At 57.5% G+C, this 41,044-nt stretch carries 39 protein-coding genes; 8 read left to right on the top strand and 31 right to left on the bottom strand.

Going from position 1 to position 41,044, the window contains the following annotated elements:
• From EL26_RS20485 to EL26_RS20475, 3 genes are all read right to left on the bottom strand, one after another.
• A partial coding sequence (locus EL26_RS20485) for a hypothetical protein (RefSeq protein ID WP_038093579.1) occupies window positions 1-229 on the bottom strand: 229 nt, incomplete at its 3' end.
• A gap of 183 nt (window positions 230-412) precedes the next feature.
• Window positions 413-940: a hypothetical protein gene (locus EL26_RS20480; protein WP_152559349.1), complete on the bottom strand. Its 528-nt coding sequence runs from the start codon at window positions 938-940 to the stop codon at window positions 413-415.
• Window positions 941-1,106: 166 nt separating this feature from the next.
• A complete protein-coding gene (locus EL26_RS20475; protein WP_038093577.1) occupies window positions 1,107-2,390 on the bottom strand; it encodes an adenylosuccinate synthase in 1,284 nt (427 codons plus the stop codon).
• 251 nt (window positions 2,391-2,641) lie between these two features.
• Here EL26_RS20475 and EL26_RS20470 point away from each other — a divergent pair, with 251 nt between their 5' ends.
• The gene (locus tag EL26_RS20470) at window positions 2,642-3,565 is read left to right on the top strand and encodes a nitrilase-related carbon-nitrogen hydrolase (protein ID WP_052036635.1); all 924 of its coding nucleotides are present in this window, start codon (window positions 2,642-2,644) and stop codon (window positions 3,563-3,565) included.
• 44 nt (window positions 3,566-3,609) lie between these two features.
• On the opposite strand, the gene EL26_RS20465 is transcribed toward EL26_RS20470, so the two are convergent.
• The 5 genes from EL26_RS20465 to EL26_RS20445 all read right to left on the bottom strand — a co-directional run bounded on the left by EL26_RS20465 (window position 3,610) and on the right by EL26_RS20445 (window position 8,491).
• Complete coding sequence (locus tag EL26_RS20465) at window positions 3,610-4,209, bottom strand: hypothetical protein (protein WP_152559348.1); 600 nt, start codon at window positions 4,207-4,209, stop codon at window positions 3,610-3,612.
• Window positions 4,206-5,546, bottom strand: coding sequence for a replicative DNA helicase (dnaB, locus tag EL26_RS20460; RefSeq protein ID WP_038093573.1), 1,341 nt, complete (start codon window positions 5,544-5,546; stop codon window positions 4,206-4,208). The genes EL26_RS20465 and dnaB overlap by 4 nt, the downstream gene beginning before the upstream one ends.
• A 23-nt stretch (window positions 5,547-5,569) precedes the next feature.
• Window positions 5,570-7,513 (bottom strand): Lon family ATP-dependent protease, encoded by a 1,944-nt coding sequence (lonC, locus tag EL26_RS20455; RefSeq protein WP_038093571.1) that lies wholly within the window; start codon window positions 7,511-7,513, stop codon window positions 5,570-5,572.
• Between the two features lie 7 nt (window positions 7,514-7,520).
• Window positions 7,521-7,967 (bottom strand): 50S ribosomal protein L9, encoded by a 447-nt coding sequence (rplI, locus tag EL26_RS20450; protein ID WP_038093568.1) that lies wholly within the window; start codon window positions 7,965-7,967, stop codon window positions 7,521-7,523.
• A 206-nt stretch (window positions 7,968-8,173) separates the two neighbouring features.
• A complete protein-coding gene (locus tag EL26_RS20445) occupies window positions 8,174-8,491 on the bottom strand; it encodes a MazG-like family protein (protein WP_038093565.1) in 318 nt (105 codons plus the stop codon).
• Between the two features lie 187 nt (window positions 8,492-8,678).
• On the opposite strand from EL26_RS20445, the gene EL26_RS20440 reads away from it, so the two are divergent.
• Both EL26_RS20440 and EL26_RS20435 read left to right on the top strand, forming a co-directional pair.
• Complete coding sequence (locus tag EL26_RS20440; protein ID WP_052036634.1) at window positions 8,679-9,125, top strand: chemotaxis protein CheX; 447 nt, start codon at window positions 8,679-8,681, stop codon at window positions 9,123-9,125.
• 8 nt (window positions 9,126-9,133) lie between these two features.
• Complete coding sequence (locus EL26_RS20435) at window positions 9,134-9,493, top strand: response regulator (RefSeq protein WP_038093560.1); 360 nt, start codon at window positions 9,134-9,136, stop codon at window positions 9,491-9,493.
• A gap of 84 nt (window positions 9,494-9,577) precedes the next feature.
• Here EL26_RS20435 and EL26_RS20430 read toward each other — a convergent pair whose 3' ends face one another.
• The 5 genes from EL26_RS20430 to EL26_RS20410 all read right to left on the bottom strand — a co-directional run bounded on the left by EL26_RS20430 (window position 9,578) and on the right by EL26_RS20410 (window position 13,872).
• Window positions 9,578-10,804 carry an NAD(P)/FAD-dependent oxidoreductase gene (locus EL26_RS20430; RefSeq protein ID WP_038093557.1) on the bottom strand — a complete coding sequence of 409 codons (1,227 nt, stop codon included), beginning with the start codon at window positions 10,802-10,804 and terminating at the stop codon, window positions 9,578-9,580.
• Between the two features lie 159 nt (window positions 10,805-10,963).
• A complete protein-coding gene (locus EL26_RS24170) occupies window positions 10,964-12,136 on the bottom strand; it encodes a polysaccharide deacetylase family protein (protein ID WP_052036633.1) in 1,173 nt (390 codons plus the stop codon).
• Between the two features lie 100 nt (window positions 12,137-12,236).
• Window positions 12,237-12,875 (bottom strand): GNAT family N-acetyltransferase, encoded by a 639-nt coding sequence (locus EL26_RS20420; RefSeq protein WP_038093555.1) that lies wholly within the window; start codon window positions 12,873-12,875, stop codon window positions 12,237-12,239.
• Window positions 12,872-13,393 carry a hypothetical protein gene (locus EL26_RS24165; RefSeq protein WP_052036632.1) on the bottom strand — a complete coding sequence of 174 codons (522 nt, stop codon included), beginning with the start codon at window positions 13,391-13,393 and terminating at the stop codon, window positions 12,872-12,874. Before EL26_RS24165 ends, EL26_RS20420 begins: the two co-directional genes overlap by 4 nt.
• Window positions 13,390-13,872 carry a hypothetical protein gene (locus tag EL26_RS20410; protein WP_038093552.1) on the bottom strand — a complete coding sequence of 161 codons (483 nt, stop codon included), beginning with the start codon at window positions 13,870-13,872 and terminating at the stop codon, window positions 13,390-13,392. Before EL26_RS20410 ends, EL26_RS24165 begins: the two co-directional genes overlap by 4 nt.
• A 111-nt stretch (window positions 13,873-13,983) precedes the next feature.
• Here EL26_RS20410 and EL26_RS26295 point away from each other — a divergent pair, with 111 nt between their 5' ends.
• Window positions 13,984-14,580: a DnaJ domain-containing protein gene (locus EL26_RS26295; RefSeq protein WP_038093549.1), complete on the top strand. Its 597-nt coding sequence runs from the start codon at window positions 13,984-13,986 to the stop codon at window positions 14,578-14,580.
• Between the two features lie 82 nt (window positions 14,581-14,662).
• Here the strand turns inward: EL26_RS26295 and EL26_RS20400 are convergent, their stop codons facing one another.
• The 5 genes from EL26_RS20400 to EL26_RS20380 are packed head-to-tail and all read right to left on the bottom strand — an operon-like array spanning window position 14,663 to window position 22,029.
• Window positions 14,663-16,879: a cellulose biosynthesis cyclic di-GMP-binding regulatory protein BcsB gene (locus tag EL26_RS20400; RefSeq protein ID WP_081857365.1), complete on the bottom strand. Its 2,217-nt coding sequence runs from the start codon at window positions 16,877-16,879 to the stop codon at window positions 14,663-14,665.
• Window positions 16,880-16,907: 28 nt separating this feature from the next.
• Window positions 16,908-18,152: a glycosyltransferase family 2 protein gene (locus tag EL26_RS20395; protein ID WP_038093543.1), complete on the bottom strand. Its 1,245-nt coding sequence runs from the start codon at window positions 18,150-18,152 to the stop codon at window positions 16,908-16,910.
• 1 nt (window position 18,153) lies between these two features.
• Window positions 18,154-19,905, bottom strand: coding sequence for a polysaccharide deacetylase family protein (locus EL26_RS20390; RefSeq protein WP_038093540.1), 1,752 nt, complete (start codon window positions 19,903-19,905; stop codon window positions 18,154-18,156).
• On the bottom strand, window positions 19,892-20,842 hold the full coding sequence (locus EL26_RS20385) for a GGDEF domain-containing protein (protein WP_038093537.1): 951 nt from the start codon (window positions 20,840-20,842) through the stop codon (window positions 19,892-19,894). The genes EL26_RS20390 and EL26_RS20385 overlap by 14 nt, the downstream gene beginning before the upstream one ends.
• On the bottom strand, window positions 20,839-22,029 hold the full coding sequence (locus EL26_RS20380; RefSeq protein ID WP_038093534.1) for a hypothetical protein: 1,191 nt from the start codon (window positions 22,027-22,029) through the stop codon (window positions 20,839-20,841). The genes EL26_RS20385 and EL26_RS20380 overlap by 4 nt, the downstream gene beginning before the upstream one ends.
• Window positions 22,030-22,179: 150 nt before the next feature.
• On the opposite strand from EL26_RS20380, the gene EL26_RS20375 reads away from it, so the two are divergent.
• Entirely contained in the window at window positions 22,180-23,253 is a 1,074-nt protein-coding gene (locus EL26_RS20375) for a protein kinase family protein (protein ID WP_052036631.1), read from the top strand.
• 65 nt (window positions 23,254-23,318) lie between these two features.
• Here the strand turns inward: EL26_RS20375 and tyrS are convergent, their stop codons facing one another.
• The 6 genes from tyrS to abc-f all read right to left on the bottom strand — a co-directional run bounded on the left by tyrS (window position 23,319) and on the right by abc-f (window position 30,876).
• Window positions 23,319-24,566 (bottom strand): tyrosine--tRNA ligase, encoded by a 1,248-nt coding sequence (tyrS, locus tag EL26_RS20370; RefSeq protein ID WP_038093531.1) that lies wholly within the window; start codon window positions 24,564-24,566, stop codon window positions 23,319-23,321.
• Between the two features lie 93 nt (window positions 24,567-24,659).
• Window positions 24,660-25,493 (bottom strand): carbohydrate ABC transporter permease, encoded by an 834-nt coding sequence (locus tag EL26_RS20365; RefSeq protein WP_052036630.1) that lies wholly within the window; start codon window positions 25,491-25,493, stop codon window positions 24,660-24,662.
• Window positions 25,494-25,596: 103 nt separating this feature from the next.
• Complete coding sequence (locus tag EL26_RS20360; RefSeq protein ID WP_052036629.1) at window positions 25,597-26,508, bottom strand: carbohydrate ABC transporter permease; 912 nt, start codon at window positions 26,506-26,508, stop codon at window positions 25,597-25,599.
• Window positions 26,462-27,727 carry an extracellular solute-binding protein gene (locus tag EL26_RS20355; RefSeq protein WP_081857364.1) on the bottom strand — a complete coding sequence of 422 codons (1,266 nt, stop codon included), beginning with the start codon at window positions 27,725-27,727 and terminating at the stop codon, window positions 26,462-26,464. The genes EL26_RS20360 and EL26_RS20355 overlap by 47 nt, the downstream gene beginning before the upstream one ends.
• A gap of 119 nt (window positions 27,728-27,846) precedes the next feature.
• Window positions 27,847-29,016, bottom strand: coding sequence for an RpnC/YadD family protein (locus EL26_RS20350; protein WP_038093525.1), 1,170 nt, complete (start codon window positions 29,014-29,016; stop codon window positions 27,847-27,849).
• A gap of 138 nt (window positions 29,017-29,154) precedes the next feature.
• The gene (gene abc-f / locus EL26_RS20345) at window positions 29,155-30,876 is read right to left on the bottom strand and encodes a ribosomal protection-like ABC-F family protein (protein ID WP_038093522.1); all 1,722 of its coding nucleotides are present in this window, start codon (window positions 30,874-30,876) and stop codon (window positions 29,155-29,157) included.
• Window positions 30,877-31,300: 424 nt separating this feature from the next.
• Here abc-f and EL26_RS20340 point away from each other — a divergent pair, with 424 nt between their 5' ends.
• Together EL26_RS20340 and gerQ are read left to right on the top strand one after the other, a co-directional pair.
• Entirely contained in the window at window positions 31,301-31,765 is a 465-nt protein-coding gene (locus EL26_RS20340) for a cell wall hydrolase (protein WP_038093520.1), read from the top strand.
• 17 nt (window positions 31,766-31,782) lie between these two features.
• Complete coding sequence (gene gerQ, locus EL26_RS20335) at window positions 31,783-32,322, top strand: spore coat protein GerQ (protein WP_238546159.1); 540 nt, start codon at window positions 31,783-31,785, stop codon at window positions 32,320-32,322.
• Window positions 32,323-32,377: 55 nt separating this feature from the next.
• Here gerQ and EL26_RS20330 read toward each other — a convergent pair whose 3' ends face one another.
• From EL26_RS20330 to EL26_RS20300, 7 genes are all read right to left on the bottom strand, one after another.
• Window positions 32,378-32,662 (bottom strand): WXG100 family type VII secretion target, encoded by a 285-nt coding sequence (locus EL26_RS20330; RefSeq protein WP_038093517.1) that lies wholly within the window; start codon window positions 32,660-32,662, stop codon window positions 32,378-32,380.
• 63 nt (window positions 32,663-32,725) lie between these two features.
• Entirely contained in the window at window positions 32,726-33,352 is a 627-nt protein-coding gene (locus EL26_RS20325) for a nitroreductase family protein (RefSeq protein WP_038093514.1), read from the bottom strand.
• Between the two features lie 88 nt (window positions 33,353-33,440).
• A complete protein-coding gene (helD, locus tag EL26_RS20320; RefSeq protein WP_038093511.1) occupies window positions 33,441-35,753 on the bottom strand; it encodes an RNA polymerase recycling motor HelD in 2,313 nt (770 codons plus the stop codon).
• A gap of 225 nt (window positions 35,754-35,978) precedes the next feature.
• On the bottom strand, window positions 35,979-36,824 hold the full coding sequence (locus EL26_RS20315) for a pirin family protein (RefSeq protein ID WP_038093508.1): 846 nt from the start codon (window positions 36,822-36,824) through the stop codon (window positions 35,979-35,981).
• Between the two features lie 74 nt (window positions 36,825-36,898).
• On the bottom strand, window positions 36,899-37,867 hold the full coding sequence (locus tag EL26_RS20310; protein ID WP_038093505.1) for a sugar phosphate isomerase/epimerase family protein: 969 nt from the start codon (window positions 37,865-37,867) through the stop codon (window positions 36,899-36,901).
• On the bottom strand, window positions 37,868-38,608 hold the full coding sequence (locus EL26_RS20305; protein ID WP_038093501.1) for a ThuA domain-containing protein: 741 nt from the start codon (window positions 38,606-38,608) through the stop codon (window positions 37,868-37,870). It abuts the gene before it with no gap.
• 5 nt (window positions 38,609-38,613) lie between these two features.
• Window positions 38,614-39,714 (bottom strand): Gfo/Idh/MocA family protein, encoded by a 1,101-nt coding sequence (locus EL26_RS20300; protein ID WP_038093498.1) that lies wholly within the window; start codon window positions 39,712-39,714, stop codon window positions 38,614-38,616.
• Between the two features lie 186 nt (window positions 39,715-39,900).
• Between EL26_RS20300 and EL26_RS20295 the strand changes: the two genes are divergently transcribed.
• Entirely contained in the window at window positions 39,901-40,935 is a 1,035-nt protein-coding gene (locus tag EL26_RS20295) for a LacI family DNA-binding transcriptional regulator (protein ID WP_038093495.1), read from the top strand.
• The last annotated feature ends 109 nt before the right edge of the window (window positions 40,936-41,044 follow it).

The following is a 41,044-nucleotide window of genomic DNA, read 5'->3' as shown; positions in this document are numbered from 1 at the left end:
CAGCGGAGAGTTTCAGCAGGGTTTGCAAGTCGGTGTTGTTTTGGAGTTCAAATCCGCCGTGTCCTTTGGCGAATGGGTGGTTGCCTTTTTGTTGAGGAGTTTGGGTATTTTGAGCGGTGGTAGAGTTCGTCGTTGCGTTCGCCGGAGTGTCTGCCATCGCCAGCGTTGCAGAACCTCCGAGAGCGACTACAGCAGCGAATGCGATTGCGTATTTCGAGATCTTCTTCATAAGAATCAGCCTCTTTTCGTTTGGGGGTGTCTTGCTTATGTCCTCATTATGCGGGGCTTTTTTTTGATTTCCATTTGAAAAATTTGCCCAAGTTGTGTCTTCCTGTCAAATATCAAACGAAAGGACCGCCGGGGGGTCGGCGGTCCTTCTGGAGTTCTATTGTTGAGTAGCAGAAGCAGGGGCTTACTGGTTTTGTCCTTGATTCTGGCCATCCTGTTGGCCGTTGCGAGATCCGCGGTTGCCGCCTCTTGGGCCGCCAAAACCCTTGCCGTCCACTTGCGCCTCGACGCGTTGCGAGAGGTTGGTTTTCATCTGTGCCTCTTGATCGGAGGTCATCTTGCCATCTTTGACCTGCTGGTCCAGACGCGCTGTCTCTTGTTTGAGGAGCAGGTCGACCACCGCTTGTTTGTCCACGCCTTGGGCGCTGGCGATTTCGGCAAGCGTCTTGCCCGCTTGAAGTTGCGACGTCAAATCGTCGGCTGAGAGTTTGAGCAGGGTTTGCAGTTCGGTGTTTTGCTGGAAGCTTGTTTGCCCCATTCCGGCGCGTCCGCCCTTGCCTTGTCCGTTGCCCCAAGGCTTGTTTGGCTGTTGGTTTTGGTTCTGGTCGGACGCGGCTTTATTTGAAGCGGATGCCTCCGCGTACACGCCTGCCGCCCCGCCAATGACGAGTACAACGATGACGGCAAGGGTCCATTTCAGAGACTTTTTCACGTTGTTCATCCTCCTCGCATGCAGAAGCTCTCTTGCTTCCCTTCATTATTGCGGGGATTGTCTTAGTTTTCCCTTTGAAAGTTTTGACGAAGTTGTGACGCTTCTCTTATCCAAACAGCAAAAAGCCGCCTCACAGCGAGGCGGCTTTTTGCTGTTCAAGAAAGGCTTAGTAGATGTCCACAACCGGGATCGTCTGCTCGCGGCCCGGGCCGACGGAGAGGATCGCAAGTTTCACACCGGTTGCTTCTTCGAGCTTGCGGATGTACGCTTTGGCGTTTTCCGGCAGTTCGTCGTAGGAGCGCACGCCGGAGATGTCCTCGGACCAGCCCGGAAGCGTTTCGTAGATCGGTTTGCAAAGGCCTAGAACTTTCAGCGAGGTCGGCGTTTCACGGAGGGTTTCCCCGTTGTACTCGTAGCCGACGCAGACTTTCAGTTCTTCAAGACCGGTGAGGATGTCGATGCGGGTCAGCGCCATGCCGTCGAGACCCGAAACGCGACGCGCGTGGCGGACGACGAGCGCGTCAAACCAGCCGCAACGACGAGCGCGGCCCGTCGTGGTGCCGAATTCGCGGCCTTGGTTGCGGATGAAGTCGCCGGTTTCGTCGAGCAACTCCGTCGGGAACGGGCCGTCGCCGACGCGGGTGCTGTACGCTTTGACGACGCCGATGACTTTGTTGATCTTGGTCGGGCCGACACCGGAGCCGATCGTGACACCGCCTGCCGCCGGGTTCGAAGACGTGACGTACGGGTAGGTCCCTTGGTCGATGTCGAGCATGGACGCTTGAGCGCCTTCGAAGAGGATGTCCGTTCCTTTGTCGATCTCTTCGTTCAGCACGACGGATGTGTCGGTGATGTACGGACGCAGGATCTCTGCGTAGCCGAGGTATTCGTTGTAGATGTCGTCAAAGTTGAACGGTTCTGCGCCGTAGAGTTTGACGAGCAGATCGTTTTTCAGGTGCAGGTTGCGCTTGAGCGCGGACGCGAACTCTTCGGCGTCGAGCAGATCGACCATGCGGATGCCGATGCGCGCTGCTTTGTCCATGTACGCCGGGCCGATGCCCTTTTTCGTGGTGCCGATTTTCGCGTCGCCCTTGCTCTCTTCTTCCAGCTCGTCGAGTTTGAGATGGTACGGAAGCACGAGGTGCGCGCGGTCCGATATGCGAAGGCCTTCGGTCGAAACGCCCTTCTCCTTCAAATAGTTCAATTCGCTGACGAGGGCTTTCGGGTTGACGACCATGCCGTTGCCGATGACGCAGATCTTCTCCGGGTAGAAGATACCGGACGGAATCAGGTGCAGTTTGTACTCGATTCCCTTGATCCAGATCGTGTGGCCCGCGTTGTTACCGCCTTGGTAACGCGCGACGACGCCCGCTTTCTCTGCCAGGTAGTCCGTGATTTTCCCTTTGCCTTCGTCGCCCCATTGGGTGCCGACAACAACTACCGTTGCCATACAGCAACACCTCCAAAAAATATCGTACCCGACCGATGCCGGGCTTACTCGTAAAGAAAACATATTGAGTGTAGCAAGGAATCCAAAGGATGTCAACGAAAAACTCGAACATATCTTGATGTTTTGAGGGGGATTGTTCGTGTTTAAGAAATTGATACTTTCGGCCCATGTCTACAGTCACTTATTTGTGCGATGATTTAAAATAAGGGAAACAGTGTTTAATTAAGGTTATCTAAAGGTAGGGTGAGGACATGAGGAACACCTCGTTTCTGACAGCGGTTGTCACGGAACCGCCGGTCTATCTGGATCTTAAAAAGTCGTTGAAGAAAGCGATCGGGTTGATGGAGGAAGCAGCGAAGAACGGTGCAAAACTCATCGTATTTGGGGAATCGTGGCTGCCAGGCTATCCGTACTGGGTGTGGCTGCGTTCTCAACCGGATCAAGTGGAACTGACGCTTCGGATGTATTATGACAGTTTGACTCTCGACAGCGCGGAGACGCAGGAACTCTGCCAAGCCGCTCGCGAGCACAACATCCATGTCGTGATGGGGATCACGGAGCGCGAAGGCGAGAAGTTGTACAGTTCCCTGCTGTTTGTGAATAACGAAGGCGAGATTCCGCTTTGCCACCGCAAAGTTCGTCTGACCGGGCCGGAGACGATGATTTGGGAGCCGGGCACCACGGGCACGATGACTGTCGTGCCGACGGAGCTCAGCGACTTGGGCGGTCAACTGAGCTGGGAGCACACGATGCCGGGCAACGCGGATCTGCTGGCCGATCAAGGCGAGCAAGTGCACATCGCGGCGTATCCGGGCTTCTCGTTGGGACTCGATTACTCGCTTGGACAGGGGGCGAACGCGGCACTGGCTCAAGCGTACGCGCTGCGCAACCAATCGTTTGTGATCGCAGCTTCGACGGCGGTGACGCAAGAGATCGTCAACTTGGTGTGCCGTACCGACCGCGACCGCGAACTGTTTGCGACAGGCGGCGGGTATGCGAACGTGTTTGAGCCGAACGGGGCTCCGTTGATTTTTGAGGAAACGTCGGGCAGCGGCATGTTCTACGCGGTGATCAACCCGAAGTTGATCAAGTACGCGAACATGATCTGGGAACCGGCACAGCAGAAGGAAGTCGTTCAGAGGAACCCTCTGGAGGACCTGGAACTTCCGCTGTAAGTGCATACGACAAAAAACCGGCTTCCGCTTGGGAGGCCGGTTTTTTATTGCAAAGGGTCCTCTGCAAACTTCCAGAGGATGTACGGGTTGTCCACGATGGCGGCGTAATCGCCGAGACGGGCTTTGTAGAGCTCCCAGTCGGGGCGTTCCGTATCGCGGGCGTACGTGTTCAAATCCAGCACAGGCGGACCGAACCACCACGGTTTCAGGACGAGGTATCCGGCGTCGTGCTGGTACGCGGGCACGTTGTCGCGCACGAGGTCCGGGATGTGGTGGACGTAGCCGATCTTGCCCCAGAGGAGCACAACGATCGTCACGAGCACCGTGCCCGTCCACAGCAACACCCGTTGCCACGTCGAGAAAAAAGGCTGCAACTCGCCGTCGGTCCCTGCTGATTCCTCGGCACGAGCAGGTGCGGGGGACAAAAGCAAATCGCGCTCGTCCGGCTCCAGAACGGGAGCCACAACAGCCGAAGTCGCCGTAGCCTCTTCCCTCGCCTGTTGGATTTCTTGGAGAGCCGCGTGCTCTTGCACATCTGCACGCTGCTTGGGTTGCTTGGTTTTTTTCCTCTTATGCTTATCTTTGCGGCTGGGAAGGGTCATGCCTTCATGCCAATCGGGATTGTCCCAGTTCCGGTTACTCATGCTCCAGGCGCCCTTTCCAGCGAAACGAATTTGTTGAAGTTCTTCAAGAACACCAATTCCACCGTCCCTGTCGGACCGGAACGCTGCTTAGCGATGATAAACTCTACGATGTTCTTGCGCTCCGATTCCGGGTTGTAGTAATCGTCCCGGTAGAGGAAGGAAACAATATCGGCGTCCTGCTCGATCGAACCGGATTCCCGCAAGTCGGACATCATCGGGCGCTTGTCCTGCCGCTGCTCAACAGAACGCGAGAGCTGCGACAGCGCAATCACGGTGACGTCCAATTCACGGGCGATCAGCTTCAGCGTACGGGAAATTTCCGAGACTTCCTGCTGACGGCTGTCGGAACGGCCGCTGCCGGAGATCAGCTGCAGATAGTCGATCAAGATCAGCCCGAGCCCGTGCTCCGCTTTCAAACGGCGGCACTTCGCCCGAATATCATGCACCGTGATCCCCGGCGTGTCGTCGATAAAAATCGGCGTCTCGGACAACGCTCCGACCGCCATCGTCAACTTCGGCCAATCGTCTTCGTCGAGCATCCCGGAGCGCATCCGCCCCGCGTCGATGTTCGCTTCGGCGCAGAGAATCCGCTGCACCAACTGTTCCTTGCCCATCTCCAGAGAAAAAATAGCAACGGTTTGCCCCGCTCGTGCCGCCACGTTCGTCGCCAAATTCAGCGCAAACGCGGTCTTCCCCACCGCCGGACGGGCTGCGAGGATGATCAAGTCGGAGCGGTTAAACCCGTTGGTCATGCGGTCGAGGTCGGGGTAACCGGAAGAAATCCCGGTGACGCCGCCCCGGTTGTTATAGAGAAACTCGATGCGCTCAAACGTATCGAGCAGCACGTCTTTGATCTGCGTGAATCCTTTGTTGATGCTCCCCGCTTGGGAGATCTCCATGATTCGCTTCTCGGCGTCGCTGATCATCTCGTTGACGTCGCCGCCTTGGTACCCCGTGGCGGCGATTTTGGTCGCCGTGTTGATCAGGCGGCGCAAAACCGACTTCTCCTTCACAATCGACGCGTAATGGTCGACGTTGGCGGCTGTCGGAACGCTGTTCGCCAAATTGGCGAGGTACGCGACCCCGCCAATTTCTTCAATCTGCCCGTTGTCAGACAGCATCTTCGACACGGTGACAACGTCCACCGGCTCGCCCGATTCGGCGAGTTGAAGAATCGCTTCGTAGATGAGTTGATGCGACTTCCGGTAGAAGTCCGGCACGCTCAACATCTCTTGCACGGTGACGATGGCGTCCGCTTCGAGCATGACAGCGCCAAGCACCGCCTGTTCCGCTTCGATATGCTGGGGAGGGACTCGTTCGACCAACTCTTCTTGCATCCGATCTCCTCCTGCGTAAAACCTTAGCTCGCGATGATCACTTCCGAACCGGCAAACACGAGCTGCAGCACTTCCTCAATGCTTTGCACGCAATGAACGGCCACTTCGCCCGTGTCGGTCGGCACATCGCGGCGGTTGTCATACGGAACCAACACCGTAGTCACTCCGGCTTGACGTGCGCCGAAGATCTTCTCAAACACGCCGCCGACCGGCTTCACTTTTCCCTGAATGGAAATCTCGCCGGTGATCGCCAAGTTTTGCGGGATCGGCTTCTCCGTCAAAGCCGAGTAGATCGCCATCGTGATGGCGACACCCGCCGACGGTCCGTCGATGCGTCCGCCGCCGACGACGTTGACGTGAATGTCATAATCCTGCAAGTCTTTGCCCGTGATGCGGCGCAAAACGGCGGCGGCGTTGAACACGGAGTCCTTCGCCATCGAACCCGCCGTGTCGTTGAAGCGCATGCGTCCCTTGCCCGCTTCAGCAGCCGGATACGCGACCGCTTCGATTTCCAACACCGAGCCGAGGAAGCCCGCCACGCCCAAGCCGTAGATCTTGCCGATCTCCGACTGCACGGTTTCGCGGTCCTTCACAAACGGCACCATGCGGTTCATGCGCAACACTTCGTCGATGTCGTGCTGCGAGATCGCAATCGCATCTTCCGCCGTGCCGCCTGCGCGGTACACCGCCAGACCGTGCGCGTCGGCGAGCAAGTTCACCGCTTTGCGTCCTTCGATGGTGTAGCGGGCGATCGTCGACGCCACGCCCTCTTCCAACTGCACTTGCAAACGCTCCGCCGCTTCCTGCACGATCGTCTCCACTTGATCGGGCACGAGCGGTTCAAAGAAAATCTCCGCACAGCGCGAACGCAGCGCCGGATTGATCTCCGACGGGTCGCGGGTGGTCGCACCGATCAGCACGAAGTCTGCCGGTGCGCCCTCTTCGAACAGTTTCTTGATGTACTTCGGAACGTTGACATCGTCCGGATCGTAGTACGGCGATTCAAACGAAACCCGCTTGTCCTCCAGCACTTTCAAGAGCTTGTTCTGCAGCATCGCGTCGAGTTCGCCGATTTCGTCGATGAACAGAATCCCGCCGTGCGCGTCGGTCACCAAGCCCGGTTTCGGCTCCGGAACGGCGGTGTCCGCAAAATCGCGGCGCGCGCCTTGGTAGATCGGGTCGTGCACCGAACCGAGCAGCGGGTTCGTGATGTCGCGCGGGTCCCAACGCAGCGTCGTGCCGTCGACTTCCACAAACGGAGCGTTCGTTTCAAACGGCGTCGAAGAAAGTCGCGCCGCTTCTTGAAGCGCGATCCGTGCCGCCGTCGTTTTGCCGACGCCCGGCGGCCCATAGATGATGATGTGCTGCGGGAAGGGGCTCGCCAGCTTCGAGAGCAACGCGCGTTTCGCCTGCTCTTGGCCGACGATCTGCTCCATCGCTTGCGGGCGCACCGCTTCAAACATCGACTTCGAGAGTTTGACCGTCTCCAGCTTCTCCAGCCGCGCGTACTTCTTGAGCGTCTGCGCGTTCTCCGGGCCGGATTGCTCCTTGACCAGCTGCGTGCGAATTTCCTTGATATATTCCTCGTGCTTCTCTTGCATGCGGTCGTTGACGCGGCGCTCGATGTCTTCCTCCACGCTTTTGCGGGCGAGGAAGTCGGCGAGTGCCTCTTCGACCTCGTTGAGAATTTCCGGGATGCGCTCCGGCGTCGGCTGCTCGTCGAGGCCCGGGTTCTCAAACACGATGCGCTGCAACGCCAGCACGCGGTCTTCCACGCTCGAAGAGCGCATCAGCGTCAACGCATCCAGTTTCCCGGCGCGCAACACCAATTTGTCCGGTCCATAGATACTGCTCAGAACCCCAAACAGAGCGGTAACCTGACGACGGACCGCATCTTCGTTCTCCAACTTTTCATGAAGTTTGCTGCCGGGAATTCGATTGAGTTTCGTAAGCAGTTTTTTGATCATAGATGTTTTACTCCGCTACTACCTGTACACGCAATTCAGCGGTCACTTCCGGGTGCAGTTTTACCGTTACCACCGTGGTGCCGAGCGACTTGATGGCGTCGTCCAGGAGAATTTTTCGTTTGTCGACGTTGATTTTCTTCTGATCTTTCAACGCGTCGGCGATTTGCTTCGTGGAAACGGCGCCGAATACTTTGCCGCCTTCGCCGGACTTGGTTTTGATCGTCACGGACAGCTCCTTGAACTGTTCCGCGAGCGCTTTCGCTTCGGCGAGCACTTGCGCGGCACGGCGCGCTTCGCCTTCCTTGGCGATCTTCTGCTTGTTCAAGTTTTCGGCCGTTGCTTCTACCGCAAGACCTTTACTAAAAAGGAAGTTGTGCGCGTAGCCCGTGGAAACTTCCTTGATTTCGCCTTTTTTGCCTTGGCCTTTGACATCTTGCAAAAAGATGACTTTCATCTGACATGCCCTCCATTTCCTCTTCGGGGGAAGTCGCAGCATCTAGTGGACGAGACTCTTCTGATAGTAGAATAACAGAAAGTAGCGACAGACTCCGCATGGAAGTTATGGCAACCGCCACGCCCACCGCTGTTCCCCCGCGAAAACTTGCGTATTCATTCCATTGTACACTAGCACGAACAGAAATTACATAATCGAAACAAAGCCTACCGCTTGCGTTTCATATGCTCCTGCAGCCCGCTGAGGTCGCCGTACCACTCCTCGACTTCGTGCCCCAGCTCGATGCTGCGGTCGACTTTCTGCAACACCGACCGGTCCAACTCGTGAAAATCAATCCCCAACCGCCGGGCGAGGATGTAGCTGAACACCACGATGTTCGACAAAAAATCCAGCAACACGCTCTCGTTGCCTTTTAAAAAACCGCGAAACAACCCCGAGACATTCTCCAAGAGCTCCGTCTTCAGCCACTCGATCATGCGGATGTTCTTCGCGATGTCGACATCGTTGCGTTGGAAGTTACGCATGGGAAACCTCCTTCCCACAAGCTATGATTTGAGACATGTTCTACATGTAAGCCGGAAGTTCCTTCTGAAAAAGTAAGACTCCTCACGCAGTCAACCCCTAGATAATTGGAGGTTTAGCATTTATTATATTAATATCATCACCCTAGACGATGTTGGCAGAAAGTAGATACCGGAGGAGGACTTGCAGGTGAATGAAGTGATCACAGCGATCTTGAACTCGGCCATTGAGGGCTCCGCTTCCGTGTTTCCGTTCCCCCTCACCACACAGAAACCGAGTCTGGTCAAAACCTCGTTTCCCATGAACGCCACCGCCGTTTTGATCGGCGTGACCGGGGATTTGAGAGGTCGTTTCCTCCTGGTCGCGGAGGACAGCGTGTTTGCAAGCGTGGCGGAAAGCATGTACGGCATGACGCTCTCCGGAGAGATGTTGAATTCGTTCGTCGGTGAAATCGGCAACATCGTAGCGGGCACCATGGCGACGAAATTGTCCCTGCGCAAATTCCGTGTGGACATCACCCCTCCGACCGTGCTCAGCGGGTCCACGACGATCTCCGGCTTTAAGTCGGCGATCCAAGTGCCGGTGGACGCGGGCGAGCGCGGGCAGTTGACGCTCTTACTAATTTTCGAGGAGTAGACAAGACTATGGCAAAAGTACTGGTAGTGGACGATGCAGCATTTATGAGAATGACGCTCAAGGCGATGCTCACCAACGGCGGACATGAAGTCGTCGGCGAAGCGGAAAACGGTCTGGTCGCCGTCAAGAAGTACCAGGAGCTGCTCCCGGACATCGTGACGATGGACATCACGATGCCGGAACTCGACGGCATCGGCGCCGTGCGCGGCATCAAGTCGATCGACCCCGGCGCCCGCATCGTCATGTGTTCGGCGATGGGCCAGCAAGACATGGTCATCTCGGCGATTCAAGCGGGGGCCCGCGATTTCGTCGTCAAACCGTTCAACGAAGAGCGCGTGTTGGCGTCGATCGCGAAAGTGCTCGGCTAAACTCTCGACGCTCTCCCATGCAAAAAAGACCTGACACGCGGGTGTCGGGTCTTTTTTGATGTCTCAGGCGTTTGGCACCAGGCGTTACGCGTGGGACGGCTGAAACGCCGCTTCGATGTCTTCCGGCCCGAACGCATAGTTGTAGAGGCCGAGGAACGCTTGCGTCGCTTTCGAATTGGACGCGATGGCGCGGTTTTTCGCTTGTTCTTCCGGCGGGAACCCGAGCGCTTTGGTGATCATGCAGCACATCTGGAAGCGCACCATGAACTCCGCTTCGATTTCCTGTTGGTACGCCGCGGACATCTCTTCCCAGTTCGCCGACCAGTCTTCGAAGCGGGAGAGGACGGTTGCCAAGATGCGCGCGCCGAAGATCGCGTCGTGCATCCCTTGCCCCATCCCCGGGTCCTTGAAGCAGACGGCGTCGCCCGTCAACGCCCAGCCGCTGCCCATGCCTTGGTACCAGTGGTTGTCGAAGTGGATGATGCCCTTGATCGGCTCCGTGAGCACGGCGTTCTCCAAGCGCTGCGGAAGATCGGTGTCCGGCATGAAGTTCGCCATGTACGCAAGCATCGCTTTCTCCGGGTCGGATTTGAACTGCTGCAGCAGGTCTTGGTCGTCGTTCGGGAAGCAAGCCGCCACGATGTGAAGACCGTCCGACGTCGGGAACACGTACGAGCGCGGGATGCCGAATTGGTAGATCTCCAAGCATTCGTCCGGATGCGCCGGGAAATTCTCGTAGTACCCGTAGTACGTCGCGTAATCGGTCGGCGTCGAGAATTTCAGTTGTGCGTCCACCGCTTTGCGGATCGTCGAGACGCGGCCGTCTGCGCCGATGACGATCTTGGCGCGGAATTCCTGCGTTTCGCCGTCGCGAAGCGTCCCGCGCACGCCGACGACGACGCCGTTTTCCACGAGGGTTTCCGTCACGCGAAAGCCTTCCAGCGCCGTCACGCCCGCTTGAGCGGCGGCGTGGTCGAGCAGAATCTTATCGAAATACGTGCGGCGGAAGCAGTACGAGTTCGCTTCGCCGTTGTAGAGCGGCATCACGCCTTGAATGATCGCGTCGTCAAACTGGAAGCGGCAGCCCTTCACGACCGGCGTGTCGGTCTCCAGCAGTTTGTCGAGCACGCCCATATCGCGCAACGTATCGACCGTGTTGTTAAAAAGCGTGTGCGTCGACAGCACATCGCTCGGGAAAAACGTCCGATCCACCATCAAAACGCGGTACCCCGCCCGCGCCAGATAATACGCCGCCGTCGAACCTGCGCAGCGTGCCCCCACCACAATTGCATCATATTGCGTGTCTACCATGAAGAACCCTACCCCATTTCTTCAAATTAATGGTAATTACGATAGAGTTATTATAGGCGAAGAATCATTCTGCGTCATCTCAATTTTTTGTGTGTTCAGCTACTTCTTCTTCAGCTGTTTTGTGTTGGGTTAAAACATTATTAAAAGTTTGGACTTCATTCAGCGCTCGTCGTTCCAAAAATTCACCGGCGGGGTGCTGCCGTAGATGCGTTCGAATCCATAGCCGTTGTCTTTCAGCCATTGGATGATGCGCGGCAGTGCGTCGGCGGTGGATTTTTTGTCGTGCATGAGGATGACCGCTTCCTTCTTGCCGGGGACTTGGCGGGTGATCTCCGCGTACGTTTCATCGGCGGTGCGCGAGTTCGATCGCGAATCGTAGGAATCGACGTTCCAGTCCCACATGTGATAGCCCGCCGCCACGGTGGCGTCACGGTACGCTTGGGGCATCCACGGCTTGCTTCCGTACGGCACGCGCATGACCGCGCTGCGCAGGCCGGTCGTTTGCGTGAGGATCGTATTGTCGTCTTCCATCTCTTGCACGACGGTCTGCGCCGTGCGGTAGATCTTGCTGGAATCGTGCGTCATGCCGTGCAGCCCGACGGTGTACCCGTCGTTGACCATGCGCTTCGCCAGGTCCGGATGCTTCTGCAGCTGCGGCCCCAGCACAAAAAACGTCGCCGTCACTCCTTGGTCTTTCAACGTGTCGAGAATTTGCGCGGTGTACTCGTTGGGCCCGTCGTCAAACGTCAAGTACACCGTTTTCTCCGGCTTCGGCGGTTCGGGAGCGGGTTTCGGTTGATGCTCTTCCCGCCACGTTGCTTTCTCGGCGGCGATGCGGTCCTGATTTTGCGCGGCGAACTGTTCGTCGGAAAGCGACGCGGCAGAATCGGTCAAGCGCGTGATCGGGCCGCCCTCCCGATGGAAGCTCACCGCGTACCCGAAACCCTCGCCCACGAGGCGCACAGGCGCCATCAGGCGCTGATTTTGGAGATAGAGCGCCGCTTCATGCTGAGTGCCGTCGTCCGTTTTGAGCACGGAATGCGGCGGGTCGAGCGTGATGTGCCGGCCGTCTTTGTAGAGTTGGACGATCTCCGTCGACGGAACCCACAGAACGCTCGCCCCCATCGCTTCGGCGATCGTCCGCACCGGAGCATACGTCATGCCGTCGTGCAAGTCCGGCTGGGCATCGGGGAACGTCAGCAACGTATCGTTGACCCCCACCCACACGGGATCGGAGCCCCCCTCGTCGATGTGCGCCGCAGCGGCGGGTTGAACGGCAAACAGCAACAGGGCGAACAGCGCAACGAATGTACAAATCCAATTTCCTCTCATGATCGATCTCCTCCACGCAGAGTCTAGTACTCTATGTCTATGGGAGGAGTCTCGCAAATAGAACAGCAAAAAGAGCCTGCATCGCGGCAGACTCCTTTTTTCAAACTCTATTTTGCTTGTGGAGTTCGTACAGCGTTTCAAGCGGGATTTCATTGATCAGATGGTACTTCTCGCGGTACATCGCGTCAACGAGCGTCGAGAGATCGTCCGTCGTCCCCTTCGCGAACAATTTCAACGCCACCGCGTCGGTTGTCGGGTTGAGCGCCGGCTGGTAGTACACCACGCCCTGTACCTCCGCAAACCCCTGTTTCTGAAAAAAACGACTCCGCCGCGCAAAGTCCTCGTCGTCTTCCGTCTCCAGCACGATCCCGCCGAGGGCACTGTGCCCAGCCGATCGGGCATCGGTTTCGAAGAGGCGTTGAAGTTGCGTGAGGACTTGCCCGCCGAGTCCGTGGCTTCGGAAGTCCGGATGGACGGCGAGGTAGACGAGGAATCCGAAGTTAGCCGTTGCGAGATAGTTGGCGACGGCTAGCGCGGCGACGCGGTTTTGCTCGTCCACGCCGATCAGAAAGTGAAACGCGTTCGGGCGGATGGTTCCGTTTCGTTGCAGGTCCATTCCGCGCAGGATCACCTCGCGCGGCTCGCGGACAATTTCGTCAAAGGAAGCTTGGTAAAGTGCAAAGGCCCCGTCGAACAGCGGGTCTTGCGGATCGAGCAGTTCATGCCAAGAGAGCGTCATAAGTTTTTCCTTTCGAGTCGGTTCCACCAGTTCTTCATGGTGTCGAGGAACCAGATGTTCAGCGGGATGAGGATCAGGTAGGAGTTGGCAGAGTATCGCAAACTCCACCCCTTGTAGGTGAAGACATGCGCTTGCACAGACGACCACTCATACCAGACGGAGAACCCGGCCAGCGCCAAAACAAACGCCACGAGTTTATAAGAAGTCGGCCGCCACAAATCATACATGTACATCATCAGATACCCCACCTGCGGATACAACAAATATTGCAACACTTCATCGAAAAACTCAAGTTTGCCCGAATCGTTGTAATCATAGAGGTCGTACGGCAAAGCAGCGGCAATTGTATAATCGGCAGACTTCGCCAGCGTGGTATTGAACAACCACAGCGTCAAGCAGATCACCATCGGAAACCGTTTGGGCAAGGAGAGGATCAGGACCAGGTAGAAAACGCCCGAGGCGATGATAAACCATTCGTTGGCGTCAAACGCTTCGGGCCAAGGGAGGAATTTGTTCATCCAAGCGTCTCCTTGGAACCGATCAACAACCGATGGAACATGCCTTTGATCCCGATCAACAAGCATCCCAGCACCGCCCAATAGAAGCAGGCCGCCCAGGCGTTTCGGTGTTCCCAACGATACAAGCCCGTCCAGAACTCCATCTTATGCAGGAATTCAAACAACCCCACCCACAGCACAAAGACAGAAGCTCTCCAAACCCAAGACCGCACTCTCTCCCGCACCTCCATGAAAAACACCGCTTGGAGCGGAAACAACAAGACCCGTTGCACGCCCACGAGCAATCCATTCCACATGTTGTCTGTGAATTCAAGAATGCCCAGGTTTACGCTGGAGATCGTCAACCAATCATCATAATACAGCACCGTGACGAGCCAGATGCCGGTGATTTCGAAGGGGTTCATTTTTTTAGGAAGGGAAGTAAACACCCAGATGCAGATGAGGTCCAACAGGATGAACAGATACACGAGTTTCAGCACCTCCCGGGTTCCTTCTCCTTAGAATTCCCCACAAACACCCTGAAAAGTCTCAAGCAGCCCGCAATCTGGTAAAATACAGAGAAATAGAACGTGTCGGAGGAGTTGAAGACCGTGTCTCTGGAAACCGCCGCTTCCCTGTTGCGCGCCTTGGAGAAGCTCGACTGGGATTGCCTGAGTGAAGAGGAGTTGGCGGGCAGTACCCGCACGCTCCATCTGATCAAGCAGCGGGTGGACGCCCTGCTCGAAGATGCTTCCGCGAGGCTTGCCGACCGCTGGTGGAACGCGATGCCCGCCGACGATGCCCGGACGATTCGACTGTTGCTCAAAGGCGCGCGGTTGACACCCGCCGTACTGCAAGGAGTGCCGGAGCTCTATCCGCTGATTCTGCTGCTCGACATCGCCGACCCTGCCGTCGTGAAGCTGTGGGCGAATCTTACACCGGAAGTGCGTGCCCGGCGCATCGAGAATTTGCGGCAAGCGATGGCGCTGACGGACGTGCGGAGAAGGACGTCCGCATGGGAAGATGCGGAGGAATCGCGGATTCTGGCGTATGAGGTGTTGGGGCTGACCCCCGCCGCAACATGGGACGAGATTCGTAAGCGCTATCGGGAGTTGGTGTCGCAGCATCACCCGGATCGCGGCGGCGACGCAGTTCTGTTTCGCGCCATACAAAAAGCGTACAAACTGCTCGAAGCCCGCTTCCTGTGAACCGCATTGTTTCACGTGAAACGTTTTGAAAAAAGGCACTTTCCCCCGTTTGTGCACGCGACGCGGGGAAAGTGCCTTTTTTTCACTTCATCGGTCGATCTCGTCGTCGTTTCGGTTTTTTCTTCCGTGGTCGCCAGAGCAGTTTCCAGACGTATCCGAGCACGACGATCACCGTGATGCCAAACGAGATGCCGAACAACACCAGTTGCCCTTCTGCCGTGCGGAGGTAGCCGTACGTCTCGGTCAGGGAGTTCGCGATGCGCTGCGGCAGGCTGAGATAGGGCTTCGTGTCGATGTTCATCAGCACCGTCTGCCGATCGGACGTCCGCAACGCCGCCGCTTCCTTGAACGCGTTCGACAAATCGGTGCCCTCCGCCAAAACGGACGCCGTTTCCAGCAACATCTCTGCCGTCGTCGCGGCCGCCACCAACGCCGTGCCGCCGTTCGGACGGAAGACTTGCTGAATTCCGCCGCCGTTCGTTTGCGTGGTGTTCACCAGCGGCACCGTGTCGCTCTGCAACCCCGCGGGCGTTGAGCGAATCGCCAACTCGCGGTTCTCCGCCATGCTTTGCAGGTATTCGTTGTCTCCGGCGGTGTCGATCACCCAGACTTTGTTGCGAATCTGCGCGTCTTGGTGATAACGGACGACCTCCAAACCGCCGCCCTCCAACCAGTTCGAAGCGCCCGCGACGATCTGCGCCAACGCCGTCATCTCCGCTGCGCTCGGCTTGCTCGGCAAAACCGCCGTCGTCTCCTCCAGCGTCGAGTTCTTCGAAAGAAACGCGCCGGGGAAGTTCGCCAACGCCGCCGTCTCTTGGTCGAGGTGCGGGAGGACAAATTGGCTTTGCTCGGGGTCGATGGTGAGATACCTCCGCATGCCGGTCGGGTTGTTGTCGTCCGCGCAGGAGTTGGTGTCCAAATACATCTCCGCATGCACGTTTACGCGCACTTCCTCGCCCACCTGCAAATTCTCTGGGAACGGGACAAACAAATCCAATCCGCCCGCTGTCTGCGCCGAAAGCGATTTGCTGACTTGCGGCGAGCCGTTGACGCTGGCGATGACGGCGCTTCGCTTGTCGTCGAGCAAGGACGAGTATTTGAGATGCAACTTCACGCCCGCCCCCTTTGTGTACTTCCACATCGGCGGCGTGTTGAACACGAACGACGCCGAGGAAGTCTGGACGTTGGAGAGCGTCGTTTCGTTGTATTTCAACTGCTTGAGCGTGACCTTGCCCTCTTGGTTGGCGATCAGGACAGGGTCAGGTTGTTTTTTTTGCATGGCTTGAGCGGCGGTGAGCACGTCTTCGTTCACTTGCGCGGTGGCACCGGCCAGTTGCTCGCGAAACGTAGAGAGCCCCAACGCTTCTGAAGCGATCTCAACTCCGCGTTCAGAACGTCCGCTGAGAAACAGCACCGTGCGCGGCCCCGCCGTCGTCGTTTCGCTCGACGTGATTTCCCGCAGGAGCCCGACATCCAGCCCGGTCGAGGCAAGATCTGCGAAGTGCTTCTGCCACTCCTCCGGCCATTTTTCCACTTGCCCTACGGCGATCAAGTGGCGGGTGTCGGTGTCCGGTGTCCAATCGGAGAGCTTGATCACCCGTGCCGAGGAAGCGTTCAGGGCTTGTTCCTTCGCGAGCACCGTCACGACGCGGTAGGCGGCGCTCAACTCCCGGTCGCTTGCCTCATCCGGTACGACGATGTTCACGTTCCACGGCCCTGCTCCCGATTCGTTCAGAAAGGGAAACGGGAACATCTGCAACTCCGGCGCTTGAGTGGAATGGGCATAGTCGAGGTGGATCAGCGATGTTTTTTCGAGGACGAACCAGTTCGCCGGTTCCGTCAAATCGTTGCAGAGCTCGCGGTGTGAGCGCAAGTTCGCGGCGACGGAGAACTGGTGAAAGCCCGGCGTCAACGCGGAACCCGGAATGTGCGCCGTCAACTGCGCGCCTTCTTGGTTGCTCGGCCCAAGCCACGCCGACGCGTACGGCACGCCGTCGACCAGCAGCGACACGCTGGAGAGGTCGGGAAGCAGCGTCGACGAATGCCGGAAGTAGATCGTATAGTCCGCCGAGCGCACCGTCCAGCGCGGCGATACGTGCAAAAAATACTCAAACCGGCTGGTCACCGGTGTCAACGTCTGGTTGGTGCTGGTGAGAAACGTGTTCTGCAAACTCTCCGAGGCAGGCAACGGCTGGGCCACCGCAAACGCCTCCCCCGCGTTTAGACAAAGGGAGATGCACAGAGCAACGCTTGTAAAAAAACGAATCATCCGCCGCCGTCTCTTCCGTCTCTCGGTCATCTCTTGCCACCCCCTGTCCCTTTCGGCGTTAGAATCGGTCGGTTTTGTACCAGACGATTTTCTCTTTCTTGAGCGTGCTTTTGAGCTGGAGCAGCATCCCGCGCACGACGAGGTACAGCCAGAGCTGCGAGTACGTGAAGTACATCAACATGACGACGAACAGGTTCTGCCACGTCAATTCGGTTCGCTCGATCTCCAGCGTCACCAAAATTTCCACGATGAACAGCACGTACGCCAACAGCCAAATCACCACGTACGGCCCGCTGAGCGTCAACTGCACGACCCCGAGGGCGTTGAGCACGAAGATCAGGTCGGAGAGCAACACGCCCAGCAAAAACACAAAGTACGTGAAGAAAAAATACAAGATGTCAAACACCATCCGTTTGCGCTTCAACTTGAACAGCTGTTTGACGAACTTGATCACCACATACGAGTTGCCTTGCACCCACCTCGTCCTCTGCTTGACCCACACCTTCCACGTTTCCGGCTCTTGTTCCCACGTGACGCCAAGCGGCATGAAACAGATGCTCTTGCCGGTCTCGTAGATGCGGATGGAGAGCTCGGTGTCTTCGGCGAGCGCTTTTTCGTCCCACGAGCCCGCTTCTTCGAGCACGTGCCGCCAGATCACGAAGTTGGTGCCGGGGATCGAAGCGATGCGAAACAGGTTCCAGCGCCCGGCTTGCACCATCCATTGAAACGAGATCGTCTCGATGTTGATGAAGCGCGTGAGCAGGGTTTTCTTGGCGTTGATCACACGGAATTTACCGACGACGGCGCCGTAGTGTTCTTGGGAGCACAGCGTGGCGATCAGGCGCGGCAGAGCGGTGCGCTCCGGCGTGTTGTCGGCGTCGTACACGGCGATCACCTCGCCGCGCGCCGATTCGATGCCTTTGTTCAGCGCGGCCGATTTTCCGCCGCCGCCCTCGCCCGGCTTGATGTGGTACGGGCGGAGCATCGGGTATTCCTTGGCGAGTTCGTCGAGAATTTCGCCTGTTCGGTCCTTGGAACGGTCGTTGACGATGATCACTTCATAGCGGTCGGGCGGGTAGTGAAACGAACAGAGGGCGCGGGCGGTGCGCTCGATCACTTTTTCCTCGTTGTGCGCGGGCACCATCACCGAGACGAACGGCGGGTCGTCGGGGAGTTGCAAAGAGGCGGCGCGGGTGTCGAGTTTTTTTTCGTAGCGGTAGCCGGAAATCGCCAGCGCCACATGGTAGAGCAGCATCACCCAGATCATGATCAACGAGAAGAGAAACAGCTTGTCCACGTTCATCTCAAGACTCCCCTCCCTCCATCCGCTCTTCAAACAACCGCGCTCGACGGCGGCGGCGCAACAGCCGCACTTGGATGAGAAACACGGCGATCACCGTCGTCACGACCGACACGACGCCCCACGCGACGAAGTTGGACAGTTTCTGCTCCGTGCTGGACGGGGCGGCTTGGCGTGTCGGTTGCGCGCCCGGAAGTTTGACGTCCGTTTGCAACTTGCCGTCTTGCGTGGTGATCGTGCCCCACGGGGTGCGCACTTGATTCGAGTGCGCCCGCAAGTTAAAAAACGCAAGGTGTTGCTCCTTCATCCCTTTCACCAGTCGTTTCAAATCGTCGAGCGGCAAGTAGGAGTGAAAAAACACCCCGCTTTGCGAGCGGCGCACGATCTCGACTTTGCGCAGGTTGGCAAGCATCTCGGGGATGACGGTCGGTTCATCGCCCGACACATAGCCGCCGTTCTCGGGGTAGAACGTCAGACCGCCTTGGTAGCTGTGCAGAATTGAGTAAGGCGGCTCCGTCGTGACAAACGACGTGTCGGTGATTTGCAGGTTGCCGACGACGGTGGAGTAGTAGCGGGCTGTGATTTCGTAGCCGTGCCGCGTCATCGCGTAGTGCGGCGGTTCGAAGGCGACGGGGTAGAGTTTGTTCGCCAAGAGCGTTTGCAGGCCGAGTTCCAGCTTGTCGGTGACGTAGCGGTCTTCGTCGGGGATCGGGCCTTTGCGGATCGAGTCCCAGAATTCGTAGCCTTCGCCCGTTTCCGACGCGTAGTATTGGTGCGTCGTCCCGTGCTGGACGATCGTGCCGCCGCTCGCTTGGGCTTCTTGGAGAGCTTTGACGAGCTCCGGGCGGTCGGTCAGGGTGACGCGCTCGCCCCCGCTCTGGTAGATCGGGATCACCGCCAGCAGGAACGGAACGCCCTCGCCGTGCAGGAACTCGACGATCTTGCGAATTTCTTCCGGGTCGCGCTCGGGGTGGATGTCTTCGATGCGGACATACGCTTCATGCTTAGGCTCTACTTCCGCCCCGAAGAAGTCAAAAAGTGAATCGGCAATCGCGAAGCTCAGTTCGTAGAACGCGGTGTAGCGGGCGCAGAGGAATATCAGCCGTTTTCGTACGCCGACGTGCGTCGAAGAGATGAACGGGCTTTGCACCGTGCCGTTGGAGACCTCTGAATAGACGTGCTCGGTCGGGGCGGGCAAGTGATAGTTCGGGATGTCTAAGGAAACGTCCAGCGGGTAGGACTTGCCGTGAATCAGTAACGTAGTGGCACTCGCAACAGCATTGCCGGATACGTTGGATACGTTGGTAGTGCTAGTGATTATGGAGTCTCGCCCCATTGATTTGGCAGAACCCCCTCCTTCGTCCCCAAACACATCCCCCGGATTCTCGCCCATAAAGTACAGCGACGCCGCCGAATCGCGCACCGTCCCCCGCCAAAGTTGCGGCAGTTTCTGCGATCCATCCCGGTCGGCGAGCAGGACGATGTAACGGGCGCGCGCCACTTCGTTGACCAAGTCCGCGTCTTGCGGGTTTTGCTCTTCGACGTTGACCGGCGTGATCGACGTGCCGAACGTCGCGATGAGGTTGAACAGCGACCGCATGTACACCTGCTCGTTCTGATACCCTTTGTGGTACAACAGCAAGAGACCCGGACGATCAGGTTCCGCGTCCTCCGCCTCTGCCGCCAGCACAGGCATCCATCCCGTCAAAACCGCCGCCGCCAAAACTGCCCAAGCCGCCCGCTTACCCCAGATCAAACGACAACTCCCTCTCCGCCGTCCAATAGAGGTCTTCCGCCACAGCACCCTGCTGCGGCGCGGACGCCATCCCGAATCGCAGTTTCAGCTTCACTTGTCTCGTGCGCGTCTCCCGCACCTGCAACCGGAACGTCTCCAACGCTTCGTTCACCCGGTCGCGCACGATCCTGGCGTTCTCCGGCGGCGTCTCCGGCAGAATCACCGCAAACCGCGCCCGGTCGATGCGCGCTTTCCGGTCGCTGTTGCGAGTCGCTTGATGCAACGCCTCCGCGATCATCGCCAGCAGCCGGTTGCTCTCCGCTTCTCCATAGATCGTCACAAACTCCGCAAAGTGCGCGATCTCAAACAGCATCACCGTCACCACTTCGTTGATCTCCATCTGCTCGACCGGCAGCGCCTCCCACGAGCCGGTCACTTCCCCCGCACGCTCGCGGCGAATGAAGTGCCGCTTCGCCCGCTCCAACTCCTCCTGCAGATCGAAGAAGAACCGCTTGCGGCTCTCCAACCCCGTCAACGGGTCGGCCAGCATCATCTCGTCCATCGAGCCGTACACCGTCTCGTACCGATGCAACAGCCCGCGCACATGATCGCCGAGCAGCCCGCCCGTAAACCCGCACAGCGGGAACAGAAAAAACCACAGCGCATCAACCGCCGACAACTGCGACACATCATGCGCCACAAAAAACTGATACAGATTGAAACTCCCAAACAAAAACACCGCCACCAGCGACATCAGCAGTCCGAACACCCGGCCCCGTCCGTAGCCGATCAGCAGCAGCGCCACGCACAGGGCGTACCACAGATACGTAAACGGACGGGTCGGCTGGCTGAACAGCGTCACAAACTGCGCGATCACCAGCACGAGAAGCGCACAGAGAAAGCGCAGGTCGAGCGTCCGTTGCTCCTTGCGCTCGGAGAGGTTTTCTTGGTTGGTCATGATGTTCGATCCCCCGCTTCCCTCAGCGCGAGCAGCGCTTCCAGTTGGTCAAACGAGAACGCCTCCAGCGTCCGCAAATCGACATACCCTCCTGCGTAGCGCTCGCCGTTTTTGACTTGCATCTCTTGCAGGCGCGTCAGGCATTGTTGCGCCGCTTCCTCCGCAGACGCCCGATGGAGATAGACCGCTGCCAACGCATAGACGGCGGGCGACTCCACATCGGACGTTGCTTGCCCGTTGCGATCCACGGCGGCGGGCAAGCGGTGACGGGTCTGGAGCGTTTTTTCCAAGAGGGCGGTCATCGCGTCGGTGGGCAGGTTCGCTTCTTGGGCGTAAAGCGCGGCGACCAGCTGTTCCGCCATGCTCGGATCGACCGCCACCTCTCCCTCCTCTTGGAAAAAAACGCCCTCTTCCGGCACCCAAGCCGTCGCGTACAACCCGGAAGGCTGTTGGGCTTTCTGCAGCAGAGCGCGGCTCTGTTGGTAGACCTTCGCGTATGCAGGATCGGTATCGTGTAGTTTGGCTAAAACCCCCACGTTTAGATACCGAATCGAGACTTGTTTTGCTTTCGTGCCCGTTAGTACATCGGCATAGTCGCGCAGATAGCCGGATTCGGCGTTGTATGTCAGCAAACTTTTGGCGATGTGTTCGCCCAACCGCCGGGCGTGCTCGTCGTGAAATTGGTCGGCCCCGGCGAGCAACCCCTTCACCAAACGGAGGTCGTCGATGGAGGAATTCACCGTGGAGGGAGACGGTTGCGCGTCGTTCCCGTCAAGCGGAGGAACCAACCACCTGACAAAGTAATCCCCCGTTAGGAAGCGCTTCTCCAACACCCGCACCTCGATTTCGAACAACTCCCGACTCTGTGCGCGAACCGCGTATTCCATCAGCAGACCGACCGACTCCGACAGCACGGCATGCCCGCGTGCCAGATCATGTTTTGTCACCGCCCCGGCGGTTGTCGGCATGAGATTCGTGCACACGCCGCCCTGCTCGTCGGTCATGTAGGCGGTGAGAAACCGGTAGAGCTGCTTCTCCGACGCGCTCGTGTACGAAGCGAGTTCCGGCAAAGTCACCGGACTGTGCGCTTGGCGGTATTCCTGCACGCCGTACCACGCTCCGGCGGCGATCACCAGCAGGAGCCCTGATGCCACGATGCGGGACGTGCGGCTCTTCCTTCTCGGCAAATTTCCATCACCTCGCTCCCTTTCCAAGTCCCTTCTCCTCAGCATCCCACGTAACGGCCAAAATGATGAACTCTTGCGTGCTTCTTGCATCTCGCAAACGCATATGATAGATTGATAGGAATTAATTTCCACGTAAAGAGGTGTTTTTTCATGTCCGATCTTTCGAAAATCACGCAAGCGCTACAGATCGCCGGACTTCCTGCCTTTGAAGCTCCCGAAAAAGTGACCCTGCTCGGAGAAGGTGCTTGGCATCTCGCGTATCTCGTTCTGCTTGCGGACGGGCGCGAGATGGTGGTTCGTTTTCAAAAGAAAGTCTCATACGGCAAGCCGCTGGTTTATGACGAAAAGCAGTTCCGTTCCGAGTACGGCGGAGAAGCGTTGTTCTACCGCTATGCAAACGATGTGCAACCGGGAATTTGCCCGGAGGAGTTCTTCTATCATGTGTCCGAAGAATTGACGTTCACGGTGGAATCGTATGCGGGGCCGGGGCTGAAACTGTCGGAGTTGAGTCCGGACAGCGCGTATGAGGTAGGCAGACAAGTGGGGGCCTATTTCCGGGCGGCCGACGAGATTCCGGCGGGCGTGCCGGGGTTTGGATTCTTGGAATGGGACGGAGAGCAGATTCGTGGCTCGTTGACGGGCGACGCGCAGGCGAATTTGCGTGAAGAAGTGGAGGAATATCGGGAGGATTTGCAGGCGTTGATCGATTCCGATCTGGCATTTGATCGAAACGCCGTCACGCGGACGTTTGAGCAGGCGGTTGCCAACCGTCGGACGGGCGACGAGCGTATCGTGCTCACCAACCGCGACCTCTCGCCGGAGAATTTGGTATGGGTGAATGGCCGCGTGCGCCTGATCGACCCGTTGCCGCTTGCGTACAGCAACATGGTGTTTGCGGGGAACTTTCTGAGTCTCTACCGCAACATCTATCCGAACTATCACAAGTCCCCGCGTTATGCGCGCCACAACTTCCACCTCTACCGTCCGTTGTTGCACCGCATCGCGGACGGCTTCGTGGACGCGTACAGCGACGGCGACCCGGAGCGCCGCCAACGCATTCATGGGGAGCAGTTTTTCATGCTGCTGGACCTCGTGCGCCGGCACTTGAGCCTGTTGGAGCAAGACGAGCTTTCGGAGGAGTCGCAAATTCGCTCCGGGAACCGCAACGCGATCGCCGAGCGTCTCCCCGTGCTCCTGCACGATCTGGAGACCTTCACGCTCTAGACAAAAAAGAAATCCTGACTCGCGGGTGCGGGTCAGGATTTTGTATAAGGACGAGGGTTTGTCTCTTACTTCACAATCAACTTGGCGAACTTGCGCTTGCCGGCTTGGAGGATCATGCCGTCTTGGACTTCGAGTTGCAGTTGCGGGTCTTCCACTTTCTCGGAGTTGATCTTGAGACCGCCCTGTTGGATCAAGCGGCGCGCTTCGCCGTTGGACGGCGCAAGTTTCAACTCGGTCAGGAGTGCCACCACCCACTTCGTGCCCGCTTCCACTTCGTACTCCGGAAGGTCTTCCGGGATTTCGCGGTTTTGGAAGACGGTTTTGAAGTAATTCTCCGCTTCCTGCGCCGCCGCATCGCCGTGGTACTTGGTGACGATGGCGCGGGCGAGTGCCATCTTCGCGTCGCGCGGGTGCAGGGTTTTGTCTGCGAGGCCGGTCTTGATTGCTTGCACGTCCTCAAGCGAAACGTCGGTAACCAGTTCGAAGTAGGTGACGATCAGGTGGTCCGGGATCGACATGGTTTTGCCGTATTGCTCGTTCGGGCCTTCCATGACGCCGATGTAGTTGCCGGCAGACTTGCCCATCTTCTTCACGCCGTCGAGACCGACGAGCAGCGGCATGGTGATGACGACTTGCGGTTCTTGGCCGTCCTTCTCTTGGAGCATGCGGCCCATCAGGACATTGAAGGTTTGGTCGGTGCCGCCGATTTCCACGTCGCAGCGCATCGCCACGGAGTCGTAGCCCTGCATCAGCGGGTACATGAACTCATGCAGCGAGATCGGCATGTTGCCTTCATAGCGCTTCTTGAAATCGTCGCGCTCAAGCATCCGGGCGACGGTCATCTTCGACGCGAGTTCGAGCACGTCGGCAAAGTTCAGCTTGGACAGCCACGCGGAGTTGTACATGACTTCGACTTTCTCCGGATTGCTGTCCAAGACTTTGAACGCTTGTTCCTTAAACGTCGCGGCGTTCGCGAGCACTTCTTCGCGGGTCAATTGCTTGCGGGCTTCGGTGCGGTCGGTCGGGTCGCCGATCATGCCGGTGAAGTCGCCGATCAGCAATTGGACTTTGTGCCCGAGGTCTTGGAATTGACGCAGTTTTTGCAAGACGACGGTGTGACCGAGGGTCAAGTCGGAACCGGTCGGGTCGATGCCGAGTTTGACGGTGAGTTGCTTGCCGGTTTTGATGCTTTTGCGGACTTTTTTCTCCAAGTCCTCGACCGGGATGACTTCGGCCGCTCCGCGCGTTAACACGGCCATCTGACGGGCGACTTCCGCCTCGACAGCTGGGTCTACTTTCACTTCTTCTGCCACCAGTTCCACCTCATTCGTTCAATGTACACACATATTCAAAATACTAGCATCTCCGGCACTCAAGTGTCAAAAAAATCCGCTGCGCCCGAGTGCTTACCCCTTGACCGCACCGGCTGCAAACCCGGAGAGGAGCCGTTTTTGAAACAGGGCGAAGAAAAGCATCGCCGGAATCGTCACCAGCACGGCGCCCGCCATGAGGTAGTTCCACTCGATTCCGTACTGCCCGACGAAATGGAACAGCCCCACCGGCATCGTACGCAACTCATCCCCCGTGGTCAGCGACAGGGCAAACACGAACTCGTCCCACGAATTCAGAAAGCAAAATACCGCACAAGACGACAACCCCGGCAACCCCATCGGCAACACCACGCGAAAAAACGTCCCGCCTACTCCCGCTCCGTCCACCCACGCCGCTTCTTCAAGTTCGGCGGGGATGTGTTTGTAGAAGCCGTACATCATCCAGATGGCGAACGGAAGCGAGAAGGCGACGTTCGCCAAGATGAGGCCGGCGTAGGTGTTGAGAAGCCCCAACTGCTTGATCAGCACGAAGATCGGGAGCAGAAACAGCACGCCGGGGATCATCTGGGCGGTGAGGATGCCGAACAAAACGCTTTTCCGCCCTCGAAACGGCAGTCGGGCGAACGCGTAGCCCGCCATGCTCGACACGACCACGGCGATTCCGGTCGTCGCCAGCGCGATGAGCAGAGAGTTGGTCAAGTAACGCAGGAAATTGCCCCGCTGCCAAAGCGTCGTGAACGCGTGGAGTGTCGGGTGCTCCGGAATCCAATGTGGCGGGGTATGAAAGATCTCGCTTGAAGGCTTGAGAGAGGTCGAGAGCATCCAGAGCACCGGGAATACGAGAAACGCGAGAAACAGCAGTGCAGATGCCCACCAGAGCACCGGAAACCAAAACTTTCTCCTTTTCATGATTGCACATCCCCCTTACTCTTCGGCTCGTTTTCCGCCAACGTCCGTAGGATCTCCCCGTTTGTTACAGCTCCTCTGTCGCTCACCCACCGTTCTCTTCGCTCTATGCCTGTACCTCTTCCCCACTCTCGTTCAACAAGCGGTTGTACACGCTCGTCAGCAACGTGATCAGCACGATGATCAACACCGCCAGTGTCCCTGCATAGCCGAAGTTGAAGTTCTGAAACGCCACACGGAACACCCGCGTGACCAAAATCTCCGTTGCATGCGCCGGGCCGCCGCCTGTCAGGACGTAGACGATGTTGAACGAGTTGAACGTGCCGATCAGCGACAGAGTGCCCGCCATGATCAACGTCGGGCGCATCTGCGGCAATATCACGCGCCAGAAACGCTGAATCGCCTGCGCTCCGTCGATCATCGCCGCCTCGATTGTTTCACGTGGAATCATCTGCAACCCCGCCAGCAACAACAACGTCATCAGCGGCAGCCCGCGCCAGATGTCGACGAGAATCACGGCAACCATCGCCGTCGCATCCTGCCCCAGCCAGTTCACGGCAGGCACTCCAATCGATTGAAGCATGGCGTTGGCGATCCCAAACTGGTCGTGGAAGATCCACCTCCACACCAGCGAAGCGACGATGGAAGGCACCAACCATGGGAGCATATAAAGCGAGCGCACCCAGCCTGCGCCGCGCATGTTCACGTTTAGCAAGAGTGCCCCCATCATCCCGAACACGACCTTCAAACCCACCGATCCCACTGTAAAAACGACCGTGTGCAGCGCCGCCGCTCGAATCCTCGGATCGACGAACGCTTTGATGTAGTTTCTCGCTCCGACAAACGCATCGCGGTCGGGACGGATCAAAACTTTGTGCTGCAGGCTGAGCCACAGCGTGTTCAACAGCGGATAGAGCAGCACCAGCCCGAGCAAGAGCAACGCCGGGGTGAGAAAGAGGAATGCCTGCGTGCTAGTTTGAATCCGCCAGAATCTCGTCAACTTCCTGGGCTGCGTCATCGAGGGCCTCCTTGGGAGTTCGCTTGCCTGCCAGCGCCGTCTGGATCGCGTCGGACAGCAGGTTGTCGATCTGCGGCCACTCCGGGAGCGTCGGGTAGGCGCGCGCGTTTTGCGTGGCGGAGATCAGCACTTGGTAGTTCGGGTCGCGCGTGAAATTCGGGTCGTGCAGACCGGACTTGCGATACGGGATGAAGCCTGCCGTCTTGCTCCACGCTTGCGAGTTTTCCGGGTTGGTCACGTAGTCGATCCACTTCCACGCGGCTTGTTTGCGGGCGGCGGTTTTCAGCATCACGATGTGATCGGTCGTCGCCAGCGTCGCCGCTTGTTTGCCGACGGGATGGGGAGCCACGGCGTACTTCAAATCCGGTTGCTCCCGCTTGATTTCGGAAAAAAACCACGGACCCGTCGCGGTCATGCCTGCGATGTCGTGAAGGAACATCTGGTGCGAGTCGTTGCGTTTCGTGCTGAGTGCCGAGGCAGGAACGGCGTGGTCTTTGCGGTAGAGGTCGACGTAGAATTGCAGAGCTTGCACGCCTGCCTCGGAATTGAAGGCGGCGTGTTGGCGGTCCGGCGTGAGCAGGTCGCCGCCGTTTTGCCAGAGGAACGGCACCCAGCACATCGTGGTCTCCATCGAGTTGTCCCCCACGAGGCTGAAGCCGAAATGGTGGTGTTGGGTCATTTTTTTCGCGACGTCTTTGAATTCTTGCCAGTTCTGCGGCGGGTGTTCGCAGCCGATCGCGCGCAGCCAATCCGTGCGGTAGAACAGGCCGGTGGTGGTGAAGCCCTGCGGAATGCCCCAAGTGTGGCCGTTCCATTGCGTGGTTTCCCAAGCGGCTTCAACGAAGTCGTTTCGGTACGCGGGGGTGAGGTAGCGGTCGAGCGGCTCCAGAGCGCCCATCGCCGCCAATTCCGCTGTCCAGCGCCCGCCGTCGGTGGCGACATCGGGGCCGGAGCCCGAGGCGGCGGCCGTGATCAATTTCTCATGACCTTGGTCCCACGGGATGAAGTCGATTTGGACTTGGATGTCCGGGTTCTCCGTGTGAAACCGGTTGGCGAGTCGGCTGTAGAAGTCCTTCCACACGCCGTCTCCCATCACCCACACGTTGACGGTCACCGGGCCGGATGGCGCTTCTGAGGAAGACGTTGACGCGCATCCTGCCGCCAAACCGGTCAGGGCGAGTGTGGCCGCGAGTCGTTTCCATGCAACGGGTAGGTTCATTTTTTGAGGAAGCCCCTTCGTTTCGGTGTTTGTCTATTCCTTCCATATTGTGCCCCAAAAAAGAAGCATCCCAGCCGTTTGTTGCAGGCTGGGATGCTTGTTCGTACGTTTCTATTGTTCTAATGTTCATCAACACCGATGTGTTGGAGAATTTCCTGTTTGGAATTGGCGGTGAGCAGCAGGGAGGAAAGTCTCTGGATTTCCGCTTCATCCGTAACTTGCAGAATATACTCTCGCACTCGGTCGTCGAGGAAGTTTCGTAAGGAGAATTGCGAGAGGAGCAATTTATGCTGACCCTCGATCCGACCTTCTTTGAGACCTTCTTTGAGACCTTCTTTGCGTCCTTCTCGAATACCTTCCTTCAAACCTTCCCGAATCCCTTCGTTTCTTCCGTCCCTCATGGCTTCCTCTCTCGCTTGTTTTAGCAAGTTCACGTCGAACATCGATTTCACCATTTTCTCTACCTCCAGGAAAAAAGAGTCGTAGTACGCCTCAAACTTGTTGTACAAATGGCGGCTAAGGTTGAAGATGACCGTGGACATTTTGTTCACATCATCGTCTGTGATCAGGCGCTGCCGATGAACCTCCAGTATGGAGTCGTGACTCTGCTCGATGCATTCCTTCAGCCTGAGCAACTCTTGATGCACAAGTCGCTTCTTGTGAGATTCTGTAAGGTCTTGGTCATTCACAATCTTGGCGATCGCCTTTCGATAGGTGAAGACTTGAAAAGGAAGCAACGCGAACATCTGCCCCTTAAAATCCTCAGCGTTAAACTCCCAATACCGCTTGACCGGAACTTTGTATTCATAGAGATCCGACTGTTCATAGGGAGGAAACTGGACGAGGCAGGAAAGAAAGTCCGCACTCAGAGGCCCTTGTTCTAGATATATCACAAGTTGTGGGGGAAAGCGAACCACGAGTTGATCTTCCACCCTCTGAGTGCTCCCTTTCGCCACTTGAAATCCGTATTCAAACATACGGACAATCATGGAGGCATCGTTCTTGGTTTGAAACTCGATGTGAAACTCCTTGGATTCTTGCAAATCGGTCACTCGAATTCGCGAATCTGCATAGATCGTGTCCATTTCGCCGTTCACGAACTCTGTGTTTAGAGACTCCACACTGGCCGTCTCCGGGTCAAACGTTTCTCCAAACAGCCCATTCAAGAGTGCTACAATCGGTTTCGAAGATAAGTGAAACAGAGTTTTCAGAGACTCGTCAGCTTTCACTCGATTCCACCGCTTGCTTCTTGGTGCCAGCCTTACCTTTCGGGTTTGTACGGTCGACATAGAACACCTCGGCTTCTTGTTAGTTACGTTTTGTAACAATATAGCACAACTAAGCGAACATGTGTACCCCTTTTGTAAAAAATAAAAAACCCTCCCAATTTTCGTTAGGAGGGCTGTATTTGTTCCACGTGAAACAAGCTACCTTAACTGATTCCGCAGTTGATTTGCTTGGCGGGACAGCGTGATGAATTCGGTATCCAGTTGTTGTTTCTCTGCGGCGTCTGTTGCAGTAGAGAGTTGGAACGAGAGTTGCGAGAGTCGTGTTTCCAGCAGCAGCAGTTCGTCTTGGAGTTGTTTTTTCAGCTGTTTCTTGCCGGGAGCTGCGACGGGTTGGTTTTTTTGCTCCATGTACTCTTTGAAGCCCATCGGGTGCACGATCAACTGGCCGTCCCGAATCTCCCAGACTTTGTTCGTCATCTTCTCCAAAAAATAACGGTCATGCGACGCCACGAGAAACGCACCCGGATAGTCATCCAACGCCTCTTCCAGATTTTCGCGCGTGGCAATGTCCAAGTGGTTCGACGGCTCGTCGAGCACCAGCGTGTTGAACCGGCTGAGGATCAACTTCACCAGCACGTACCGCACCCGCTCTCCGTAACTGAGCGTCGCGAGCTTCCGGAACACCTCATCCCCCCGAAACAGAAACGATCCCAAGAACAACCGTGCCGTCGTGTTGTCCATGTTCGGCAAATCCAGCAGATCGTCCAACAACGAACGCTCCAAATTCAACGAGTCAAACACCTGATCAAAGTACCCCAGCGTCGCCGTCGGCGTGATGCGGATGTTCCCGCGCTCCGCCTCCAGTTGTCCGGTCAAGAGTTTCAACAACGTACTCTTGCCCATGCCGTTCGGGCCGACCAGCGCGATGCGGTCGTTTTTGTGGACTTCAAAACCGATATTGCGCAAGATCGCCCGCTCTCCGTAGCGGAACGTGACGTTCTCCCCCCGCATCAGCACCGGACGCTCCGACGTCACAATCTCCCAAAAACGCACCTTCGCCACCAGCTTGTTCTCCGGCTTCTCTTCCGGTTCCAACTTGGAGAGACGCTTCTCCAACGCTTTGGCTTTGGCGAACATGTTCGCCGCCGTGCTTTTGTCCCCCGCAATCAAGCATCGAGTAAACGTGTCGGTCGGCTTGCGGCCCTTCTCCCCCCGTTCCGCCCATTGGCGCTTGCGCTCGATCGCTTCTTCCAATCGGTCGCGCTCTTTCACATACTCTTGGTAGTTGTGCGCGATGCGCTCTTCCTCCGACGCCACCCATTGCGCGTATTGCGAGTACGTCCCCGGATACGGCGTGACGGCGCAGGCCTTCAACGCCCAAGTCTTGTTGGTGACATTGTCGAGGAAGCGGCGGTCGTGCGAGATCACCAGCAGCGAGACATTCGCGGCGCGGAGCTTTTTCTCCAACAGCTGCACGGCATCGAGGTCGAGGTGGTTCGTCGGCTCGTCAAGCAACAGCAAATCGGGTTTGGTGCCGAGCGCGGCCAGCAGCGCCACTTTCGTCTGCTCCCCGCCGCTCAACTGCGCGATCGGCAACTCCCAGATGTGATCGCGCAGCCCCATTTCTTTCGCCGCACTCTCCGTGATCGTCACGTTCTGCAACGCCAGCCAGTCAGACACCGTCTGCTCTTGAAACTCTTCCAAGGACTGCGGCACATACGCCACACTTCCGTAGAAGTATACCTGCCCTTCTTCCGGCTGCTCCGTCCCGGCGAGCAGGCGCATGAGAGTCGATTTGCCCTCCCCGTTGCGCCCGACCAGACCGATGCGGTCTCCGGCGTGGAGTTCCAGTTCGATATTCTTCAGCACGTCTCGCGTGCCGTACGATTGGCTCAAGTTCATGGTTTGCAGCAACATCATAAGGCGGTCCATCCCTTCGTTTTGAAAGTTCGAGTACGTTCTCCGTACAACCGAACATCAAAAAGCCGTGGGCATGCATACGCACGAATCCCACGGCAGAATAGACCCTGTTTGCAGAAAAAAACAAAGAGGTCGCTTCTCCTTACACCGTATCATGGATTCTGGACAGACGTATCCCGTCCAATCGCTTCGTGCTGTTTGCACAAAGCGACGTATGCAGTCAGACCTTTGAAGTTCGGGTCAGTTAGCATACAGAATGATCCATGTCGTGTAAGTAAGGCCACCTTTCACAGTTCCAAAGTTGCTTCTAGTATATGACATCCCACAGATCTTTACAACTCCTAAAAAAATGGGCACCTGGGCCAAGTTCCCGATTGCCCGCCCGGTAATACCCTGAACATGTAGAGATTTGGAGGTGGACCTCATGGCGGTTGTCAGAAGAAGAGCCTCGGATATACGCTTGTTGGCGCGCATGATGCGAGGAGAAGCGGAAGGTGAACTGGACCAAGGCATCCTGATGGTCGGGAACGTCGGAGTCAACCGGATCCGCGCGAACTGCTCGGACTTCAAGGGCATCCGCACGATTCCGCAGATGGTGTATCAACGCACCTGCCCGACGTGCAGTCACTATGCGTTTGAAGTGGTGGAAAAACCGACGTTCTACCAAAAGCCGCGCAACAAAGACATTCGGCTTGCCGAGCGCGCTGTCGACGGGATGCGTCTGTGGCCTGCCACGCAAGCGTTGTGGTACATGAATCCGAAATACATCAACCACGACGTTTGCGTCACCCCCTATTGGCCGACTCGAAACGCAAGGTTCGTCGGCCGCTATAAGCATCACTGCTTTTATGTTGCGACGTACAAAGAATGCCCCCATTTCGGCTATTAAAGGAGAGAATGAATTCCATGTATACGAAATCCCCTTGCTCCTGCGGGCAATCCTCGCTGACCGAATCTTTTTACCGGAAATCGCTGGCCCCGACCCAACCGATGTATCACCCGGTCGCCATGCCGATACCCGGGATGCCGATGGCGCCGAATATGCCCTACCCCGGCGGTTATGCCGGAACCGCCGGCATTCCAGGCGGTACCGGCTTCACCGGCGCAGGCGGCTCGACACCGGCAGCCAACACGGGAACTGACATTCCGAGCCCGCTCGGCGGTCCCGGCGAAGAGTCGTACATCGAAAACATCTTGCGCTTCAACCACGGCAAGATCGCCACGCTCTACCTGACCTATGAAAACAACACGCAATGGAACGCCAAAATCATCCGCGGCCGCATTGAAACTGCCGGACGCGACCACATCATCGTCAGCGACCCTTCCACCGGCAAGCGTTACTTGTTGCAGATGGTCAACCTCGACTGGGTGGAATTCGACGGCCCGATCAACTATATCGCTCCGAAACTCCCGCCGAACATTGCCGGACAGCTCACCCAAGGCTGATCAAGAACCCCTGTCAAAAAAGCTCCCGACACCATCCGGTGCGGGAGCTTTTTCACTACTTCGCCGATTTGGCAATGTTGTTTTCCGTCGTGGAGTAAGCGGTGCCTGCCGTGTGCAGGTTGCCGGAGACGTCGCGCATCGCCGTCTTGAGCAGGTTCAGAGACGCGTGCAACTTCGTCCAGAGGTCGTTGAACGCCGAGTGCGAACTCCCCGACCAGCCGGAAGAGGCGGTGTTCGCTGCCGAATTCAACGAAGAGATCGTGCCTTCGATCTCCGATACGATCGTGGAAAACGAGTCTCCTGTGGAATGCAGTTGTCCGGAATCGACTTGAATTTGCATCGGGTTTCCTCCTTACTTGGTATCGCGTTGTTGTTTCACGTGGAACTTTTCTAAGGTTCGCGCTTAGATCCGGTTAAAGCTGACGAACTCCCCGACCGGTTTGCGGTAGCCGCGCGGGCGCAGGGACGTGGTGTCTTCCTTGCCGATGGTGATCAGCATGACCGGGACGTAGCGCTCCGGAATGCTCAGCACCTCACGAAGTTGATCCGGCACGAAGCCGATCATCGGGCAGGTGTCCCAGCCGCGGTCTTTGGCGGTCAGCATGAACGTCATCGCCGCCAGCGACGCATTGCGAATCGCTTCTTCCCGCTGGAAGACCGGGCCGTTGCCCTCGTACATGCCGGTGATCATGTCGATCGTTTCATCAAACTCATCTTGCGAAATCACGCCGAGCTTGCGCAGCCCCTCGTAAATATGCGGAGCGTTTTGATACGCCAGCGTGTCGCCCAGAACCGCTACGACGGCCGATGCGGTTTTGACTTTGTATTGGTTGAAGGCAGCTTCGTAGACGCGCTCCTTGAGTTCCGGATCATCGACCACCAAAAAGTGTGCATGTTGCAAGTTGAACGCGGACGGACCGAACTTGACCACATTGAAAATGTCTTCTACCTCCGCACGCGGAATCTCGATCCCCTCGACAAACTTGTTCGCGGAACGGCGGGTTTTCACGATGTTCTGAAAATCTCCCATAAAAAACAGCCCCCAAACACGGTATCAATTCTCTACAAGAATAGAATACCGTGTTTGACAGCTTTTGTCTGTAAGTCTACGTACAACCCTAAGGCAAAAAGGGACTTTTTTCTCCAAGGAAGTACACATGCAACTCGTGCATCGCCCGGGTGCAGGCGGTGTAGAACAGTTTGCGCTCGCTCTCCCGCCCGTACTGCTCGCGGGACGCGTTGTAGATCACCACGGCGTCAAACTCCACGCCTTTGGCGAGGTAGGCGGGGATGACTTGGATGCCCGCCTCAAACGACCCGCTCTCTTGCGTGATCAAGCGCAAATCGAGATTCCCCTTGAGCGCGTCGTACGCTTGCCGGCTCTCCGCTGCCGTTTTGCAGATCAAGCCGATCGTGCGGTGCCCCTCCCCTTGCAACTGCAAGATGCGGTCGGTGATACGCGCCGCCAATTCGCTGTGATTGGGCAGTTGTTGCACCGTCGGCTCCGAACCGGGGCGGTTGAACGGCTCGATGTTGGCGTTGTCGCGAAGCATCTCCTTCGTGAACTCCACGATCTGGCGGGTGGAACGATAGCTTTTCGTCAGTACGAACAACTCGGTCTCTTCCGGGCCGTACAGCGTGTTCAGCCAGTCAAACGAAGAGTTCGGGTTGGCGTGCGCGTAGATCGCTTGGTTGAAGTAGCCGAGCACCGTCATCTTGGCGCGCGGGAAGAGTCGCTTCAAGAACGCGAATTGGAACGGCGAGTAGTCTTGCGCTTCGTCGACGAACACATGGCGGATCGAGTTGTTCGTTTGGAAGCCTTCCAGACGCTCTTTGAGGTAGAGATACGGTGTCGCGTCCTCGTACGCCAAGTACGCGTCGTTGACGAGCTCCACCGTCTTGGCTGCGATCTCCTGCCAGCGTGCGGGCAGGTCGTCGTGCAGCCTGCGGGCGAGTTCTTCGTTGGCAAACAGATTTCGATAGACCGCCGGGACGTTCAAAAAGCGCAGACGCTTCACGCCGGAGCGCAGTTTTTTGAAATGTTCTTGGACGACCATGTAGGCGAGTTGATCGCGCTCTTTCTCGTAGTCGTCGAAGCTGTTTTCGGTGAATTGTTTTTTCTTGCGCAAGCGTTGGTACGCTTTGAGGTAGGTTTCCGGGTCGAGCAGTTCGATCTCTTCGTCCACCCAGCCCTTCTCCAGCTCTTGCTTGCTGATCGCGCGCAGTTCTTCCAACAGCCATTCGGTGAGCAGGCGCATGCGGTTGGGGATCGGCAGCGTCGGTTCGTACGTGTAGAACTGCGTGCGAATCTGCTCGGAGGAGATCAGCGTCTCGCCTCGGAAGCGAATGCCCTTGAAGACCAGCCCTTCGCGGCCGAGGTGCGCGACGTAGCGCTCCAGCATCTCCAAGTAGCTCGTCGCCGATTTGAACGTGATCCCCTCGATGCGCGCTTCATAGTCCCCTTCCCCCATCGCCGTCAGCACGTACTCCATCTGGCTGAGCGGGTCTTCGATGTGGAAGTCGCGTCCCAACCGGTGTTCAAGGTATTCGATGAACGTCGTCTGCTGCATGTTCTCTTCGCCGAGCTCCGGCAAGACGGTGGAGACGTAGGAGTTGAACATCGTGTTCGGCGAGAACAGCACGATCTGGTCGGCGGTCAGCGATTCCCGGAAGCGGTAGAGCAAGTACGCGACGCGTTGCAAGGCGGCGGACGTCTTGCCGCTTCCCGCCGCGCCTTGGACGATCAAGAGGCGGGACGTCGTGTTGCGGATGATGCGGTTTTGTTCGCGTTGGATCGTGGCGACGATGCTTTTCATCTGCGAGTCGGAATGCTTGCCGAGCACTTCCTGGAGCAGTTCGTCGCCGATCGTGACTCCGGTGTCAAACAAACTGAGAATCCGGCCGTCGCGGATGATGTATTGACGCTTGAGTTCCAACTCCCCGTGCACCGTGCCGTCCGGCGTTTCGTACTCGGCGGGGCCCGGCGGGTAGTCGTAGTAGAGAGAGGAAACGGGAGCGCGCCAGTCGTAGATCAGGAACTCGTCGTCCGTAGCATTGAGCAACGATCCGATCCCTAAGTAGATGGAGTCGGTGCGGTCGGAGCCTGTTTCCGTGAAATCAATGCGCCCGAAGTACGGAGACTGGTGCAGGCGCAGGAGTTTTTTCAGTTGGTTTTGCGCGTGGCGGTGGTTGCGCTCGCGTTCGGAGAGCACTTCCGCTTGCTGTTTGAGGGAGACATAGGTTTCGATGATGTCGTCCGGCTCGTCGAGGTTGACCGTCACATCGTCCCAGAAGTTGTTGCGGATCTCCACGACCTCTTCGCGGATCGCGCCGAGTTTTTCCGTCAGGTGATCGATTCGCTCGTCAATCTCCGTGACGACGCGGGTCACCCGCTGCTGTTCCGCTTGAAATTCTTGCTCAGGCAAACTCATGAAACCACTCCTTTTTGCAAAGGTTGACAGACGTGCACTGTTTGTGATATCATTATAGTAGGGTTATTACATAGTAATTCTACTGTTAATGATAGCCATTCCTCATTGTAGCATGAGGCTTTTTGCTTTTCAATATGTATGTGCCAACGGAGACGCGCAAGCGGTCTCCGTTTTTTATTGTGTACAGCAAAAGGAAAAAGGCCCGCGTTTGCAGCGGGGCCTTTTTTAGTTGGCGAAGTTGCCCGAATGATAATCTACAAACGCTTGCTGAATCTCTTCCGCCGTGTTCATCACAAACGGCCCGTGCGCGGCGATCGGTTCGTGCAACGGTTTCCCTGCGATCCACAGCGCGTGGAGAGCCGTTTTCGCTTCGACGGTCACCACGCTGGCCGTGCCGTCCCCCGCCTCCAGAGCATTCACCCAGAGCACTTGATTCTTCTCACCGGGGGTGTTGTTCGCGCCAAACGTCCCCTCCCCCTCCAAAATGTAAAAAAATCCACGATACGAAGCCGGCACCGCTTGCTCCACTTTCGCACCCGGCTCCAGTTTGAGGTCCAAGTAGGTCACCGGCACATGGTTCAGCGTGTCGGCTTTGACATCGCCGGACGAACCGGAGAACACGCGGATTTCCACGCCCGGTTCGCGGCGGACGGGCATTTGGGCAGCTTTGAGGTCTTGGTAACGGGGTTGGGTCATTTTATGCGCGCGGGGCAAGTTGACCCAGAGTTGCAAACTATGTACCGTCTCGCCCGGCAGCGGGTCTTCACTGTGGATCACGCCCCGCCCGGCGGTCATCCACTGCACATCGCCCGGTTCGAGGATGCCGAGACCGCCGTGGTTGTCTTCGTGCTTCAGTTTGCCTTCGATCACGTAAGTGACCGTTTCCATGCCGCGGTGCGGGTGGAAATCAAACGTGCCCTGCCCAAACCAGTCTTCCATCATGATCAGAAACGGATCGAAGTCCGACCAGCGAACGGGTGCCAGCACTTGCGCCACTTGCAGGTGCGGGCCTCTGCCCCGTTGCGGGACGACGTTCCAGACCTGAGAGATCGATCGTTGTTGCGTTGTCATGGAGAGCCCTCCGTTCAAATTGGAAAAAGAGACCCGATCCGATCAGGGTCTCTTTTTATCATGCCTGAAAATCCTTACGTCCACCAGACGTTGTCCAGCTTTTCGCGGATCACTTGTTGTTTCAGGAAGGCGACCGCTTTCTGGAAGCCTTCTTCGACCGCCATCAAGCTGTCTTCGTGCTCGATGCTGAGCGTTCCGGTGTAGCCGACGAGTTGCAAAGCGGAAACGATGTCGCGCCACACTTTCTCCCCGTGGCCGTAGCCGACGGTGCGGAAGATCCACGAGCGCTGCAGCTCGTTGCGGTAGCTCTTCGTGTCGAGCACGCCTTGGAGCGCCGTGTTGCGGTCGTCAAACGCCGTGTCCTTGGCGTGGACGTGGAAGATCGCGTTCTGCCGCCCGAGTTCCTTGATGCACGCCACCGGGTCCATGCCTTGCCAGAACAGATGGCTCGGATCGAAGTTCATGCCGATCGTGTCGCCGCACGCTTCGCGCAGGCGCAGCATCGTTTCCGTGTTGTAGACCACGAAGCCCGGATGCGCTTCGATCGCGACGCGCACACCGTGTTTTTTCAAGAATTCGTGCTGCTTCGACCAGTACGGGATCACTTTCTCGCGCCATTGCCAGTCGAGGACTTGCGTAAACTCCTCCGGCCACGGGCAAGTGACCCAGACGGGGTTTTGCGAAGTTTCCGATTCGCCGGGGCAGCCGGAGAACGTGATCACTTGCAGACCGCCGAGCTCCTCCGCGAGACGAACGGTGTTCACAAAATCCTCGTGGTAGCGGCGGGCGGTCTCCGCGTTCGGGTGCAGCGGGTTGCCGTGGACGCTGAGCGCCGAAATCTCAAGTCCGCGGTCGGATACTTCCTTGGCGAACCGGCGCAGTTTGGCTTTGTCCGCCAACAGTTCCGCGGGGTTGCAATGCGCTTGGCCCGGATAGCCGCCAGTGCCGATCTCAACAGTGTCGAGGCCGCTTTTTGCCACATAATCAAGGGCGTCGGTGAACGACCGGTCGCCGAACAACACCAGAAAGACGCCGAGTTTCATCTAGTTCACCGCCTCCGTTTCCAAGCGCTCCAGCGGTTTGGCGTTGCCGCGCACCGGAGTCGGGCCTTGCGTCGATTTCGCCCAGCGGACGGCGTTGGCGATCACTTGCTGCACTTGCGCGTGGTGATACGTCGGGTGGGTTTCATGCCCCGGACGGAAGTAGAAGATCTTGCCGCTGCCACGGCGGAACGTGCAGCCGCTGCGGAACACTTCGCCGCCTTGGAACCACGAGACCAGCACGAGTTCGTCGGGAGCCGGGATGTCGAAGTGCTCGCCGTACATCTCTTCGTGCTCCAGTTCGATGTACTCGCCGATGCCGCTGACGATCGGATGCGTCGGGTCAACGACCCAGAGGCGTTCGCGCTCGTTTGCTTCGCGCCATTTCAGGTCGCATCCGGTGCCCATCAGTTTTTTGAACACTTTCGAGAAGTGGCCGGAGTGCAGGACGATCAGGCCCATGCCGCTCCAGACGCGCTGAATCACTTTTTCCACGACCTCGTCGCTCACGTCGCCGTGCGCGATATGGCCCCACCAGATCAGCACGTCGGTGTCGTTCAACACTTCGTCTGTCAGACCGTGTTCCGCTTCGTCCAGCGTGGCGGTGCGAACGGCAAAGCCCTGCTCTTTCAGCGGATCGCCGATCGCGTTGTGGATGCCGTTCGGGTAGATCTCGGCGACCACGGGGTTTTTCAATTCGTGACGGTATTCATTCCAGACGGTAACGCGGATGGTTTCGCTCATGAGAGTTATCTCCTTTGTCCCGATTCATCGAAATAGATCGCCGTGCCGGTCTTGGCGGAGTCGTAGATCGCTTGCAGGATTTCCGTGACGACGAGCGCTTCCTCCGGTTTAACGACCGGCTCCGTGTCATGGAGGATCGATTCGATCCACAGCCGCGCTTCGAGGTCGGCGGCGCTCTCCGATTCGCCGTCGTAGAAGTCGACACCCTTGCCTTCCAGTTCCACTTGGCGGGTGTAGAGGCGGCCGAGATCTTCGCCGTTGATGCGCAGGCCGTCCAGCATGTCGGCGCCGCCCTTGGTGCCGGAGAGCGAGCACTTCGCTTCGCCGGTTTGCAGCGTGTTCAGCGCCCAACTCGATTCGAGCACGATCGTCGCGCCGTCGTGCATGACGATGAATCCGAACGCGGAGTCCTCGACCGTGAACTTTGCCGGGTCCCACGGGCCCCACGCGTTCGCGGCGTTCTCCATCTTGCCGAGTTGGTGGTGCGTGGTGCCGACGACCATCTTCGGTTTGTAGTTGTTCATCATCCAGAGCGTCAAGTCGAGGGCGTGCGTCCCGATGTCGATCAACGGCCCCCCGCCCTGCTTCTCTTCATCTAAAAAAACGCCCCACGTCGGAACTGCCCGGCGACGAATCGCGTGCGCCTTGGCGTAGTAGATGTGGCCCAGATCGCCGCGCTCGCAGATTTCCTTCAAGTAGCGGCTGTCGGCGCGAAATCGGTTCTGGTAGCCGATCGACAATTTCTTGCCGGTGCGGCGGGCCGCTTCGACCATCGCTTTGGCGCCGTCGACCGTTTTGTCCATCGGTTTTTCGCACATGACGTGCTTGCCCGCTTCCAGAGCGGCGACCGTGATTTCCGCGTGCGTATCATTCGGGGTGCAGATGTGCACCACGTCTATAGTGGCGTCGTTCAAAAGTTCCCGGTAGTCCGTGTAGACCTGTGCGTCCTCGGTGCCGAACTGCTCCTTGGCGGCCGCCGCAGCACTCTCGACGATGTCACAAAAAGCGACCAACTCCACCTCCGGCAGCTTCTTCAAGCTCGGCAGGTGCTTTCCGCGTGCGATGCCGTTGCAACCGATCATGCCAACTCTCAGTTTCTGGGTCATAAGGTTCCCTCCAAAGTCAGATAAAACGTTTTCCAAGAGCAAGAACAGTACTATTTAGGTTGGGATCGAAACACCGAGAAAACGTTTTCTTGACCTGAATCTCTCACATTTCGTATCGTTTGTCAACTGCGGACTTGCCCTGCGAGTCGGCTTTCAGGTACAGTGGTCTCAAGAGAGGTGTCCGACATGAATCCATCGATCCGCGATGTGGCGAAGAAAGCCAACGTCTCGATCTCGACCGTGTCCCGCGTGTTCAACAACCCGGAATCGGTCAACCAAGAGATGCGGGAGCGGGTTTTGAAAGTCATAGAAGAGTTGGGGTACGCCCCGAATCCGTTTGCGTCCGGGCTGCGCGACAACCGCAGCAAAGTGATCGTCGCGATGATTCCCGATATTGAGAATCCGTACTTTGCCGAGATGCTGTCCGGGATTGAAGAAGTGGCGCTCTCCAACCGCTACACGGTGATGATTTGCAACGACATTCAGAACGAAGAACGTTTTCTGCACTATGTCAAAACGTTCGTGAAAATGAAAGTGGACGGCGTGATTTTTGCCAGTACGGTGATCACGGAGTTTTATCGTAAGAACTTCGAGGCCCTGCGCGTGCCCGTCGTGCTGGCGTCCACTGAAGGGCGCGAGTGGAATTTGCCTTCTGTGCGGGTGGACGATTACCAAGCGAGTTTTGATGCGACGACGTTTTTGATTCAGAACGGGCATGAAGCGATCGGTTTTCTGAGCGGCCCGGAGCAGGCGCCGATTGCCGGGAGAGAGCGGTATGAAGGGTTCGTGGCGGCGATGAAGGCGCATGACTTGCCGGTGTCGGCGCAACATGTGGTTTTTTCTGAGGAGATGTCGTTTGACGCGGGGTTTGCGGCGATGGCGAAGCTATACGCCAAGATGCCGCATTTGACGGCGGTGTATGCCGCAAGCGACGCGATGGCGATCGGGGCGATGCAGTTTTTGCACCAGCAGGGGTTGGAAGTGCCCCGCCATGTGTCGGTGATGGGGTTTGACAACTTGGAGCTCTCGCGGATGGTCTCGCCAGGACTCACGACCGTGGCGCAGCAGATCACAAAAATCGGCAAGACGGCGGCGGAGTTGCTGTTTCAAGCGATTGAAAACCGCGAGGAAGAACGGGACGAGGCGTTGGAAAGCGTGCGGATGGAGCACGAGATCATCGTGCGCGGGAGTGTGCGGAATCGGCGGTTGTTGGAGGAGTGAGGCGTTGTTTCACGTGAAAACATGAAAAGACCGACTGTCCTTGAGTGATGTGCACCCCTTAAAATAGACATTGAGAAAAGACCCCTCAATGGTAATCTATTTTAGGGGG

The sequence above is a fragment of the Tumebacillus flagellatus genome (genome assembly GCF_000714935.1).
Classification (GTDB): domain Bacteria; phylum Bacillota; class Bacilli; order Tumebacillales; family Tumebacillaceae; genus Tumebacillus; species Tumebacillus flagellatus.
This window is presented reverse-complemented; position numbering and strand designations above follow the sequence as displayed.

What these genes read in the sequence shown, in the direction of transcription:
- EL26_RS20475 (WP_038093577.1), bottom strand. Translation starts at nt 2,390, where the DNA reads ATGGCAACGGTAGTTGTTGTCGGCACCCAATGGGGCGACGAAGGCAAA.
- EL26_RS20470 (WP_052036635.1), top strand. Translation starts at nt 2,642, where the DNA reads ATGAGGAACACCTCGTTTCTGACAGCGGTTGTCACGGAACCGCCGGTC.
- EL26_RS20465 (WP_152559348.1), bottom strand. Translation starts at nt 4,209, where the DNA reads ATGAGTAACCGGAACTGGGACAATCCCGATTGGCATGAAGGCATGACC.
- dnaB (WP_038093573.1), bottom strand. Translation starts at nt 5,546, where the DNA reads ATGCAAGAAGAGTTGGTCGAACGAGTCCCTCCCCAGCATATCGAAGCG.
- lonC (WP_038093571.1), bottom strand. Translation starts at nt 7,513, where the DNA reads ATGATCAAAAAACTGCTTACGAAACTCAATCGAATTCCCGGCAGCAAA.
- rplI (WP_038093568.1), bottom strand. Translation starts at nt 7,967, where the DNA reads ATGAAAGTCATCTTTTTGCAAGATGTCAAAGGCCAAGGCAAAAAAGGC.
- EL26_RS20445 (WP_038093565.1), bottom strand. Translation starts at nt 8,491, where the DNA reads ATGCGTAACTTCCAACGCAACGATGTCGACATCGCGAAGAACATCCGC.
- EL26_RS20435 (WP_038093560.1), top strand. Translation starts at nt 9,134, where the DNA reads ATGGCAAAAGTACTGGTAGTGGACGATGCAGCATTTATGAGAATGACG.
- EL26_RS20430 (WP_038093557.1), bottom strand. Translation starts at nt 10,804, where the DNA reads ATGGTAGACACGCAATATGATGCAATTGTGGTGGGGGCACGCTGCGCA.
- EL26_RS24170 (WP_052036633.1), bottom strand. Translation starts at nt 12,136, where the DNA reads ATGAGAGGAAATTGGATTTGTACATTCGTTGCGCTGTTCGCCCTGTTG.
- EL26_RS20420 (WP_038093555.1), bottom strand. Translation starts at nt 12,875, where the DNA reads ATGACGCTCTCTTGGCATGAACTGCTCGATCCGCAAGACCCGCTGTTC.
- EL26_RS24165 (WP_052036632.1), bottom strand. Translation starts at nt 13,393, where the DNA reads ATGAACAAATTCCTCCCTTGGCCCGAAGCGTTTGACGCCAACGAATGG.
- EL26_RS20400 (WP_081857365.1), bottom strand. Translation starts at nt 16,879, where the DNA reads ATGACCGAGAGACGGAAGAGACGGCGGCGGATGATTCGTTTTTTTACA.
- EL26_RS20395 (WP_038093543.1), bottom strand. Translation starts at nt 18,152, where the DNA reads ATGAACGTGGACAAGCTGTTTCTCTTCTCGTTGATCATGATCTGGGTG.
- EL26_RS20385 (WP_038093537.1), bottom strand. Translation starts at nt 20,842, where the DNA reads ATGACCAACCAAGAAAACCTCTCCGAGCGCAAGGAGCAACGGACGCTC.
- EL26_RS20375 (WP_052036631.1), top strand. Translation starts at nt 22,180, where the DNA reads ATGTCCGATCTTTCGAAAATCACGCAAGCGCTACAGATCGCCGGACTT.
- EL26_RS20365 (WP_052036630.1), bottom strand. Translation starts at nt 25,493, where the DNA reads ATGAAAAGGAGAAAGTTTTGGTTTCCGGTGCTCTGGTGGGCATCTGCA.
- EL26_RS20360 (WP_052036629.1), bottom strand. Translation starts at nt 26,508, where the DNA reads ATGACGCAGCCCAGGAAGTTGACGAGATTCTGGCGGATTCAAACTAGC.
- EL26_RS20355 (WP_081857364.1), bottom strand. Translation starts at nt 27,727, where the DNA reads ATGAACCTACCCGTTGCATGGAAACGACTCGCGGCCACACTCGCCCTG.
- EL26_RS20350 (WP_038093525.1), bottom strand. Translation starts at nt 29,016, where the DNA reads ATGTCGACCGTACAAACCCGAAAGGTAAGGCTGGCACCAAGAAGCAAG.
- abc-f (WP_038093522.1), bottom strand. Translation starts at nt 30,876, where the DNA reads ATGATGTTGCTGCAAACCATGAACTTGAGCCAATCGTACGGCACGCGA.
- EL26_RS20340 (WP_038093520.1), top strand. Translation starts at nt 31,301, where the DNA reads ATGGCGGTTGTCAGAAGAAGAGCCTCGGATATACGCTTGTTGGCGCGC.
- gerQ (WP_238546159.1), top strand. Translation starts at nt 31,783, where the DNA reads ATGTATACGAAATCCCCTTGCTCCTGCGGGCAATCCTCGCTGACCGAA.
- EL26_RS20330 (WP_038093517.1), bottom strand. Translation starts at nt 32,662, where the DNA reads ATGCAAATTCAAGTCGATTCCGGACAACTGCATTCCACAGGAGACTCG.
- EL26_RS20325 (WP_038093514.1), bottom strand. Translation starts at nt 33,352, where the DNA reads ATGGGAGATTTTCAGAACATCGTGAAAACCCGCCGTTCCGCGAACAAG.
- helD (WP_038093511.1), bottom strand. Translation starts at nt 35,753, where the DNA reads ATGAGTTTGCCTGAGCAAGAATTTCAAGCGGAACAGCAGCGGGTGACC.
- EL26_RS20315 (WP_038093508.1), bottom strand. Translation starts at nt 36,824, where the DNA reads ATGACAACGCAACAACGATCGATCTCTCAGGTCTGGAACGTCGTCCCG.
- EL26_RS20310 (WP_038093505.1), bottom strand. Translation starts at nt 37,867, where the DNA reads ATGAAACTCGGCGTCTTTCTGGTGTTGTTCGGCGACCGGTCGTTCACC.
- EL26_RS20305 (WP_038093501.1), bottom strand. Translation starts at nt 38,608, where the DNA reads ATGAGCGAAACCATCCGCGTTACCGTCTGGAATGAATACCGTCACGAA.
- EL26_RS20300 (WP_038093498.1), bottom strand. Translation starts at nt 39,714, where the DNA reads ATGACCCAGAAACTGAGAGTTGGCATGATCGGTTGCAACGGCATCGCA.
- EL26_RS20295 (WP_038093495.1), top strand. Translation starts at nt 39,901, where the DNA reads ATGAATCCATCGATCCGCGATGTGGCGAAGAAAGCCAACGTCTCGATC.